The organism is Streptomyces sp. NPDC002851 (assembly GCF_053591935.1).
In genome coordinates, this window is the sequence record NZ_JBSFUT010000010.1 from 1 (window position 1) to 57,671 (window position 57,671).

At 70.8% G+C, this 57,671-nt stretch carries 49 protein-coding genes and 5 tRNA genes; 37 read left to right on the top strand and 17 right to left on the bottom strand.

Features of this window, described 5'->3' with window-relative positions:
• Positions 1–276 precede the first annotated feature (276 nt).
• From ACWD10_RS13005 to ACWD10_RS13040, 8 genes are all read right to left on the bottom strand, one after another.
• On the bottom strand, positions 277–855 hold the full coding sequence (locus ACWD10_RS13005; RefSeq protein WP_451090077.1) for a GTP-binding protein: 579 nt from the start codon (positions 853–855) through the stop codon (positions 277–279).
• On the bottom strand, positions 836–1,459 hold the full coding sequence (locus ACWD10_RS13010; RefSeq protein ID WP_451090079.1) for a DUF742 domain-containing protein: 624 nt from the start codon (positions 1,457–1,459) through the stop codon (positions 836–838). The genes ACWD10_RS13005 and ACWD10_RS13010 overlap by 20 nt, the downstream gene beginning before the upstream one ends.
• 96 nt (positions 1,460–1,555) lie before the next feature.
• Positions 1,556–1,969, bottom strand: coding sequence for a roadblock/LC7 domain-containing protein (locus tag ACWD10_RS13015; protein ID WP_451090396.1), 414 nt, complete (start codon positions 1,967–1,969; stop codon positions 1,556–1,558).
• A gap of 10 nt (positions 1,970–1,979) precedes the next feature.
• Positions 1,980–5,399: a nitrate- and nitrite sensing domain-containing protein gene (locus ACWD10_RS13020; protein WP_451090081.1), complete on the bottom strand. Its 3,420-nt coding sequence runs from the start codon at positions 5,397–5,399 to the stop codon at positions 1,980–1,982.
• Between the two features lie 389 nt (positions 5,400–5,788).
• Complete coding sequence (locus ACWD10_RS13025; RefSeq protein WP_451090083.1) at positions 5,789–6,376, bottom strand: GTP-binding protein; 588 nt, start codon at positions 6,374–6,376, stop codon at positions 5,789–5,791.
• Positions 6,357–6,761: a DUF742 domain-containing protein gene (locus ACWD10_RS13030; RefSeq protein WP_451090085.1), complete on the bottom strand. Its 405-nt coding sequence runs from the start codon at positions 6,759–6,761 to the stop codon at positions 6,357–6,359. The genes ACWD10_RS13025 and ACWD10_RS13030 overlap by 20 nt, the downstream gene beginning before the upstream one ends.
• 145 nt (positions 6,762–6,906) lie before the next feature.
• Positions 6,907–7,320, bottom strand: a complete 414-nt coding sequence (locus tag ACWD10_RS13035; RefSeq protein ID WP_311727850.1) for a roadblock/LC7 domain-containing protein — start codon at positions 7,318–7,320, stop codon at positions 6,907–6,909.
• Between the two features lie 9 nt (positions 7,321–7,329).
• Positions 7,330–10,887 (bottom strand): nitrate- and nitrite sensing domain-containing protein, encoded by a 3,558-nt coding sequence (locus tag ACWD10_RS13040; RefSeq protein ID WP_451090087.1) that lies wholly within the window; start codon positions 10,885–10,887, stop codon positions 7,330–7,332.
• Positions 10,888–11,484: 597 nt separating this feature from the next.
• Between ACWD10_RS13040 and ACWD10_RS13045 the strand changes: the two genes are divergently transcribed.
• The 9 genes from ACWD10_RS13045 to ACWD10_RS13085 all read left to right on the top strand — a co-directional run bounded on the left by ACWD10_RS13045 (position 11,485) and on the right by ACWD10_RS13085 (position 15,643).
• Entirely contained in the window at positions 11,485–11,670 is a 186-nt protein-coding gene (locus ACWD10_RS13045) for a hypothetical protein (protein ID WP_451090089.1), read from the top strand.
• A gap of 221 nt (positions 11,671–11,891) precedes the next feature.
• A complete protein-coding gene (locus tag ACWD10_RS13050; RefSeq protein ID WP_451090091.1) occupies positions 11,892–12,701 on the top strand; it encodes a fumarylacetoacetate hydrolase family protein in 810 nt (269 codons plus the stop codon).
• Complete coding sequence (gene gltX, locus ACWD10_RS13055; protein ID WP_451090093.1) at positions 12,694–14,169, top strand: glutamate--tRNA ligase; 1,476 nt, start codon at positions 12,694–12,696, stop codon at positions 14,167–14,169. Before ACWD10_RS13050 ends, gltX begins: the two co-directional genes overlap by 8 nt.
• Positions 14,170–14,340: 171 nt before the next feature.
• Complete coding sequence (locus tag ACWD10_RS13060; RefSeq protein ID WP_451090095.1) at positions 14,341–15,066, top strand: HAD family hydrolase; 726 nt, start codon at positions 14,341–14,343, stop codon at positions 15,064–15,066.
• An 84-nt stretch (positions 15,067–15,150) separates the two neighbouring features.
• Positions 15,151–15,222 (top strand) — tRNA-Gln (locus tag ACWD10_RS13065).
• 21 nt (positions 15,223–15,243) lie between these two features.
• Positions 15,244–15,316: transfer RNA gene (locus ACWD10_RS13070), tRNA-Glu, on the top strand.
• A 62-nt stretch (positions 15,317–15,378) separates the two neighbouring features.
• Positions 15,379–15,454: transfer RNA gene (locus tag ACWD10_RS13075), tRNA-Glu, on the top strand.
• An 18-nt stretch (positions 15,455–15,472) separates the two neighbouring features.
• A tRNA-Gln gene (locus tag ACWD10_RS13080) sits at positions 15,473–15,544 on the top strand.
• A gap of 26 nt (positions 15,545–15,570) precedes the next feature.
• A tRNA-Glu gene (locus ACWD10_RS13085) sits at positions 15,571–15,643 on the top strand.
• Between the two features lie 244 nt (positions 15,644–15,887).
• Here ACWD10_RS13085 and ndgR read toward each other — a convergent pair.
• A complete protein-coding gene (ndgR, locus tag ACWD10_RS13090) occupies positions 15,888–16,604 on the bottom strand; it encodes an IclR family transcriptional regulator NdgR (protein WP_010984119.1) in 717 nt (238 codons plus the stop codon).
• A 187-nt stretch (positions 16,605–16,791) separates the two neighbouring features.
• Here ndgR and leuC point away from each other — a divergent pair, with 187 nt between their 5' ends.
• The 5 genes from leuC to ACWD10_RS13115 all read left to right on the top strand — a co-directional run bounded on the left by leuC (position 16,792) and on the right by ACWD10_RS13115 (position 20,496).
• A complete protein-coding gene (leuC, locus tag ACWD10_RS13095; protein ID WP_451090097.1) occupies positions 16,792–18,231 on the top strand; it encodes a 3-isopropylmalate dehydratase large subunit in 1,440 nt (479 codons plus the stop codon).
• 5 nt (positions 18,232–18,236) lie between these two features.
• Positions 18,237–18,830, top strand: a complete 594-nt coding sequence (gene leuD / locus ACWD10_RS13100) for a 3-isopropylmalate dehydratase small subunit (RefSeq protein WP_451090099.1) — start codon at positions 18,237–18,239, stop codon at positions 18,828–18,830.
• A gap of 285 nt (positions 18,831–19,115) precedes the next feature.
• Entirely contained in the window at positions 19,116–19,364 is a 249-nt protein-coding gene (locus ACWD10_RS13105; protein WP_451090101.1) for an SCO5555 family protein, read from the top strand.
• Between the two features lie 160 nt (positions 19,365–19,524).
• Positions 19,525–20,193 (top strand): HU family DNA-binding protein, encoded by a 669-nt coding sequence (locus ACWD10_RS13110; RefSeq protein WP_451090103.1) that lies wholly within the window; start codon positions 19,525–19,527, stop codon positions 20,191–20,193.
• A 99-nt stretch (positions 20,194–20,292) separates the two neighbouring features.
• Positions 20,293–20,496, top strand: coding sequence for a hypothetical protein (locus ACWD10_RS13115; RefSeq protein ID WP_451090105.1), 204 nt, complete (start codon positions 20,293–20,295; stop codon positions 20,494–20,496).
• Between the two features lie 69 nt (positions 20,497–20,565).
• On the opposite strand, the gene cofC is transcribed toward ACWD10_RS13115, so the two are convergent.
• Positions 20,566–21,264, bottom strand: coding sequence for a 2-phospho-L-lactate guanylyltransferase (gene cofC, locus ACWD10_RS13120; protein WP_451090107.1), 699 nt, complete (start codon positions 21,262–21,264; stop codon positions 20,566–20,568).
• A 139-nt stretch (positions 21,265–21,403) separates the two neighbouring features.
• On the opposite strand from cofC, the gene ACWD10_RS13125 reads away from it, so the two are divergent.
• The 3 genes from ACWD10_RS13125 to ACWD10_RS13135 all read left to right on the top strand — a co-directional run bounded on the left by ACWD10_RS13125 (position 21,404) and on the right by ACWD10_RS13135 (position 24,498).
• Complete coding sequence (locus ACWD10_RS13125; RefSeq protein ID WP_451090109.1) at positions 21,404–22,243, top strand: lysophospholipid acyltransferase family protein; 840 nt, start codon at positions 21,404–21,406, stop codon at positions 22,241–22,243.
• Positions 22,240–23,250, top strand: coding sequence for an NAD(P)H-dependent glycerol-3-phosphate dehydrogenase (locus ACWD10_RS13130; protein ID WP_451090111.1), 1,011 nt, complete (start codon positions 22,240–22,242; stop codon positions 23,248–23,250). The genes ACWD10_RS13125 and ACWD10_RS13130 overlap by 4 nt, the downstream gene beginning before the upstream one ends.
• A 78-nt stretch (positions 23,251–23,328) precedes the next feature.
• A complete protein-coding gene (locus ACWD10_RS13135; protein WP_451090113.1) occupies positions 23,329–24,498 on the top strand; it encodes a D-alanine--D-alanine ligase family protein in 1,170 nt (389 codons plus the stop codon).
• Positions 24,499–24,501: 3 nt separating this feature from the next.
• On the opposite strand, the gene ACWD10_RS13140 is transcribed toward ACWD10_RS13135, so the two are convergent.
• Together ACWD10_RS13140 and ACWD10_RS13145 are read right to left on the bottom strand one after the other, a co-directional pair.
• Entirely contained in the window at positions 24,502–24,993 is a 492-nt protein-coding gene (locus ACWD10_RS13140; protein ID WP_451090115.1) for a DUF3515 domain-containing protein, read from the bottom strand.
• 20 nt (positions 24,994–25,013) lie between these two features.
• The gene (locus tag ACWD10_RS13145) at positions 25,014–25,247 is read right to left on the bottom strand and encodes an Lrp/AsnC family transcriptional regulator (RefSeq protein ID WP_381230465.1); all 234 of its coding nucleotides are present in this window, start codon (positions 25,245–25,247) and stop codon (positions 25,014–25,016) included.
• 299 nt (positions 25,248–25,546) lie between these two features.
• Here ACWD10_RS13145 and ACWD10_RS13150 point away from each other — a divergent pair, with 299 nt between their 5' ends.
• Together ACWD10_RS13150 and thiD are read left to right on the top strand one after the other, a co-directional pair.
• The gene (locus ACWD10_RS13150) at positions 25,547–26,512 is read left to right on the top strand and encodes a thiamine-phosphate kinase (protein WP_451090117.1); all 966 of its coding nucleotides are present in this window, start codon (positions 25,547–25,549) and stop codon (positions 26,510–26,512) included.
• A gap of 46 nt (positions 26,513–26,558) precedes the next feature.
• Complete coding sequence (thiD, locus tag ACWD10_RS13155; RefSeq protein ID WP_451090119.1) at positions 26,559–27,362, top strand: bifunctional hydroxymethylpyrimidine kinase/phosphomethylpyrimidine kinase; 804 nt, start codon at positions 26,559–26,561, stop codon at positions 27,360–27,362.
• A gap of 100 nt (positions 27,363–27,462) precedes the next feature.
• Here the strand turns inward: thiD and rpmB are convergent, their stop codons facing one another.
• Positions 27,463–27,648 (bottom strand): 50S ribosomal protein L28, encoded by a 186-nt coding sequence (gene rpmB, locus ACWD10_RS13160; RefSeq protein WP_003993230.1) that lies wholly within the window; start codon positions 27,646–27,648, stop codon positions 27,463–27,465.
• Positions 27,649–27,876: 228 nt separating this feature from the next.
• On the opposite strand from rpmB, the gene ACWD10_RS13165 reads away from it, so the two are divergent.
• From ACWD10_RS13165 to mutM, 9 genes are all read left to right on the top strand, one after another.
• Positions 27,877–29,787, top strand: a complete 1,911-nt coding sequence (locus ACWD10_RS13165) for a DAK2 domain-containing protein (RefSeq protein ID WP_451090122.1) — start codon at positions 27,877–27,879, stop codon at positions 29,785–29,787.
• A gap of 175 nt (positions 29,788–29,962) precedes the next feature.
• A complete protein-coding gene (locus tag ACWD10_RS13170; RefSeq protein ID WP_451090124.1) occupies positions 29,963–33,130 on the top strand; it encodes a helicase-related protein in 3,168 nt (1,055 codons plus the stop codon).
• Positions 33,131–33,441: 311 nt separating this feature from the next.
• Positions 33,442–34,080: a 16S rRNA (guanine(966)-N(2))-methyltransferase RsmD gene (gene rsmD, locus ACWD10_RS13175; RefSeq protein WP_451090126.1), complete on the top strand. Its 639-nt coding sequence runs from the start codon at positions 33,442–33,444 to the stop codon at positions 34,078–34,080.
• Between the two features lie 26 nt (positions 34,081–34,106).
• Entirely contained in the window at positions 34,107–34,589 is a 483-nt protein-coding gene (gene coaD, locus ACWD10_RS13180) for a pantetheine-phosphate adenylyltransferase (RefSeq protein WP_451090398.1), read from the top strand.
• 118 nt (positions 34,590–34,707) lie between these two features.
• The gene (locus ACWD10_RS13185) at positions 34,708–35,883 is read left to right on the top strand and encodes a cell division initiation protein (protein WP_451090127.1); all 1,176 of its coding nucleotides are present in this window, start codon (positions 34,708–34,710) and stop codon (positions 35,881–35,883) included.
• A gap of 167 nt (positions 35,884–36,050) precedes the next feature.
• On the top strand, positions 36,051–36,704 hold the full coding sequence (locus ACWD10_RS13190) for a YceD family protein (protein ID WP_451090400.1): 654 nt from the start codon (positions 36,051–36,053) through the stop codon (positions 36,702–36,704).
• 2 nt (positions 36,705–36,706) lie between these two features.
• A complete protein-coding gene (rpmF, locus tag ACWD10_RS13195; RefSeq protein ID WP_128553976.1) occupies positions 36,707–36,880 on the top strand; it encodes a 50S ribosomal protein L32 in 174 nt (57 codons plus the stop codon).
• Positions 36,881–36,887: 7 nt separating this feature from the next.
• Positions 36,888–37,700, top strand: a complete 813-nt coding sequence (gene rnc / locus ACWD10_RS13200) for a ribonuclease III (protein WP_451090130.1) — start codon at positions 36,888–36,890, stop codon at positions 37,698–37,700.
• A gap of 97 nt (positions 37,701–37,797) precedes the next feature.
• Positions 37,798–38,688: a bifunctional DNA-formamidopyrimidine glycosylase/DNA-(apurinic or apyrimidinic site) lyase gene (mutM, locus tag ACWD10_RS13205; protein WP_451090132.1), complete on the top strand. Its 891-nt coding sequence runs from the start codon at positions 37,798–37,800 to the stop codon at positions 38,686–38,688.
• A 7-nt stretch (positions 38,689–38,695) separates the two neighbouring features.
• Here the strand turns inward: mutM and ACWD10_RS13210 are convergent, their stop codons facing one another.
• Positions 38,696–39,637 (bottom strand): CAP domain-containing protein, encoded by a 942-nt coding sequence (locus tag ACWD10_RS13210; RefSeq protein ID WP_451090134.1) that lies wholly within the window; start codon positions 39,635–39,637, stop codon positions 38,696–38,698.
• 136 nt (positions 39,638–39,773) lie between these two features.
• Between ACWD10_RS13210 and ACWD10_RS13215 the strand changes: the two genes are divergently transcribed.
• The 4 genes from ACWD10_RS13215 to ACWD10_RS13230 all read left to right on the top strand — a co-directional run bounded on the left by ACWD10_RS13215 (position 39,774) and on the right by ACWD10_RS13230 (position 46,134).
• Positions 39,774–40,055, top strand: coding sequence for an acylphosphatase (locus ACWD10_RS13215; protein ID WP_451090136.1), 282 nt, complete (start codon positions 39,774–39,776; stop codon positions 40,053–40,055).
• 419 nt (positions 40,056–40,474) lie between these two features.
• On the top strand, positions 40,475–40,687 hold the full coding sequence (locus tag ACWD10_RS13220) for a hypothetical protein (protein WP_451090138.1): 213 nt from the start codon (positions 40,475–40,477) through the stop codon (positions 40,685–40,687).
• 222 nt (positions 40,688–40,909) lie between these two features.
• The gene (gene smc / locus ACWD10_RS13225; protein WP_451090140.1) at positions 40,910–44,467 is read left to right on the top strand and encodes a chromosome segregation protein SMC; all 3,558 of its coding nucleotides are present in this window, start codon (positions 40,910–40,912) and stop codon (positions 44,465–44,467) included.
• A 242-nt stretch (positions 44,468–44,709) separates the two neighbouring features.
• Complete coding sequence (locus tag ACWD10_RS13230) at positions 44,710–46,134, top strand: sugar porter family MFS transporter (protein WP_451090142.1); 1,425 nt, start codon at positions 44,710–44,712, stop codon at positions 46,132–46,134.
• A 40-nt stretch (positions 46,135–46,174) separates the two neighbouring features.
• Here ACWD10_RS13230 and ACWD10_RS13235 read toward each other — a convergent pair whose 3' ends face one another.
• Positions 46,175–47,155 (bottom strand): LLM class flavin-dependent oxidoreductase, encoded by a 981-nt coding sequence (locus ACWD10_RS13235; RefSeq protein ID WP_451090144.1) that lies wholly within the window; start codon positions 47,153–47,155, stop codon positions 46,175–46,177.
• 69 nt (positions 47,156–47,224) lie between these two features.
• Positions 47,225–48,769 carry a cytosine permease gene (locus ACWD10_RS13240; protein ID WP_451090146.1) on the bottom strand — a complete coding sequence of 515 codons (1,545 nt, stop codon included), beginning with the start codon at positions 48,767–48,769 and terminating at the stop codon, positions 47,225–47,227.
• 161 nt (positions 48,770–48,930) lie between these two features.
• Between ACWD10_RS13240 and ftsY the strand changes: the two genes are divergently transcribed.
• On the top strand, positions 48,931–50,157 hold the full coding sequence (ftsY, locus tag ACWD10_RS13245; RefSeq protein ID WP_451090148.1) for a signal recognition particle-docking protein FtsY: 1,227 nt from the start codon (positions 48,931–48,933) through the stop codon (positions 50,155–50,157).
• Between the two features lie 159 nt (positions 50,158–50,316).
• Here ftsY and ACWD10_RS13250 read toward each other — a convergent pair whose 3' ends face one another.
• A complete protein-coding gene (locus tag ACWD10_RS13250) occupies positions 50,317–51,018 on the bottom strand; it encodes a bifunctional DNA primase/polymerase (RefSeq protein ID WP_451090150.1) in 702 nt (233 codons plus the stop codon).
• Between the two features lie 520 nt (positions 51,019–51,538).
• On the opposite strand from ACWD10_RS13250, the gene nsdA reads away from it, so the two are divergent.
• The 4 genes from nsdA (at position 51,539) to ACWD10_RS13270 (ending at position 57,655) form a co-directional block, all read left to right on the top strand.
• Positions 51,539–53,020, top strand: coding sequence for a transcriptional repressor NsdA (gene nsdA / locus ACWD10_RS13255; protein ID WP_451090402.1), 1,482 nt, complete (start codon positions 51,539–51,541; stop codon positions 53,018–53,020).
• 386 nt (positions 53,021–53,406) lie between these two features.
• Positions 53,407–54,777 (top strand): ammonium transporter, encoded by a 1,371-nt coding sequence (locus tag ACWD10_RS13260; RefSeq protein WP_451090152.1) that lies wholly within the window; start codon positions 53,407–53,409, stop codon positions 54,775–54,777.
• Positions 54,774–55,112 carry a P-II family nitrogen regulator gene (locus ACWD10_RS13265; RefSeq protein ID WP_451090154.1) on the top strand — a complete coding sequence of 113 codons (339 nt, stop codon included), beginning with the start codon at positions 54,774–54,776 and terminating at the stop codon, positions 55,110–55,112. Before ACWD10_RS13260 ends, ACWD10_RS13265 begins: the two co-directional genes overlap by 4 nt.
• Positions 55,113–55,177: 65 nt before the next feature.
• On the top strand, positions 55,178–57,655 hold the full coding sequence (locus tag ACWD10_RS13270) for a [protein-PII] uridylyltransferase (protein WP_451090156.1): 2,478 nt from the start codon (positions 55,178–55,180) through the stop codon (positions 57,653–57,655).
• Positions 57,656–57,671: the final 16 nt, after the last annotated feature.

The window sequence follows — 57,671 nt, forward strand, 5'->3', positions numbered from 1 at the left end:
TCCCCACCCCGCCCCTTCCCGAAAGCTTGCAGCAGCTTCGGGGCTGCCGCCCCGGACCCCGCCGCAGATATCGCGCTGAACGCGCTCGTCCTCAAACGCCGGCCACCCCGCCCATAAAGACCCTCCGGCGTTTGAGAGGAGCGGGGGTCCGGGGGCGGAGCCCCCGTAGCCGTCCGCAGGACTTTCGGGAAGGGGCGGGGTGGGGAAACGAAACAGCCCCGCACCCCCCGGAGGGGAGCGCGGGGCCGTCGTACGCGTACCGCCGGGCCGTAAGAGTTACCGCAGGCGCGCCATCAGGGCGTGTTCCACGAGCGTGATCAGCGTCGACTTCGCGTCCGCACGATGGCGGGCGTCCGTCGTGATGATCGGGGCGTCCGGGCCGATCTGCAGGGCCTCCCGGACCTCGTCCGGGTTGTACGGCTGCTGGCCGTCGAAACCGTTCAGTGCGATCACGAACGGCAGACCCGAATTCTCGAAGTAGTCGACCGCCGGGAAGCAGTCGGCCAGACGGCGGGTGTCCACCAGGACCACCGCGCCGATCGCGCCACGTACCAAGTCGTCCCACATGAACCAGAAGCGGTCCTGGCCGGGCGTACCGAAGAGGTACAGGATCAGGTCCTGGTCGAGCGTGATGCGGCCGAAGTCCATGGCGACCGTCGTGGTCGTCTTGTCCCCGGTGTGCGTCAGGTCGTCGATCCCGGCCGACGCGGACGTCATCACGGCCTCGGTACGCAGCGGGTTGATCTCCGAGACGGCGCCGACGAACGTGGTCTTGCCCACGCCGAAGCCGCCCGCCACCACAATCTTCGCGCTGGTGGTAGAGCGGGACGCACCGCTAGAGCTTGCGAAGTCCACTGAGCACCCTTTCGAGCAATGTCACATCTGGCTGTCCGCCGGCGTTCTCGTCGCCGCCGGGCTGGTGGATGGCCACGAGTCCGGCCTCCGCCAGGTCGGCGACGAGGATCCGGGCCACGCCGAGGGGGATGGAGAGCAGTGCCGAGATCTCCGCGACGGACTTGATCTCCCGGCACAGGTTGCAGATCCGCTGGTGCTCGGGCAACTGCCCCTGCAGCCGGTGCGGTTCGGCGGTGGTGTGCACCAGCGCCTCGATGGCGAGCTGGTACCGCGGCCTGGTGCGGCCGCCCGTCATCGCGTACGGGCGCACCAGGGGGTTGTGTGAACCGCCCGTCGGCTGCTGCGGCTCCCGGCGCCGCTGCGGCTCCACGGGCTGGATCCGCCGCGGCGCCTGCTGCCCGCCGTACGACCCGCTGTCGTACGGCTGCTGCTGCGGGTGCTGCGGCTGCTGGTGAGGCGGTGCGTAGGGCTGCTGCCGGTGGCTCGGGGAGGACGGGAAGTTGTAGCGGTTGGGCGAACCGTCACCCCGGTCCCGGCCCTGACCGGCGCCGTAGGACCAGTTGGCCGAGGACGAACCCTCTGGCGGTGTTCCGCTACTTGTCACGACTTCCTCCTCCTCCAAACACTGCCGCGCCACCTCACTGTGGGAGCCGCGCCCCGACTTTACGGCTACGGGGCGCGAAAACGCACTGTCTGATTGCTAGTTGAGAAGGCTTCCCTGCAGCTCCGCGCGGAGGTCCGGAGTCAGAACGGTGCCCGCGCGGTCGACCAGAAGTGCCATCTCGTACCCGATGAGACCGATGTCCGCCTCCGGGTGTGCGAGTACGGCGAGGCAGGAGCCGTCGGAGATGGACATGATGAAGAGAAACCCTCGCTCCATCTCCACAACTGTCTGGTTCACGCTGCCCCCCTCGAAGATCCGGGAGGCCCCGGCTGTGAGGGAGGTCAGACCGGACGCGACGGCCGCCAGCTGGTCGGCACGGTCACGCGGAAACCCTTCGGACATCGCCAGAAGGAGTCCGTCGGCGGAGACCACCACCGTGTGCGACACCCCAGGGGTGTTGTCCACGAAGTTGGTGATCAACCAGTTCAGGTTCTGCGCCGCCTGGCTCATCGGGCTCACACTAACGCTCCTGGTTGTAGTTGCCACCAGGACCGAAGCCCTGGTCGTTCGAGTCACTTCCTGCGTCGCGTCCCCGCTGGACGCCCCGGCGCAGGTTGCTCAGCCTGCCCCGGATCTCCTCGGGGGTGCGGGAGACCTGGGGGCCGCCCTGCGGGGTCTGCTCCGCCTGGCCCTCGACCAGATTGGCCCGGGGCACCCGGCGCGGCAGGCCCGACGAGGTGACCCCGCCCGCCCGGGGCTTCCGGAGCTGCTCGGCGCGTTGCCAGAGACTGTCGTTGGCGGAACGCCAATCGTCGTCACCGGCATTGCCGTCGCTCCCGGACGCCCCTGCGGGCTGCTCCTGGTCGGTACGCGGCTGTGGGGGAGTGTCCTGGCCCGTTCCGGACGGCCAGCCCTGACCTGTGGTGCTCCGTCCGCCATTGCTGCCCGCCGCGGCGGATCCGCGGCGCGGCAGACCGGCGTCGGTCATGTCATGGGCGGTGCTCGGGGCGGGAGCCTGAGGACCCTGCGGGTCGAAGCCTACGCGCTCCTGACCGCCTGCGGGAGCGTCCGGTACAGATTCCGCTTCTTGATCGAACGCGCCCTGAGCATAGTCCTGTTGACCCTGCCGCTCCTGCCAGTCTCCCTGGTGGGGGCGGCTCTCAAAGGCGCTGAACGGCTGCTGCTGCGCGTTCTGGGGCATGCCCCGGTCATCGAACGCGGGCTCCGCATAGGTGGGCTCGGGGTAGCCGCCCGCGCCCGTCTGAGCCGTATTGCCGCCCGGGTAGTCGCGCTGGTCGGGGTAGCCGCCCTGGTCGGCATAGCTGCCCTGGTCGGGGTAGCCGCCCTGGTCGGCATAGCTGCCCTGGTCGGGGTAGCCGCCGTCCTGCGGGTAACCGTCATAGCCGGCGTAGCCGTCATGACCGTCGTATCCAGGGTTCTGCCCGGCAGGTGCGCCCTGCTCGTGCCCGTAGCCCTGGTCGTACGTGGTCTGCTCGTGCTCGTACGCGCCCTGCTGTGCGGCGTAGGACGGGCGGCCCTGCTCGTCGAAGGAGCCGTGGATGTCCTGCCGCTGCTCGTCGTGGAAGAGCGGACGCCCTGGCTGGTCGGAGGTCTGGGCCTCCAGGGCGGCCCGGCGCTCCTCGCGGTGCAGCGAGCGGCCGACGGGGTCGAGCTCGGGCGAGCCCGGACCGGGGGTTCCGGCAGGACCGTTTTCGTAGCGGCTGTCGTCGAAGCCCAGCTCGGCCGCGGTGCGCAGCGGCGGCGCCTCGTACGCGCGCTGCTGCTGCCGCTGCTCCGGGATCATCTGGGAGACGGTGAACTCGCTCTCCGGCAGGTCGTCGCCGCCACCGCCGTGCGTGATCACCTCCGGCAGCATGACGAGCGAGGTCGTGCCGGCCTGCTCGCCCGAGGGGCGCAGCTGGACCCGGATGTTGTGCCGGTCCGCCAGGCGGCCGACCACGAACAGGCCCATGCGCTGGGAGATCGCGGCGTCCACGGTCGGCGGGTTGGCCAGCTTGTGGTTGATGTCCGCGAAGTCCTCGGCGGTCAGGCCGATGCCCTTGTCGTGGATCTCGATCATCACGCGGCCGTCGGGGAGCCGGGTCGCGGTGACGCGGACCTTGGTCTGCGGCGAGGAGAACGTGGTGGCGTTCTCCAGGAGCTCGGCGAGCAGGTGCACGAGGTCGGTCACGGCGCGGCCGTGAATGTCGGCCTCGGGCACGCCGGTCAGCTCGATGCGCTCGTACTGCTCCACCTCGGAGGAGGCGGCGCGCAGGACGTCGACGAGCGGCACCGGCTGGTCCCAGCGGCGGCCGGGCTCCTCGCCCGCGAGGATGAGGAGGTTCTCGCCGTTACGGCGCATACGGGTCGCCAGGTGGTCCAGCTTGAAGAGGTTCTCCAGCTGGTCCGGGTCGGCCTCGTTGTTCTCCAGCTCCGTGATGAGCGTCAACTGGCCCTCGATGAGGGACTGGTTGCGGCTCGACAGGTTGGTGAAGATCGCGTTGACGTTGCCACGGAGCAGGGCCTGCTCGGCGGCGAGCCGGACGGCCTCGCGGTGCACCTGGTCGAAGGCGCGGGCGACCTCGCCGATCTCGTCCTGCGTGGTGATCGGGATGGGCTGGACGCGGGTGTCGACCCGGCCCGGGTCGGTCCGCGAGAGCTGGTCGACCAGCATCGGCAGGCGCTGCTCGGCGATGCCGAAGGCGGCGGTGCGCAGCTGTCCCATGCTGCGGCTCATCTGGCGGGCCATGAGCCCGGCGATGAGGAAGGCGAGCAGGACGGCGGCGAGCACGATCGCGCCGTTGACGTACGCGTCCTGCTGGGCGTCGTCCGCGATCTGCGAGGACTCGTCCACGGCCTTGTCGATCAGCTGGGTCTCGATCTCCCGGTAGCCGTCGAACTTCGCGGTGATCGCGGCGTTCCACGCCTCGGGCGTGATGCCGTCCTGGCGCAGCGTGGCCGGCTTGGCGCCGCTGCCGATCTTCTTGACCATGGTGTCGATCGAGGGCGGCGCCTTGAACGGCTTGCCCTGCAGCTTGGCCTGCTTGGCGGCCGCCGCGAGCTTCTTCTTGCCCGCTTCCTGCTTGCCCTTGAGGACCTTCTTGAGGTTCTCGAAGTCCTGCTCGGTGCCCGCGGAGGTGTACTCGCCGATGGCGATGCGCTCCAGATAGGCGTACGAGGTGAACGCCGTGGTCTGGCCCTCGAGGACCGAGGGCTGCGAGGCGGGGCGGATCAGCAGGTGCGTACCGATGGAGCGTTCAAGCGATACGGCGGCCTTGGCGAGCGAGACGGCGTACACGGTACGGCCGTAGCTGGTGATGTTGCCGGTGCCGAGGCCGAGTTCGTTGGCGAACTCCATCAGGGAGTGCTGGACCTGGACGTAGCCCTCTTCGGTCTTCACCGGGTCCATGGCTCGGGTGAAGGCCGCCTTGCGCAGGGTCGCGAGCTTGGACTCGTTCTCCTTGAAGAGGTCGAGGCGGCGCTCCAGGCCCTCATCGGCGGGCATGTCCTGGATGACCTCGTCGAACTCCGCCTTGGCCACGTCGGTGGCCTCACGGACCTTCTTGACCTCGGCGGTCTCGCCCTGGCCGAGCAGCAGCGGGGCGGCGGAGAGGTCGCGCTCGTTGAGCAGCGCCTGGCCGTAGTTCTCGGCGGCGCGCACGATGAGCGCGGTCTTCTCGGCGTCCTGCGCCTCGCTCCAGGTGTCGATGGAGCCCTTCACCTGGAAGGTGCCCATGACGATGGCGACCACCACGGGTATGAGGAGGATCGCGTTCAGCCGGACCGGCACCCGCCAGTTGCGCGGAGAGAACCTGCTGCCGCCGCCGCTGGTCGGGGTGGAATCGGCCGCGGGTACCTCCGCGGGAGGTGCCGCTCCTCGCGGCGGCGGGGTGAAGTTGCCCCGCTCCAGCGGATCGGGGCTGTTCTTGCTTCGCCTCACTCGACCAACAACCTCTCGGCGTCGGCACCTACGTACTACGTTGTGCCGCTGACGTCATCTGGCCCGGGGTAACGGGTCTTCTCGCCCGTGCTACTGGGCAGTTCAGCGCATTCCAGCACGTCAGGCGGGCCTCTTCCAAACAGTGGAAAGGGCCCTTCCGGGGTGACTCAAGCCGCAGATAAAACGGGCATAAAGAGCGAGCCCCGTCAAAAGGCGGGGCAGATGTGAGCACAGGGGTACCGGTTGTATGCGAGCTGTGTCGGTGGCCACGGAATTCTCTGTCGAAACGTTATGAACACCGAAGCGGGCCGTGTCAAAGGACACAGCCCACTTCCGGCGTCCCTACGACAACTTCCGTATGTCCACGGGGACTTGAGACGCGGGCGCGGCTAGCGCAGACGCGCCATCAGGGCATGCTCGACCAGCGTGATCAGGGCACTCTTCGCGTCTCCGCGGTGTCGTGCGTCCGTCGTGATGATCGGGGTGTCAGGGCCGATCTGGAGCGCCTCGCGGACATCGTCCGGGCTGTACGGCTGGTGCCCGTCGAAGCCGTTCAACGCGATCACGAAGGGCAGGCCGGAGTTCTCGAAGTAGTCGACCGCCGGGAAGCAGTCGGCGAGCCGCCGGGTGTCGACCAGGACGACCGCGCCGATCGCGCCGCGCACCAGGTCGTCCCACATGAACCAGAAGCGGTCCTGGCCGGGCGTACCGAAGAGGTACAGGATCAGGTCCTGGTCGAGGGTGATGCGGCCGAAGTCCATGGCGACCGTGGTGGTCGTCTTGTCCCCGGTGTGCGTCAGGTCGTCGATGCCCGCGGACGCGGAGGTCATGACGGCCTCGGTGCGCAGCGGGTTGATCTCCGAGACGGCGCCGACGAACGTGGTCTTGCCCACGCCGAAGCCACCCGCCACCACGATCTTGGCGGATGTGGTCGAACGACCCGCTGCCACAGGGTCGTTAGAGCTTGCGAAGTCCACTGAGCACCCTCTCGAGCAGTGTTACGTCGGGCTGGCCGCCGGCGTTCTCGTCGCCGCCGGGCTGGTGGATGGCCACGAGTCCGGCCTCCGCCAGGTCGGCCACCAGGATCCGGGCCACACCGAGCGGCATCGACAGCAGGGCCGAGACCTCGGCCACCGACTTGACCTCACGGCACAGGTGGCAGATCCGCTGGTGTTCCGGGAGCAGACCCATCAGCTGGGCCGGGTCCGCCGTCGTGCTGACCAGAGCCTCGATGGCGAGCTGGTACCGCGGCCTGGTGCGGCCGCCCGTCATCGCATACGGACGCACCAGCGGCTGGTCGCCCTCGGGCCCGTACGGCGCGGCATGCGAGCCATACGGGTCGTGAACGGGGGGCGGGGTCATGAATCCTCCGGGCGGGACAGCAGGTTGTGGTCGTGCCGTCTGACAGGGCCGGTGGGGGGCCGATGGGGCGCTGGGCGGCCGGACGGTGGGCTGGGCGGCGGTGCGGTCGCGGATGGTGCGGCCGGGCCGGTGGTGCGGGCCGGGGCTAGTTCAACAGACTCCCCTGAAGCTCGGCGCGCAGGTCCGGAGTGAGGACGGTGCCCGCGCGGTCCACAAGGAGCGCCATCTCGTACCCGACGAGACCGATGTCGCAGTCGGGGTGCGCGAGCACCGCGAGCGACGAGCCGTCGGAGATGGACATGATGAAGAGAAAGCCCCGCTCCATCTCGACCACCGTCTGGTTGACGGCGCCGCCCTCGAAGATCCGGGAGGCCCCGGCGGTCAGCGAGGTGAGCCCGGAGGCGACCGCAGCCAACTGGTCGGCGCGATCCCGGGGGAAGCCTTCGGACATCGCGAGCAGCAGACCGTCGGCCGATACCACCACCGTGTGGGACACCCCGGGGGTGTTGTCCACGAAATTGGTGATCAACCAGTTCAGGTTCTGCGCCGCCTGGCTCATCGGACTCAACTAACGCTCCTGCTGGTGAGAGGGTCTGGGGAAGCTGCCGGTCTGGCCGGATCCGGCCTCGCGACCCTGCTGGATGCCCCGGCGCAGGTTGGTCAGACGGCCGCGTACCTCGTCGGGTGAACGCGAGACCTGAGGGCCGCTCTGAGGCTGCTGCTGCTGTTCCGCCGTACCGGCCACGAGGTTCGCCCGCGGTACCCGGCGCGGCAGACCGGAGGTGGTGACTCCGCCGGCCGAGGGCTGACGGACCCGCTCGGCCTGCCGGCCGAGCTCGTCATTGGGGGAGTTCCGCCAGGAGACCTGCCCCGGGGGAGCAGGGGGCCCGGCCGGCATCGGCGGGGCCTGCGGCGGCATCGGGGGCTGCTGCGGGGTGCGCCTGGGCGGTCCGGACGGCGCCTGGCCACCCGCCGAACGGCCGCCCTGGGACTGGCCGTTGCCGTCGCGGCGGGGCAGGCCGCCCTGCTGCGGGTGACCGTGGTCCTGCGCCTGACCGGAGGGCTGCTCCGGCGCCTGGCCGTTCTGCTGACCGTCGCCCTGCTGCCGACCGTGGAACCAGGTGGTCTCCAGGGTGTCGAACAGCGGCGTGCGGCCGTCGCCGGGACCGGCCGGGGGCAGCTCGTCGGGACGCTCGGCCTGGCCGGGGTGCGACTGCTGCGACATGTGCTGCGCGGGGCGCTGCGCGTCGGGCCCGGGCGAGTTGAAGTCGGGGCGCGCGAACTGGGCCGTGGAGCCGGGGCCCTGCTGGTCCCCGTCGTCGATCCGGGAGAGCGGCGCCGTGGTGTCCGTGTTGTCTGTGCTGGCCGTGAAGGCTGTGCTGGCCGTGATGTCAGCGTCTCGGTGCTCGCGCGGGGCGTCCACCGGGCCCGGGCGCTGCGGGCCGCCGGACTCGCCGCCGCTCGCGGGCACCCGCGACTGCGGGTTGCCGCCGGGCAGCTCGGCCCGGGGGCCGCCGCGCGGGGAGAGCTGCGGACGGTCGTCGTGGTCGCCCGCGTTCTGCGGGGTGCGCTGCTGCGGCGATACGGGCGTCCCACCGGCCGGGCCGCCGGGGGCCGCCGCGCGGTGGCCCTGCGGCCCGCCGAAGACGTCGGAACGCTGGCCACCGCTCATCGGGTCGCCCGCGACGCCGGGGGTCCGGTCCTGCGGGGGACGGGACGCCTGGCCGTGATCCTGCGGGGCCTGCTGCCCGCGTGGTGCGGGACCGCCCTGCGGCGATCCGGCCCGCGGACCCTGGCCACCGCCCTGCGCGTCCCGGGACGGCAGCGCGGCACGCGGGCCCGGGCCGCCCGTGACCTGCCCGCGCGCCGGGGCGGCACCGAGCCGACCGCCGGAACCCGCGCCGGGACCGCCCTGGCCACCGCCACCGGTCGCCTGCCGACGCGCGGCGGCGACACCGGCCGCGGCCTGCGCCGCCGCGGGGCCACCGGACGGCGCGGGCGCACCCGGCTTGCCCGGGACGGGCTTGCCGCCCTGGGCCACCTCCACGGGGAGCATGACGAGCGCCGTCGTACCGCCGGAGTCGGACGGGCGCAGCTGGATGCGGATGCCGTGCCGCTGCGAGAGCCGGCCGACCACGAACAGACCCATGCGCCGGGACACCGACACGTCCACGGTGGGCGGCGAGGCGAGCCGCTCGTTGATCGCCGCGAGGTCTTCGGGCGAGAGCCCGATACCGGTGTCGTGGATCTCGATCAGGACGCGCCCGTCGGGCAGCGCGTGACCGGTGACCTTGACCTTGGTCTGCGGTGAGGAGAACGAAGTGGCGTTCTCGAGGAGCTCGGCGAGCAGGTGCACGAGGTCGTTGACGACCCGGCCCGCGACCTCGGTGGTCGGCACCGCGGCCAGCTCGATCCGCTCGTACTGCTCCACCTCGGAGGCCGCGGCACGCAGCACGTCGACCAGCGGCACCGGCCGGGTCCACCGGCGTCCGGGCTCCTCACCGGCGAGGACGAGGAGGTTCTCACCGTTACGGCGCATACGCGTGGCGAGGTGGTCGAGCTTGAACAGCGAGGACAGCTGGTCGGGGTCGGCCTCGCGGGACTCCAGCTCGGAGATGAGCGAGAGCTGCCGCTGGATGAGGCCCTGCGAACGCCGCGACAGGTTGGTGAACATCGCGTTGACGTTGCCCCGGAGGAGCGCCTGCTCGGCGGCGAGCCGGACCGCCTCGCGGTGCACGTCGTCGAAGGCCGCGGCCACGCGGCCGATCTCGTCCCGGGAGTGCACACCGACCGACTCCACGGAGGTGTCGACGTCCTGCGGGTCGGTCTCGGAGAGCTGCTTGACCAGCTCGGGCAGCCGGTCCTGGGCGACCTTGGTCGCGGTGTCCTGCAGCCGCCGCAGCGAGCTGATCATGGACCGGGCCACCACGAAGGCGCCGACCAGGGAGACGCCGAGGACGAGCAGGATCAGCGCACCGTTGATGATCGCCTCGCGCTGCGACTCGTCGCGCAGCTCACGGGCCTGCTGCTCCATGTCGCCGAGGAGCGTCTTCTCGATCAGCGTCATCTGCTTGAGCTTGGTGGCGGCGGCATCGGACCAGTCGGGGTACGAGCGCCGCTCCAGGCTCCGCATCCCGTTGGAGTTCTTCAGGACGCGCTCGGCGTAGTTGTCCGCGTCCTTGATGACGGGGTTGCTGTCGAGCGGCTTGATCAGCTCGGCCGCGTTACCGCCGCTGGTCGAGTACGACCGCTGGAAGCTGGAGAGGTGGGACTCCTCGTTGCGCCACGCGGACAGGGCGTAGAGCCGGTCGGAGTCGGAGAGCTTGCCGTACTCGCTCTTGTTCGGCGGCAGGGCGGCGGCGATCACGGCGCGCTGGATGGACGCGTACTCCTTGGCGGCGGAGAACGCCGAAAGCGTACGGGTGCGCTGGATCATCTGCGGGTTGCTGGTGGCGAGCGCCATGTCCCGGGAGAGGCTGAGCAGCTGGTCGACCAGCTGGTTGTAGGCCGCCACCGTCTGCGAGGTGGGGGTGCCCTTCTTGTACGCGTCGCGCCGGATGTCCTTGATGGTCAGGAGCTGCGTGGAGATCTGCACGACGTTGTCGCGGATCGACTCGATGGCCTGGTCGCCGCGGGCCTCGTCGATGTCCGCGGTGCCCTGGACGAAGGCGTCCTTGGCGCGGTCGGTCTTGGTCCGCGGGCCCTTGACCGCGAAGTCGCTCGCCTTCGCGCCGTTCGCGAGGGGGCCCGCCGACTGGTCGCGCTCCTCCTGGAGCGCCGCCGCAAGCTCGGTGGCCTGCTTGGTCATGTCGGTGAGCAGCTTCATCCGGTCGAGCTGCTCCATCTCGTCCATGGAGTCGCTGATCCGGATCGCGCCCAGCGAGGTCGCCGCGACCACGGGCAGCGCGAGCAGGGAGACCAGTCGGGTCGAGATACGCCAGTTGCGCAGCGCGAGGCGTGAGCCCTCGCTCCGTGCCCCCTTGGGGGCGCTGGCCGCGCCGGCGGCGGCACGGTCGCCATCGCCGGACTGCGCCGGGGCGTCCTTGCCGCCCAGGCCGCGCTCGCTCTTGCCGCGCAGCTCCGGCTCCGCCGCAGCGCTGCCTTCCCTCTTGAAACGTCCCTGCACTAGCGTCGCAACCTCTGGACCAGGCGTCCCGCCGTACGACGGTGGGACGGTGTGTCGGCGTCTCGGGACCCGGAGGGGTCCCTGGTGGTCGTGAGTGACCGGCGCGTCTCCCCCTCTCCCACCGCCACTCGGCGCTGCGTTGCGCCCCTGCGCGCCGGTTCATACCTGCGGCGGTTTCCGGGAATTCCAGCACAGTGCTGGATCTCCAACAAGGCCCGGGTATCGGCCTGTGACCTACGTGACGAATTGTGACCGCCGTGTCACGAGACGTGTAACGCGATCCCCTTTATATCGGGCGATTTCTGGCGAGCCGGTGGTGGGTGGAGGGTGTCCCAGTCGCCATGATCAGGAGCGGAATCTGCGGTTCAGTGGCGGAATGTCTGTTCCTGCCGGGTGAGTTGAGGGCCGGAAGTGTCCGGAATGTCGGCTACCCGGTGAGCAAACTCACATGCTGATCAAGGGGAGTTCACGGCTTTCCCGGGAATTCCGATGTTTAGCCTGACGCTTTACAAGGGCGGCCCCACCGTCAACTCGCGGTAATCGCCCCCGTACACCAGCAGCACAAGCCCGAGCGAGAATCAGAGGTCCGATCCGCCGATGAAGACGACGATGATGTTCCGCAACATAGCGAACCCGCGGCGCACCACCCTGGCGCACCTCGACGCGACCGAGGAGCTGCAGCCCGCGGAACAGCAGGAGCACACGGCGGACCTCCCCACGAACACGGCCAACCCGAGGCGCACGACGCTGATCGAGGTCCCGGTGGCCGCTGCCGCCGAGTAGCCCTGGCCTGAGGCGAGAAAGAAGCCCGTCCGGCGTTTGAGGACGAGCCCGAAGGGCGACGGGGGGCGCTGGGGGCACAGCCCCCTCACGCGGCGTAAGCCGCATATCGACACAGTCGGCAACCGAGCCGACGGCACAGGTCATGCTCCGCAAGACGGCGTCCCCGCGCGCGTTAGCCTGGAGCGTCAGTTCCAGCACAAACAGCAGAGGGGCGCCGCACCGTGCGCATCGCCAGGTTCTCCCTCGACGGCAATGTCGCCTTCGGCGCGGTCGAGGGCGACATCTCTCCCGGTCAGTCTCCCGAGTCGGCCGAGGGTCTCGTCCTCGACATCATCAAGGGCATCCCGTTCGCGGACTTCGAACTGAGCGGCACCAAGGTCCCGCTCGACAAGGTCCGCCTCCTGCCGCCCGTCCTGCCGAACAAGGTCGTCGCCATCGGCCGCAACTACGCGGAGCACGCGCGCGAACTCGGCAACGAGGTCCCGGACGCCCCCGTCACCTTCTTCAAGCCGTCCACCTCGGTGATCGGCCCCGGCGACGCGATCGTGTACCCCTCCTTCTCCCAGGAGTTGCACCACGAGGCCGAACTGGCCGTCGTCATCGGCCGGATGTGCCGCGAGGTCCCGCGCGAGCGCGCCAAGGACGTCATCCTCGGCTACACCTGCGCCAACGACGTCACGGCCCGCGACGTGCAGAAGCGCGAGAACCAATGGGCCCGGGCCAAGGGCTTCGACACCGCCTGCCCGCTGGGCCCCTGGGTGGAGACGGACATCGACGTCGACGCCGCGTCCAACCTCGCCATCCAGTGCACGGTCAACGGCGAACAGCGCCAGCTCGGCCGTACGACGGACATGGTCCGGTCCATCGAGGACCTGATCGTCCACATCACGGAGGCGATGACGCTGCTCCCCGGCGACGTCATCCTGACCGGCACCCCCGCGGGTGTCGGCCCCCTCACCGTCGGCGACGAGGTCGCCGTCACCATCGAAGGCATCGGCACTCTCACCAACAAGGTGATCAAGCGTGGCTAACGCGAACGTCCGCGTACGTTTCTGTCCCTCGCCGACCGGCAACCCCCACGTGGGCCTGGTCCGCACCGCCCTGTTCAACTGGGCCTACGCCCGGCACACCGGCGGCTCCCTGGTCTTCCGCATCGAGGACACCGACGCGGCCCGCGACTCCGAGGAGTCGTACGAGCAGCTCCTGGACGCCTTCCACTGGCTGGGCTTCGACTGGGACGAGGGCCCCGAGGTCGGCGGCCCGCACGCCCCGTACCGCCAGTCGCAGCGCATGGACCTCTACAAGGACGTCGCACAGAAGCTGCTCGACGGCGGCTACGCCTACCCGTGCTACTGCACCACCGAGGAACTGGACGCCCGCCGTGAGGCCGCCCGCGCGGCCGGTAAGCCCTCGGGCTACGACGGCACGTGCCGCACCCTCACCGCCGAGCAGATCCAGGCGTACGAGGCCGAAGGCCGCTCGCACATCGTGCGCTTCCGCATGCCCGACGAGCCGATCACCTTCACCGACCTGGTCCGCGGCGAGATCACGTACCTGCCGGAGAACGTCACGGACTACGGCATCGTCCGCGCGAACGGCGCCCCGCTCTACACGCTCGTCAACCCACTCGACGACGCCCTGATGGAGATCACCCACGTCCTGCGCGGCGAGGATCTGCTCTCCTCCACGCCGCGCCAGATCGCCCTCTACAAGGCCCTGATCGAACTGGGCATCGCGAAGGCGGTCCCGGAGTTCGGCCATCTTCCCTACGTCATGGGCGAGGGCAACAAGAAGCTCTCCAAGCGCGACCCGCAGAGCTCCCTCAACCTCTACCGCGAGCGCGGCTTCCTGCCCGAGGGCCTGATCAACTACCTCTCGCTCCTGGGCTGGTCGTACTCGCCCGACCAGGACGTCTTCTCGATCAAGGACCTGATCGAGAAGTTCGACATCGCGGACGTGAACGCCAACCCGGCCCGCTTCGACCTGAAGAAGGCCGAGTCGATCAACGGCGACCACATCCGGATGCTGGACGTCAAGGCGTTCACGGAGGCTTGCGAGCCCTGGCTGCAGGCCCCGCACGCCCCCTGGGCCCCGGAGGACTTCGACCGGGCCGCCTGGGAGGCCATCGCCCCGCACGCCCAGACCCGCCTCACGGTCCTCTCGGACATCACGGCCAACGTCGACTTCCTCTTCCTGCCCGAGCCGGTCGAGGACGAGGCGTCCTGGACCAAGGCCATGGGCAAGGGCGACCCGGTGGCACTGCTCACCACGGCCCGCGCCAACCTGGAGGCGGCGGACTGGACGAGCCCGGAGTCCCTCAAGTCGGCCGTCCTCGCGGCCGGAGAGGAGCACGGCCTCAAGCTCGGCAAGGCCCAGGCCCCGGTCCGCGTCGCCGTCACGGGCCGCACGGTCGGCCTGCCCCTCTTCGAGTCTCTCGAAGTACTGGGCAAGGAAAAGACCCTGAAGCGCATCGACGCGGCTCTGGCCAAGCTCGCATAAAGCCTGTCCGGCGTTTGAGGACGAGCGCGTTCAGCGCGATACGGGGGTCCGGGGGCGGAGCCCCCGAAGCGGCTGCAACCACGCGGCGTTAGCCGCATGTCGACACAGCCGGGAAGGGGCGGGGTGGGGAATCAACCCCCCCACCGCGCCCCTTCGGCGTACCGTCGGCCCATGCCGATCAAAGCCGTGCTCTGGGACATCGACGACACGATCTTCGACTACGCCACCGCGGACACCGAAGGTATGCGCGCCCACCTGGAGGCGGAGGGCACCCTCGACCGGTACGGCACCGCCACCGCCGCCCTGACCCGCTGGAAGCGGATCACCGACCGCCACTGGACCCGCTTCGGCACCGGCGAGGTCGACTTCCTCACTCAGCGCCGCGACCGCGTCCGCGACTTCCTGGAGCGCTCGCTCACCGACGCCGAGGCCGACGACTGGTTCCACCGCTACCTCGCCCACTACGAGGCCGCCTGGGCCCTCTTCCCGGACACCGTGCCCGCCCTGGATGCCCTCGCTGCCACCCACCGACACGCGATCCTGTCCAACTCCGCCGCCTTCCAGCAGGAGCGCAAGCTGCGCACCCTGGGCGTCCGCGACCGCTTCGAGGCCGTCCTGTGCGCCGCGGAGCTCGGCGTAGCCAAGCCGGCCGTCGAGGCGTTCCTCGCTGCGTGTACGGCTCTCGGCCTCGCCCCCGAGGAGATCGCGTACGTGGGCGACCAGCCGGAGATCGACGCCCGCGGCGCCCGGGACGCGGGCCTGCTCGGGATCTGGCTCGACCGCAGTGGCACCGGTGCCCAACTCCCGGGCGGCGTACACCGGATCACCGGCCTCGACGAGCTCCCCGAGCTGTTGCTCGCCGATACCCGTTTTGGAGCGCCGTCCACCTTCGGGTAATGTTCTTTCTGCGCCGCTCGCGGGGCCCACGGGTCCGAGAGAGGCGCAAGCCGAACAAGGCTCCCGAAGGGGGTTGCGTTTTGGTGGCCTATGGTGTAATTGGCAGCACGACTGATTCTGGTTCAGTTAGTCTAGGTTCGAGTCCTGGTAGGCCAGCTCGCAGAGCTCATCTGCAAAGCCCCCGTTGTGTAGCGGCCTAGCACGCTGCCCTCTCAAGGCAGTAGCGCCGGTTCGAATCCGGTCGGGGGTACAGATCCTTCCCGCGGGAACAGACCGGGTCGCACCCACTGTTCTCGATGCAGGATCGCTAGGGCCCCCGTTGTGTAGCGGCCTAGCACGCCGCCCTCTCAAGGCGGTAGCGCCGGTTCGAATCCGGTCGGGGGTACCAACTGGTCTAGACAACCAGTGGCCTATGGTGTAATTGGCAGCACGACTGATTCTGGTTCAGTTAGTTTAGGTTCGAGTCCTGGTAGGCCAGCTGATCACGTGGAGACACGCGGTCATGCCCCCGTTGTGTAGCGGCCTAGCACGCCGCCCTCTCAAGGCGGTAGCGCCGGTTCGAATCCGGTCGGGGGTACGCATGGACGAAAGGCCCTTCGCGCGGCACAGCGCGAAGGGCCTTCGTCATGTGGGAAGTTGATGGGGAAGTTGAGTCGTGCGCGGCACAAAAGGCCGCGAACGGGCGGCCGTTGAACCACCCGCGAGGGACGTGGGCGCGAACTGGGGGCGCCCTATGGACGGTTGGGGCAACCCCCGACCGGTCGGGCCCGCCGCGGCGTTGAGGCGGGACCCACCGTCGTACGCACAGCGCGCTGCCCCGCTCAGCCGGTGCGGCGCAGCGCCTCGGAGAGGCGGCCGGCCGCGTCGATGACCGCCTGGGCGTGCATCCGCCCGGGGTGGCGGGTCAGACGCTCGATCGGTCCGGAGACCGAGACGGCGGCGACCACGCGGTTGGAGGGGCCGCGCACCGGCGCCGAGACCGAGGCCACGCCCGGCTCCCGCTCGCCGATCGACTGGGCCCAGCCCCGGCGGCGTACGCCGGAAAGGGCCGTGGCTGTGAAACGCGCGCCCTGGAGGCCGCGGTGGAGCCGCTCGGGTTCCTCCCAGGCCATCAGGATCTGCGCCGAAGAGCCCGCCTTCATGGTGAGCGTCGAGCCGACCGGGACGGTGTCCCTGAGGCCCGACAGGCGCTCCGCCGCGGCGACGCAGATGCGCATGTCGCCTTGGCGGCGGTAGAGCTGGGCGCTCTCGCCGGTCACGTCACGGAGGTGGGTCAGTACCGGCCCGGCCGTGGCGAGCAGGCGGTCCTCGCCCGCGGCGGCGGCCAGTTCGGCCAGCCGCGGTCCGAGGATGAACCGGCCCTGCATGTCCCTGGCCACCATGCGGTGGTGCTCCAGGGCCACGGCGAGGCGATGTGCAGTAGGTCTGGCGAGTCCGGTGGCCGCGACCAGCCCTGCGAGGGTGGCCGGACCGGACTCCAGGGCGCTCAGGACAAGGGCTGCCTTGTCCAGAACGCCGACGCCGCTAGAGTTGTCCATGAGACGATACTCGCGTCTCACTCTGTGAAACGCAAGTTCAATTTTTCCGGGAACTTGCCACCCTGGACGCATCAGCGGCCCGCCGACCATCGGGCCCGGCGGATCACGTCCGGTACGTGGGGTACGGACGTCGCCGCTCACATCTCTAGTCGTGGCCGGGCGCAACATGCCGGCCGGAGGGAAAGCGATGGGTAGGACACTCGCGGAGAAGGTCTGGGACGACCACGTCGTCCGGCGCGCGGAGGGCGAGCCCGACCTTCTCTTCATCGATCTGCACCTGCTGCACGAGGTGACCAGCCCCCAGGCCTTCGACGGCCTCCGCAAGAGCAACCGGCAGGTGCGGCGGCTCGACCTCACCATCGCGACCGAGGACCACAACACCCCGACCCTCGACATCGACAAGCCGATCGCGGACCCGGTGTCCCGCGCCCAGCTGGAGACGCTGCGCAAGAACTGCGCGGACTTCGGCGTACGGCTGCACCCGCTCGGCGACGTCGAGCAGGGCGTCGTCCACGTCGTGGGCCCGCAGCTGGGCCTGACCCAGCCCGGCACCACCGTCGTCTGCGGTGACTCGCACACCTCCACCCACGGCGCGTTCGGCGCGCTGGCGTTCGGCATCGGCACCTCGCAGGTCGAGCACGTGCTCGCCACCCAGACGCTGCCGCTCGCCCGTCCGAAGACCATGGCGATCACGATCGACGGCGAACTGCCCGACGGCGTCACCGCCAAGGACCTGATCCTGGCCATCATCGCCAAGATCGGCACCGGCGGCGGCCAGGGCTACATCCTCGAATACCGCGGCTCCGCCATCGAGAAGCTCTCGATGGAGGCCCGGATGACCATCTGCAACATGTCGATCGAGGCCGGCGCCCGCGCGGGCATGATCGCCCCGGACGAGACGACCTTCGATTACCTCAAGGGCCGCCCGCACGCCCCGCAGGGCGCGGACTGGGACGAGGCCGTCGCGTACTGGAAGACCCTCAAGAGCGACGACGACGCGGTGTTCGACGCCGAGGTGGTCATCGACGCCAATTCCCTGGCGCCGTTCGTTACCTGGGGCACCAACCCCGGCCAGGGCGCGCCGCTGTCGGCCAACGTCCCCGACCCGGCTTCGTACGAAGACGCTTCGGAGCGCCTGGCCGCCGAAAAGGCCCTGGAGTACATGGGTCTTACCGCCGGACAGCCGCTGCGCGACATCAAGGTCGACACCGTCTTCGTCGGCTCCTGCACCAACGGCCGGATCGAGGACCTGCGCGCCGCCGCCGCGATCGTGCAGGGCCGCAAAGTCGCCGACGGCGTACGGATGCTGGTGGTTCCCGGCTCGGCGCGCGTGGGCCTCCAGGCCGTCGACGAGGGCCTGGACACGGTCTTCAAGGAGGCCGGCGCCGAATGGCGGCACGCGGGCTGCTCGATGTGTCTGGGCATGAACCCCGACCAACTCGCGCCCGGTGAGCGCTCCGCGTCCACCTCCAACCGCAACTTCGAGGGCCGGCAGGGCAAGGGCGGCCGCACCCACCTGGTCTCGCCCCAGGTCGCCGCCGCCACCGCGGTCCTGGGACACCTGGCCTCCCCGGCCGATCTGACCGACCCTTCCGCCGCCGACGCCCGTACGCCCGCTGGAGTCTGATCGCCATGGAAGCATTCACCACGCACACCGGCCGCGCCGTACCGCTGCGCCGCAGCAACGTCGACACCGACCAGATCATCCCGGCCCACTGGCTGAAGAAGGTCACCCGCGACGGCTTCGAGGACGGACTCTTCGAAGCCTGGCGCAAGGACGAGTCGTTCGTGCTCAACCAGCCGGAGCGCAAGGGCGCCACCGTTCTGGTCGCGGGCCCCGACTTCGGTACGGGTTCCTCGCGCGAGCACGCCGTCTGGGCGCTCCAGAACTACGGCTTCAAGGCCGTCATCTCGTCCCGCTTCGCCGACATCTTCCGCGGCAACTCGCTGAAGAACGGCCTGCTCACGGTCGTACTCGAGCAGGAGGTCGTGGACGCCCTGTGGGAGCTGACCGACAAGGACCCGCAGGCCGAGATCACCGTCGACCTGGAGTCCCGCGAGGTGCGCGCCGAGGGCGTCACCGCCTCGTTCGAGCTGGACGAGAACGCCCGCTGGCGGCTCCTGAACGGCCTTGACGACATCAGCATCACGCTCCAGAACGAGGCCGACATCGCGGCCTACGAGGCGAAGCGCCCGGCCCACAAGCCGCGCACCGTCCAAGCCTGATCCGTTCTCCTCCGTACTGCTCGACGGAGACTGCTGCGCCATTCGTGCAGCACGTCCCGAGCCCCTCACCGAACCGCGGTCTGCGTGCAGGCCGCGGTTCGGTGTTTTTGTTCATACGGTCTCCAAGTCGCTGTTCATGCAAGGCGGTTGTCGGTCATACTGAGCCTCAAGGGGTGAGTTTCAGCCAACTCGACTTAGGGTTCGCCCAGGCCTCGAAAACCCCAATTGGGCGGCACGCTGAGACCTCGTGAGGCGACAACTCGCCCCAGATGGCACAATCGGTGCATGGAACGCGACGACCAACTCGAGCTCTACGGGCTCGTCGCGGACCGGCTCAAGGAAGCGCACGCGACGGTGCGCGCACTGCAAGTCCCGGAGGGCGTACGGATGGCGCTGACCCGGAAGCTGCTGGTCATTACGGCCGCGGCCAAACACGATCTCGCCGACGCGGCAAGGCGCCTGGACCAGTTCATGGCCGATCTGGACGCGGGTCGATTCCCTCGTCCGAGTCGCGGCCCGGACGACCCCCGTTGAGGGCGGCGAAGGGTGGCGGATGGCGAACTCCCCAACAGTTCACCGCGTTGCGGCACAAGGGTGATTAGCCCGTTTCGTGTTTGATTTGCGGTATATATCTGCCTAACGTGCGAAAAAGCTTGAACAGATACGTTCTGGCAATGTCTCCGAAGGGGAAGACGTGAACAAGGCGCAGCTCGTAGAAGCGATTGCTGACAAGGTCGGTGGCCGTCAGCAGGCCGCCGACGCGGTCGACGCGGTCCTGGACGCCATCGTCCGCGCAGTTGTGGGTGGCGACCGGGTTTCGGTCACCGGCTTCGGCTCGTTCGAGAAGGTCGACCGCCCGGCTCGTTACGCCCGCAACCCGCAGACGGGCGAGCGGGTCCGGGTCAAGAAGACCTCGGTGCCGCGGTTCCGTGCGGGCCAGGGCTTCAAGGACCTGGTGAGCGGCTCGAAGAAGCTCCCGCGCGGCGGCGAGGTCGCCGTCAAGAAGGCTCCTAAGGGCAGCCTCACGGGCGGCAAGGCCACCGTCAAGAAGGCCGCCGCGAAGAAGGCGGCGGCCAAGAAGACGGCGGCGAAGAAGGCGGCGCCCGCGAAGAAGGCGGCCGCGAAGAAGGTCACCGCCAAGAAGGCGCCCGCGAAGAAGGCGGCGGCCAAGAAGACGGCGGCGAAGAAGGCCACGGCCAAGAAGGCGGCGCCCGCCAAGAAGGCCGCGGCGAAGAAGACCACCGCCAAGAAGGCCGCCGCCAAGAAGGCGCCCGCGAAGAAGGCCACGGCCAAGAAGGCGCCCGCGAAGAAGGCCGCCGGTCGCAAGACCACGGCCAAGAAGACCACCGCCAGGAAGAGGTAAGGCGGCACCACCGCCTCGGGCTTACTCACGCGCCGGGCCGGGCTCCCTCCGGGGAGCCCGGCCCGCGGTGCGTCCGGGGACGGCCGATACGCTGCGGGCATGCAGGCGACCGCGTACACGTACGACCCCGATACCCGCAGCGGCAGTGTGCTGTTGGACGACGGCACCCCGGTGCCCTTCGACGCCGCGGCCTTCGACGCGGGCGGACTGCTGCTGCTCCGGCCGGGCCAGCGAGTGCGGATCGAGGTCGAGGGTGAGGGCGAGGACCGCCGCATCACGTTGGTGACGTTGCAGACGCTCTAGGGCCGTTTCGGGGACACCCCCTAGCGCTGCAGGAGGGGCCTGGAGCGCCGCCTGGACTTCTTCAAGGAGTCAGTCCGGAGTTGCGGCCGAGCCCCTGAGGGAGCCGGTCAGCGGGGCCGCCGCCGCCCGCGTGCGCGGTCCGACGCCGAGCGCGAAGGCGGTCCGCAAGTCGTCCCAGGTGTCCACGTCCTGCCGTACGCCCGGCACGTCGGACAAGGGGATCTCCTCGGCTCCGGAGGCCCGGTGGCGGGCCCGTGACGGGCCGCCGAAGGCCGGGGCCAGCGGGGTGCCGGGAGCGGCGGAAAGCAGTGTGGTGCCGATTCCCGCGGCATCGGCGAGAAATGCGCGGGGAAATGCCCGGGCATATTCCAGAACTCGGGACAATTCCTCGGGGCGCAATGCCGGAAGATCGGCGTTCAGGGCCGCGACCGCGGCGGCCGGGTGGAGCGCGCGAGCGGCGCGCGCCCCGTGCGCGAGCGCCGCGTTCAGGCCCCCGGCCGGTTCGTCCCGTACCACCAGGGCCCCGAGGGCGCCCAGCTCGCGGGCGGCGAGCGGGTCGTCCGTGACGACCACCACATCCCGTACCGCCGGACAGGAAGCCGCCGCGGCCACCGTGTCCTGCGCGAACGCGAGCGCGAGCGAGGGACGCAGGGCGGCGGCCGCGGAGGCGGAGAGCCTGCTTTTCGCCCGCATCAGGGGCTTCACGGGTATGACCAGACTCCACCAGGGCGCCGCGGGCCGGCCGTCATCTGTGCGCATCGGGGTCATTCTGGCTTGTGCCGGGCCGCGGCCGCCCGGAAGTGCGTGCAGGGGCCCCGGCGTACCGTGTCCTCGACAGACAGAGGGCCTGGGGCGACACTTGTGCGGCGCACCAGCGCACATCAGGTCAGCAGAGGAAGGTGTCCGAGTGTCCCGCCGCAGAATCGGCTTCTGGTACCGCCTGGCGGCGGTCATCGCTAAACCGCCGCTGGTACTTCTTCTCAAGCGGGACTGGCGCGGCACGGAACACATTCCGGCCGAGGGTGGATTTATCACGGCGGTGAACCACAATTCTCACGTGGACCCATTGGCGTATGCCCACTTTCAGTACAACACCGGACGGGTCCCGCGATTCCTGGCGAAGCACGGCCTATTCAAGGACGGTTTTGTCGGCACCATGATGCGCGGTACCGGACAGATCCCGGTTTACCGCGAGTCCACCGACGCACTCAGCGCCTTCCGCGCCGCGATCGACGCCGTGGAACGCGGTGAGTGCGTCGCGTTCTACCCGGAGGGAACCCTCACCCGCGACCCCGATCTGTGGCCGATGAGCGCCAAGACCGGTGTCGCGCGGGTGGCTCTGAAGACCAAGTGCCCGGTGATTCCCGTCGCGCAGTGGGGTGCCAACGAACTCCTGCCGCCGTACGCGACGAAGCCGCACATCCTGCCGCGCAAGACGCACCGCGTGCTCGCCGGACCGCCGGTCGACCTCTCGCGGTTCTACGACCAGGAGATGACCCCCGAACTCCTCAAGGAGGCAACGGAGGTCATCATGGCCGCGATCACCTCGCTCCTGGAGGAGATCCGCGGCGAGAAGGCGCCCGAGACGCCGTACGACCCCCGCAGGGCACGGATCGAGCAGCGGCGCAAGGCGGCCCGGATCCAGCCGAATACGCTGCGGGAACAGCGCAACGCGCCACAGGAACAGCCGAACACGACCGGTGCGTCCGGCGAGATGACCGGCACGGCCGGGGAGGACAGCAAGTGACTTCGCCTGTGAAGGCAGCCGTCTTCGGGACGGGTTCGTGGGGTACGGCCTTCGGCATGGTGCTCGCGGACGCGGGCTGCGACGTGACCCTGTGGGGCCGCCGCGCCGAACTCGTCGACGCCGTCAACTCCACCCGGATCAACCCCGACTACCTTCCGGGGGTCGAACTCCCCGAGCGGGTAAGGGCAACCACCGACCCGGCCGAGGCCGCGGAGGGTGCCGAGTTCACGGTGCTCGCGGTGCCTTCGCAGACGCTGCGCGGCAACCTCGGTGCGTGGGCGCCGCTGCTCGCTCCCGACACCGTCCTCGTATCGCTCATGAAGGGCGTGGAACTCGGCTCCGCGATGCGGATGAGCGAGGTCGTCGAGGACGTCACCAAGGCGCCCGCCGACCGGATCGCTGTCGTCACCGGGCCCAACCTCGCCCGCGAGATCGCCGCCCGGCAGCCGGCCGCCGCGGTCGTCGCCTGCCGCGACGAGTCCGTGGCCCAGCGGCTTCAGGCCGCCTGCCACACCCCGTACTTCCGGCCGTACACCAACACCGACGTGGTCGGCTGCGAACTCGGCGGCGCCGTCAAGAACGTGATCGGTCTCGCCGTCGGCATCGCGGACGGCATGGGCCTCGGCGACAACGCCAAGGGCTCCCTGATCACCCGCGGCCTCGCCGAGACCACCCGGCTCGGCATCGCCATGGGCGCCGATCCGCTGACCTTCTCCGGACTCGCGGGCCTGGGCGACCTGGTGGCCACGTGCTCCTCGCCGCTGTCGCGGAACCACACCTTCGGCACCAACCTCGGCAAGGGCATGACCCTGGAGGAGACCATCGCGGTCACCAAGCAGACCGCCGAAGGCGTCAAGTCCTGTGAATCCGTTCTGGATCTGGCCCGTCGGCACGGCGTCGACATGCCCATCACCGAGACCGTCGTCGGCATCGTGCACGAGGGCAAGCCGCCGGTCGTCGCCCTCAAGGAGCTGATGGCGCGCAGCGCCAAGCCCGAGCGGCGCTGACCCGGCGGCCTGCCCGCATCGATCCGTCGGCGTACGCACGCTGACTCGGGTCCTACCAACAGGTACGCTCGACGCGATATGAGCAGCGAGAACCTCCCCCAGAGCCCGGTCCCCTCCATGCCAGGGGATTCCCGCAAGCCGCGCGTGGCCGTAGTGTTCGGCGGCCGCAGCTCCGAGCACGGCATCTCCGTCGTCACGGCCGGCGCCATACTGAGCGCCATCGACCGCGACAAGTACGAGGTGCTGCCGATCGGCATCACCACCGACGGCCGCTGGGCGCTGACCGCCGACGAGCCGGAGCGGATGGCGATCACCGACCGCCAGGTGCCGGACGTGGCCCAGCTCGCCGAGTCCTCGGAGGGCGGCGTGCTCATGCCGCTCGACCCCGGCAACCGCGAGGTGGTGTTCGCGGAGCCCGGCGCCGTCCCCAAGGCGCTAGGTGAGGTCGACGTCGTCTTCCCCATGCTGCACGGCCCGTACGGCGAGGACGGCACCCTTCAGGGGCTTCTTGAGCTCTCCGGGACGCCGTACGTCGGCTCGGGCGTCCTCGCCTCCGCGGTGGGGCAGGACAAGGAGTACATGAAGCGGGTGTTCACATCGTTCGGGCTGCCCGTCGGCCCGTACGTGGTGATCAGGCCGCGCGAGTGGGCGAAGGACCCGGCCGCCGCCCGCAAGAAGATCGTGGACTTCGCGGGCGAGCACGGCTGGCCGCTGTTCGTGAAGCCCGCGCGGGCCGGTTCCTCGTTCGGCATCACCAAGGTCGACTCCCTGGAGGGCCTGGAGGACGCCATCGAGGAGGCGCAGCGCCACGACCCGAAGATCATCGTGGAGGCGCTGCTCCGCGGCCGCGAGATCGAGTGCGGCGTCCTCGAGTTCGAGGACGGGCCGCGCGCCAGCGTGCCCGCGGAGATCCCGCCGGTCTCCGACCACGCCTTCTACGACTTCGAGGCCAAGTACATCGACTCGGCCTCCGGCCTCGTGCCCGCGCCGCTCACCGAGGAGCAGACCGCCGAGGTGCAGCGGCTCGCGGTGGAGGCGTTCGAGGCGGCGGGCTGCGAGGGCCTGGTGCGCGCGGACTTCTTCCTCACCGAGGACGGCGAGTTCGTGATCAACGAGATCAATACGATGCCGGGCTTCACGCCGATCTCCATGTACCCGCGAATGTGGCAGGAGAGCGGAGTCAGCTACCCGGAGCTGGTGGACCGGCTTGTGCAGGCGGCGCTGAACCGGTCGACGGGGCTGCGCTGAGCGTCAGGTGGGGTTGGCGACGCCTTCCGGGATCGCCTTCTTGACCGGCTTCGCCAGGTCGGTGAGCGGGCCGAGGCCGTTGTCCTCGGCCCGCTTCTTGTCGAGCGTGACCTCCACGTACGCCTGGCGCAGGCCGGAGGTGAAGCGGAACGAGCCGTCGTCCTGCGGTTCCAGGAGCCAGCGGACGTCGTTGACGATGACACCGTCGGACTTCTCGTCGAGCATGGCCGCGGGGCGGGGTACACCGCAGCGCAGTATGATCGCCGAGCCTCCCCAGGCCGCCGTCAGCTCGGAGCGCGGCTCCGGGTCCTCGCGGTCCAGGCCGCCGAGGCGCTGCGGAAGCTGCTTGTGCAGGTCCTTGCAGAGCCGGGCGGTCTCGGCGTCCGGGGAGGGAACCGCGATCGTCGCCGTGTCGTCCGTTGAGGAGCAGCCCATGGTCACGAACAGCAGACCGAGGGCGGTAAGCAGCAGGGGCCGGCGACGGGAAATCTTCACCGGCCAAGCGTAGACGGGGGCTACAAGTGCACCACCGGGCAGGTCAGAGTGCGGGTGATGCCGTCCACTTGCTGGACTTTGGCGACCACCATGCGACCGAGCTCGTCGACGGTGTCGGCCTGAGCGCGCACGATGACATCGTACGGACCGGTGACATCCTCGGCCTGGACCACTCCGGGGATCTTGCCGATCAGCTCGGCGACGGTCGACGCCTTGCCCACCTCGGTCTGAATCAGGATGTACGCCTGTACCACGGAACCTCCAGGGCGGCCACGAGGATCATGTGGGGAGAAGGGACGCCACGGTATCGCGTCGCCGCATGCCGCGGGGAGACCTTGCGGGGCCGGTGGCGCCGGGACCGGGGCGCGACGGCAGGACGACCGGACCGAGACGACGTAGCTGTTGACGGCACCCGCAGCTCTGTTGACGGTACTCGCGGCCGACATGGGCCGCGACCGCGAACAGGGTGCGGTGCAACAGGCAGAAAAGCTGGAAGAGGCAATCCGATGCCGGGTGACCGAGGCAGCGGCACGACAGGAAGAGGCGAGACTCGATGAAGGGCACCGTGGGCGAGCTCGGCGAGTTCGGGCTCATCAGGGAGCTCACCTCCCGGCTCACCACCACACCGGCGGTCCGGCTCGGCCCCGGTGACGACGCCGCGGTGGTGGCCGCGCCCGACCGCAGAGTGGTGGCGAGCACCGACGTCCTGCTCGAGGGGCGGCACTTCCGCCGCGACTGGTCCACGGCGTACGACGTGGGGCGCAAGGCGGCCGCACAGAACCTCGCGGACATCGCCGCCATGGGCGCCGTACCGACCGCGCTCCTGCTCGGCCTCGTGGTGCCCGCCGAACTGCCGGTCACCTGGGCCAGCGAGCTCATGGACGGCCTGCGGGACGAGTGCCAGGTCGCGGGCGCGGCCGTGGTCGGCGGCGATGTCGTACGGGGTGACACCATCACCGTCGCCATCACGGCGCTCGGCGATCTGCGCAATCACGAGCCGGTGACCCGCGCCGGGGCACAGCCCGGTGATGTCGTCGCGTACACCGGCTGGTTGGGCTGGTCCGCCGCCGGGCACGCGGTGCTCTCGCGCGGCTTCCGCTCGCCCCGGGCCTTCGTCGAGGCGCACCGCAGGCCCGAACCGCCGTACCACGCGGGCCCCGCGGCCGCCGGGCTCGGCGCCACCGCGATGGCCGACGTCAGCGACGGCCTGATCGCCGACCTCGGGCACATCGCCGAGTCGAGCAAGGTACGCATCGACATCAAGTCCGCGTCCGTGGACGTCCCTTCGCAGATGAACGACATCGGGCAGGCCGTCGGCGTGGACCCGCTCCAGTGGGTGCTCACCGGGGGAGAGGACCACGCGATCGTCGCCACCTTCCCGCCGGACGTGAAGCTTCCGGCCCGCTGGAAGGTGATCGGCGAGGTACTCAACCCCTCGGCGCTGCCGCAGGTCACCGTGGACGGCGCGGCCTGGACGCGGAAGAGCGGCTGGGACCACTTCGGCGAGATCGAGGACTGAAGAGGACTGGAGAGACTGGAGAGGATTGGGAAGGACTGAGGCAACCATGACGGCACTTCCACGGGTACTCACCGTCGCCGGGTCCGACTCCGGCGGCGGCGCGGGCATCCAGGCCGATCTCAAGACGATGCTGGCGCTCGGCACCCACGGCATGAGCGTGATCACCGCGGTCACCGCGCAGAACTCACTTGGCGTGCAAGGGGCTTGGGAGCTGCCGGTCGAGGCGGTGCGGGCGCAGTACCGCAGCGTCGTCGACGACATCGGCGTCCAGGCCGTGAAGACCGGGATGCTCGCCTCGGCCGAACTCGTCGAGGCCGTCGCGGAGTTGCTGGCCGACACCGACGCGCCCGCCGTCGTCGACCCCGTGGGGGTCTCCAAGCACGGCGACGCGCTGCTCGCCGCCTCGGCCCTCGACTCGGTACGCACCAAGCTCCTGCCGGTCGCGACGGTGGCCACGCCGAACCTGGACGAGGTGCGCCAACTCACGGGCGTGACCGTCGAGTCCGAGGCGGACCTGCGCCGCGCCGCCGCCGCGGTCCTGGAGTTCGGGCCCCGCTGGGCGCTGATCAAGGGCGGCCATCTGACCGGCGGCGCGGGCGCGGCCGAGGCGGTCGACCTGCTCACCGACGGCAACGAGGAGCACTGGCTGCGCGCCCCGCGCCACGACAACCGGCACACCCACGGCACCGGCTGCACCCTCGCCAGTGCCACCGCCGCCGGACTCGCCAAGGGCCTTTCGGTGCCGGACGCGGTACGGGCGGCCAAGGAGTACGTCACCGGGGCGATCGCCGCCGGGTTCGCGCTGGGGGGCGGGATCGGGCCGGTGGATCATGGGTGGCGGATGCGGTAGGCCGCGGCATGGTGCTTCGTAGGTACGACGAAGGGCCGGCCCACCCGGAGGTGGACCGGCCCTTCAAGCAACCAGCTAGGTGGCCGCGCTAAGCGTTGCGTCAGCGCGAGACCTTGCCGGCCTTGATGCACGAGGTGCAAGCGTTCACGCGCTTCGGCGTCCCGCCCACCACGGTACGTACACGCTGGATGTTCGGGTTCCAGCGACGGGACGTACGGCGGTGCGAGTGCGAGATGTTGTTGCCGAAGCCCGGCCCCTTGCCGCAGACGTCGCAGTTGGCAGCCACGGGTCACTCCAAAGACTTCAGATGCACTTACGGTTAAACCCGGCAGGCCGGGATCAGTGATCTGAGTGGCGTTGCCAGGGAAGTGGCCCGATCTGGATCGGGCAACCGAGGCAGCATACAACGGCCGCTTCGGTAGAACGAAACTACCACGGGCAGTGCGGCCCCCGCCCCGGGCGGCCTTCCGACCGGGGACTACGCTGCGACACGACCCTGCAGCTAGGAGACACGGTGCAAGATCGAGGGGCCCCCGGCGCAGCGGCGGTACGGACCTGGTGCGGCCTCGCTCTGGACGCCCTCGGCCGGGCCCGCGCGGACATCGACGCGATCAACGTCTATCCGGTCGCGGACGGCGACACCGGCACCAACCTCTATCTGACCGTGGAATCGGCCGCTCAGGCTGTCGACGCGGTGTTCTCCGCACACGAGGCGGCCGGTTCCGGAGGTGGCCCCTCGCTCGCGGAGGCGGTGCGCGCGATGGCGCACGGCGCCCTGATCGGGGCGTGCGGCAACTCCGGCACGATCCTGGCGCAACTGCTGCGCGGGGCGGCCCAGATCGTGACCGCGGCAGGCGCCTCGGCGGAGGGTGCCGCGCCCTCGACCGACGAGCCTCAAGGTGACGGGTCTCACGCCCGCGGTGAGCGGGAACCCGGCGGGGAACTGCTGCGGCGGGCGCTGCGGCACTCCGCCGAGTCCGGCTTCCGGGCCGTTGCCCATCCGGTCGAGGGGACGGTGCTCTCCGTCGCCACCGCGGCCGCGGACGCCGCCGAGGGCGCCGCTGACGGTGACTGTGCGGCCGTGGCGCGGGCCGCGTACGACGGGGCGCTCGCGGCCCTCGACGCGACGCCGGGTCAGCTCGCGGTGCTCGGCCGGGCCGGTGTCGTGGACGCGGGCGGGCTCGGGCTCGTGGCCGTGCTCGGCGCCCTGGTGGAGGCCCTGACGGGGGAGGCGCCGCCCGGAGCGGACCGCGTCGCCGCGGCACGGCACCCGCGCGACGTGACCGTCCCCGGTCCCGGCCCCCTCACCGACGTCGGCGATACGGCGCCGGGCGCGGGCGAGGAGTGGACGTACCCGCGCACGGCTGCGGCCGACGGGCCGCCGCACGCGCGCGTGCCGGGCGATACGGGGCACGCGCGCGTGCCGGACGCGGACGGACCGGACGAGCCGGACGAGCCCGGGGCCGAGTGCGCGGCCGAATCCGCAGGTGTCGGGCCCGCCTTCGAGGTGATCTACCTCCTGGAGGCCGAGGACGCGGCCGTCGACCGGCTCCGCGACCGGCTCGACATGCTCGGCGACTCCTTGGTCGTGGTCGGCGGCGACGGTCTGTGGAACGTCCATGTGCATGTCGACGACGCGGGCGCCGCGGTCGAGGCCGGTATCGAGGCGGGCCGCCCGTACCGCATCCGCATCACGCACTTCGGCGCCGAGGACGTGCACAGCACCGGCCGCCCCGCGCCGCCGCCCGAGCGTGCCCAGCGCGCCGTCGTCGCCGTACTGCCCGGCGAGGGCCTCGCCGACCTGTGCACCGGGGCCGGTGCCACCGTGGTGCTCGCGCGCCCCGGGGAGCCGCCCGCGAGCGGGGAGCTCGTCGACGCGATCCGCCGCGCCCACGCGCGCGAGGTCGTGCTGCTGCCCAACGACCCGGCACTGCGCCACACCGCGGCCGCCGCGGCGGACCAGGCCCGCACCGAGGGCCTCCGCGTGGCGCTCATCCCGACCCGTGCCGCGGTCCAGGGCGTCGCCGCGCTCGCCGTGCACGAGCCGGACCGCGGCTTCGACGAGGACGTCGTCGCCATGACCTCGGCGGCCGGAGCCACCCGGTACGCCGAACTGGCCATCGCCGAGCGGCAGTCGTGGACCACGGCGGGCATCTGCCAGACCGGTGACGTCCTCGGCCTGATCGACGGCGACGTCGCGGTGATCGGCGACAGCAAGCTCGGCCTGGCGGCCACCGCGATCACCGTGCTCGACCGGATGCTCGCGGCCGGCGGCGAGTTGGTCACGCTGGTCCTCGGCGACGAGGTGCCCGACGCCGTCGCGGACGGCCTCGAGGCCCATGTACGCGAGGCGTACCTCGCCGTGGACACGGTCGTCTACCACGGCGGACGGCAGTCGGCGCTGCTGCTCATCGGCGTGGAATGAACAGCCCGTCCGGCGTTTGAGGACGAGCGCTCCCCCCCCCGCGCAAGCTCTCGGCTTCGCTCGAGCAGGGAGGTACCCCCCTGCGCGATGAAGCGGGGTCTGGGGGCGCAGCCCCCAGATGCGGCAACCGAGCCGACGGCACGGATACGTCGTACGGAAGCCCGCTGTCAGAGCCATGGTGTGCAATGGATCCGTGCCCGTGCTCGAAGAACCCCTGAAGAAAGTGCTCGGCCCCGCCACCGCGAAGGTCATGGCCGAGCACCTCGACCTGCACACGGTCGGCGACCTGCTGCACCACTACCCGCGGCGGTACGCCGAGCGTGGCGAGCTCACCCGCCTCTCCGACCTGCCCCTGGACGAGCACGTCACGGTCGTCGCGCAGGTGGAGACCGCTCGCGTGCTGAAGTTCAACCACGGCCGCGGCCAGCGCCTCGAGGTCGTGATCACGGACGGCAGCGGTCGGCTTCAGCTGGTCTTCTTCGGCCGCGGCATCCACAAGCCGCACAAGGATCTGCTGCCGGGCACGCGCGCGATGTTCGCGGGCAAGGTCTCCTCCTTCAACCGCAAGCTCCAGCTCGCCCACCCCGCGTACCAACTCCTGCGCGGCGGCGATGCGGAGACCGTCGACTCCTGGGCGGGCGCCCTGATCCCGATCTATCCGGCCACCGCCAAACTGGAGTCCTGGAAGATCGCCAAGGCGGTGGACGCGGTGCTCCCCAGCGCCGCCGACGCCGTCGACCCGCTCCCGCATGCCCTCCGCGAAGGCCGCGGCCTCCTCCCACTCCCCGAGGCCCTGCACAAGATCCACCGCCCGCGGCACAAGGCGGACATCGGTGCCGCCAGGGACCGCCTGAAGTGGGACGAGGCCTTCGTCCTCCAGGTCGCCCTGGCCCGCAGACGGTACGCCGAGACCCAACTCCCCGCCGTGCCCCGCAAACCCGCCCCGAACGGCATCCTCGACGCCTTCGACGCCCGCCTGCCGTTCACCCTCACCGAAGGCCAGCAAAGCGTCTCCCGCGAGATCTTCGACGACCTGGCCACGGACCACCCGATGCACCGCTTGCTGCAAGGCGAGGTCGGTTCCGGGAAGGCTCAGCCGCTGGACTCGCTCGTTCTGACTCCTGAGGGGTACCGGCTGATGGGGGACCTGGGGGAAGGTGACGCCGTCGTGGTGCCCACAGGGGAAATCGCCTTGATCGACGGCGTGTTCCCGCAGGGGGAGCGTGACGTGTGGCGCCTGACTCTCTGCGACGGGAGCTCCGTCGAGTGCGATGACGAGCACCTCTGGATCGTCGGTACGCGTGGCGTCCGCCTGGGTGACCAGCGCTCGCAGGTGCTGACGACCAGGCAGATCCGGGCCGATCTCGCCACGGCGGACGGCTCGCCGAAGTGGCACCTGCCCGCCGCCACGCCGGTGGACCTGGGGGGAGACGAGCAGCTGCCGTCGGACCCGTACCACCTGGGCCTGCGGCTCTGCACGGCCGACCAAGAGGCGCCCGGCTCCGGTACGCGCATCCCCGAAGCATTCCGGAACACCTCGGTCAAGAACCGCCTCGCCCTGCTCCAGGGCATCCTGGACACCGGCGGCACGGTGGGGCCGGACGGACTGAGCATCTCCCTGGGACCGGCGTCCGCGTGGCTCGCCGAGGACGTGGCGTGGCTCGTGCGTTCGCTGGGAGGCCGGGCCCGGGTGCTGCCCGAGCAGGCCGGGGGGAAGGTCACGGGACAGGCGGGGGAGCAGCCCGGGGAGCAGATCACGGAACGGGCCGGGGAGCAGTCCGCCCGCACCGTGTCGCTCGCGCTGCCCGACGCGTACGCCCCCTTCAGGCTGCCCTACAAGGCGGAGCGGGTGCGCCCGCGCCCCGAGCACCACTCGTTCACGCGCGAGATCCGCAGCATCGGCTTCGTCGGCCGGAAGCCGGTCCAGTGCATCAGCGTCGCGCACCCGAGCCGCGCCTACGTCACCGACAACTTCACCGTGACACACAACACGATGGTCGCCCTGCGCGCCATGCTCGCCGTCGTGGACGCGGGTGGGCAGGCCGCGATGCTCGCGCCCACCGAGGTCCTCGCCCAGCAGCACCACCGCTCGGTCGTCGAGATGATGGGCGACCTCGCCGAGGGCGGCATGCTGGGCGGCGCCGAGCACGCCACGAAGGTCGTGCTGCTCACCGGCTCGATGGGCACTGCCGCTCGCCGTCAGGCGCTGCTCGACCTGGCCACGGGTGAGGCCGGCATCGTCATCGGCACGCATGCCCTGATCGAGGACAAGGTGCAGTTCCACGATCTGGGCCTGGTCGTCGTCGACGAGCAGCACCGCTTCGGCGTGGAGCAGCGGGACGCCCTGCGGGGCAAGGGCAAGCAGCCTCCCCACCTGCTTGTGATGACGGCGACCCCGATTCCGCGCACGGTCGCGATGACGGTCTTCGGCGACCTGGAGACGTCCGTCCTCGACCAGCTGCCCGCCGGGCGCTCCCCGATCGCCAGCCACGTCGTCCCGGCCGCCGACAAGCCGCACTTCCTGGCCCGTGCCTGGGAGCGGGTGCGCGAGGAGGTCGCGGCGGGCCACCAGGCGTACGTCGTGTGCCCCCGCATCGGCGACGACGGGGATGACGGGGACAACGGGGATGACGAGGACACAGAGCCCAAGAACGGCAAGGAGCCCAAGAGCGGCAAGGCCAAGAAGAAGCCCGCCGAAGCCGAGTCCCCCGAGGACGCAGCCGAGAAGCGGCCGCCCCTCGCCGTCCTCGACGTCGCCGAGCAGCTGTCGCACGGGCCGCTCAAGGGGCTGCGGGTCGAGGTCCTGCACGGCCGGATGGCACCGGACGACAAGGACGACGTGATGCGTCGCTTCGCCGCCGGTGAGGTGGACGTGCTCGTCGCGACGACGGTCATCGAGGTCGGTGTGAACGTCCCGAACGCCACCGTCATGGCGATCATGGACGCCGACCGGTTCGGTGTCTCGCAGCTGCACCAGCTGCGCGGCCGGGTCGGCCGTGGCTCGGCCCCGGGCCTGTGTCTCCTGGTCAGCGAGATGCCCGAGGCGAGCCCCGCGCGCGCCCGCCTGGCCGCCGTCGCCGCGACCCTGGACGGCTTCGAGCTCTCCCGTATCGACCTGGAGCAGCGCCGTGAGGGCGATGTGCTCGGCCAGGCCCAGTCGGGCGTCCGCTCCTCGCTGCGGGTGCTCGCGGTCATCGACGACGAGGAGGTCATCGCGGCCGCCCGCGAGGAGGCGATCGCCGTGGTCAGCGCGGACCCGGAGCTCGACCACTACCCGGAGCTGCGCACGGCCCTGAACGCCCTGCTCGACAAGGACCGGGAGGAGTTCCTGGAGAAGGGCTGAGGCCAGAGCGCTGGGAGAAAGGCTGAAGCTGGAGAGCTAGAAGACGGGCTGAGGCCAGAGCCCTAGGAGAAAGGCTGAGGCTGGAGCGCTTGGAGAAGGGCTGAGGCAAGCGCGACCCGGCCGCAGGCCGGTACGAACCCCGCCCGCGACCGGGCCGCCGGCGGGGTTCGTACCGGGCCCGCCAGCCCCTCACGCCGAGCGGCGCCATATCGTGGAGTCACCGCATCGTGGAATCACCGCACCACGACCTGCCCGAGCCGATCCCGGGCCCCGCCCCCACTCGTACGCTCGATGGAACCCGAAGGAAACCAATGCCCCGCGTGATCGCCGGACGCGCCGGCGGACGCCGCCTGGCGGTCCCGCCCGGACACGGGACCCGCCCCACCTCCGACCGCGCGCGCGAGGGCCTCTTCTCCACCTGGCAGTCGCTGCTCGGCGGCCCGCTCGACGGCGAGCGGGTGCTCGACCTGTACGCGGGCTCCGGCGCCGTCGGCCTGGAGGCGCTGTCCCGCGGCGCCGGGCACGCCCTGCTCGTGGAGGCCGACGCCCGCGCGGTCCGCACGATCCGGGAGAACGTCCGCGGCCTCGGCCTGCCCGGCGCCGAGGTCAGGGCCGCCAAGGCGGCACAGATCCTCGCAGGACCGGCCCCCGAGGACCCGTACGACCTGGTCTTCCTCGACCCGCCCTACGCCGTGAGCGACGACGATCTTCGGGAGATTCTGCTCACACTCCGCACCCGGGGCTGGCTCGCGGCCGATGCCCTGGTCACCGTGGAACGCAGCACCAGAGGCGGCGAATTCGGCTGGCCGGACGGCTTTGAGGGGCTGCGGTCCCGGCGCTACGGCGAGGGCACGTTTTGGTACGGTCGCGCCGCCTCGGCCCATGATGACGCATCAGTAGGCGATGCGGTCACCGAAGGCCCGATACCACCCGCAGAGTCCGCACCATGACCGCACCCGAGAGCGAGGGACCTCAGTTGCGCCGCGCCGTCTGTCCGGGGTCGTACGACCCCGTCACCAATGGACACCTCGACATCATCGCCCGCGCATCCAAGCTCTACGACGTGGTGCACGTGGTGGTGATGATCAACCAGTCGAAGAAGGGCCTGTTCGACATCGAGGAGCGGCTCGACCTGCTCCGTCAGGTCACCGCCGAGTTCGGCAATGTCGAGGTGGAGTCCTTCCACGGCCTCCTGGTCGACTTCTGCAAGCAGCGGGACATCCCGGCGATCGTCAAGGGCCTGCGCGCCGTCAGCGACTTCGACTACGAGCTGCAGATGGCCCAGATGAACAACGGCCTGTCGGGCGTCGAGACCCTCTTCGTGCCCACCAACCCCACCTACAGCTTCCTCTCCTCCTCGCTGGTCAAGGAGGTGGCGGCCTGGGGCGGCGACATCGCGCACCTGGTGCCGCCGCAGGTGCTCGAGGCGCTGACCGCGCGCCTGCGCAAGGACGGCTGAAGCGCCCGCTTCCGGCCCCGCCGACCTGACGCCCCGTCAGTTGGTGTCGGCGGGGCGCTCGCTGGCCGTACAGTCGAACCGTCCGTGTCCCTTCCAGGCAGAGAGCGGCGAGCACACGGTGGACGTGCAGAAGAAGCTGGACGAGATCGTCGAGGCGGTCATGGGCGCCCGGTCCATGCCCATGTCGGCATCCTGCGTGGTCAACCGCGCCGACCTGCTCGCGCAGCTGGATGAGGTGCGCCAGGCCCTGCCCGGCTCCCTCGCCCACGCCCAGGAGGTCATCGGTGCCGGTGAACACCTGGTGGAGCAGGCCCGCCAGGAGGCGGAGCGGATCATCGACTCGGCCCGCGCCGAACGCGGCTCCCTGATCTCCGACACGGAGGTGGCCCGGCAGTCCCAGGACGAGGCCGACCGCATCCTGGCGCAGGCCCGCCGGGAGGCCGAGGAGATCCGCGCCGAGGCCGACGAGTACGTGGACTCCAAGCTGGCCAACTTCGAGGTCGTCCTCACCAAGACCCTCGGCTCCGTCGGCCGCGGCCGCGAGAAACTCCTCGGCACCGGCCTGGGGCTGGACGCGAACGGCCACGAGCACCCGGACTACACCGAGGCCCCCGAGCGCAGCCGCGACCCGGAGACGCTGCGGCAGCGCGTCGACCAGTACATCCACGTCAAGCTCGGCGCCTTCGAGGCCGTGCTCTCCAAGACCCTGGACGCGGTCGGCCGCGGCCGCCAGAAGCTGCACGGCCGGGTCGCCACCGACGACCTGGCACACATGGCGGCCGACGCCGACCCGTCCCAGCTCACCAGCGACGCGGACTACCTCGCGGACCTGGCGAACCGCCCCACCGCGCCCGCGACGCCCGAGCCCCCGGCGGCCCCCTCCGCTCCGCCGCCCCTCGCCCCCGTACCGGCGCAGCCCGGCTACGCCCAGCAGGAGGCGTACGCGTACCAGCAGCAGGGCCAGTACGGCGGCGGCTACCCGCAGGACGCCTACGCGCAGCAGGATCCGTACGGGCAGCAGGACGTGTACGGCCAGCAGGACCCGTACGCGTACCAGCAACAGAGCGGCTACGGCTATCCGCAGCAGGGCTACCAGGCGCAGGGCTACGAGCAGCAGGCGTACGACCAGCAGACCGGCGGCTACGGCGACGTGGGCCAGGAGCAGCAGGCCCCGGGGCAGGCGCCCGGGCAGCAGCAGTCGGCCGCCCTCGACGAGACCAGCCTCTTCGACACCAGCATGATCAGCGCCGAGCAGCTGCGGGAGTACGAGCAGCGCCACTGGCCCTCGTCCTGACCGAGCCATGAGCCCGGTCCCGGCCGGGCCGCGGGCACCGGTTTGGGACCTGGGTGAAGGGTCCAGTATCCTGGCTCTTCGGTCGTCTATACGGCCGCGATCCAGGCTGCCCGCTCATCGCGAGGTCAGTCTCACCCTCCCCTCGAATTCCGAAAGCAGGAAGAGCCCTGAACGCCCGCCTCGACCACCGAAACCCCCTCGTGTTCGACACGCACGAGCTGGGTCGGCGGCCCGGTGCGCTTCAGCGCCTGACCCGCTCGATCTCGGCCCCTTCCGGGGACGCGGTCTTCGGCATCCAGGACGTCATCGGAGTGCCGGCCGGCGCTCCGGTGGAGCTCGAGCTCCGGCTCGAGTCGGTCATGGAGGGGGTGCTTGTCACAGGCACCGCCCGTGCACGGGCCGAGGGGGAGTGCGTAAGGTGTCTGGAGCCGCTCGAGCAGGAGCTCGAAGTGGACTTCCAGGAGATGTTCTCGTACCCCGACGCCGACGACCGGGGCCGCACCAAGCAGGCGGAACCGGGCGACGACGCCGAGGACGAGGACGTGATCTTTCTCGAGGACGGCCTGTTCGACCTCGAGCCCGTGCTGCGCGATGCGGTGGTGCTCGCACTGCCGATGCAGCCGGTGTGCCGGGAAGACTGCCCGGGTCTGTGCTCCCAGTGCGGGGCACGGCTCGCGGACGACCCGGACCACCACCATGACGCCGTCGACATCCGTTGGGCGGCTTTGCAGGGACTCGCTGATTCGCTCCAGGACGGCGAGAAGGACGAGATGAGCGGCGCCGAAGCGCAAGCGGGCGTCGACGAGAAGCAGGAGAAGTAGCCGTGGCTGTTCCGAAGCGGAAGATGTCGCGCAGCAACACGCGCCACCGCCGGTCGCAGTGGAAGGCTGCGGTCCCCACCCTGGTTGCGTGCGAGCGCTGCCAGGAGCCCAAGCAGCAGCACATCGCGTGCCCGGCTTGCGGCACCTACAACAAGCGCCAGGTCCTCGAGGTCTGAGCGGCTGGTGAGAGGCACCGTGTCTGGTAACGCCAAGAAGCAGGCGGAGAACACGGCCTCGTCCCACACGCTTCTGGAAGGGCGGCTCGGGTACAACCTCGAGTCCGCCCTTCTGGTGCGCGCGCTGACCCACCGTTCGTACGCGTACGAGAACGGCGGTCTGCCGACGAACGAGCGGCTCGAGTTCCTCGGGGACTCGGTGCTCGGCCTCGTCGTCACGGACACGCTGTACCGCACCCACCCCGACCTGCCCGAAGGCCAGCTGGCCAAGCTGCGGGCCGCGGTGGTCAATTCTCGTGCCCTTGCGGACGTGGGCCGCGGCCTCGACCTCGGCTCCTTCATCCGGCTCGGCCGGGGCGAAGAGGGCACGGGCGGCCGGGACAAGGCCTCCATCCTCGCCGACACCCTGGAAGCGGTGATCGGCGCTGTCTATCTCGACCAGGGCCTGGAGGCGGCATCCGAGCTGGTGCACCGTCTCTTCGACCCGCTGATCGAGAAGTCCTCGAACCTCGGTGCTGGCCTGGACTGGAAGACCAGCCTCCAGGAACTCACCGCGACCGAAGGGCTCGGCGTCCCCGAGTACCTGGTCACGGAGACCGGCCCGGATCACGAGAAGACCTTCACTGCTGCCGCCCGCGTCGGAGGCGTCTCGTACGGCACCGGCACCGGCCGCAGCAAGAAGGAGGCGGAGCAGCAGGCCGCGGAGTCGGCATGGCGGGCCATCCGTGCCGCCGCCGATGAGCGGGCCGAGGTGGCTGCTGCCGCCGCAGAGTCCGCCGAGTCCGCCGAGGACAGCACGTCCGACGCGGCCACTGCCTGAGGCTCCGGGCCCTGGGCCTAGCTGATTCAGTACGACGGCCCGTCCCGCTCCCCGCGGGGCGGGCCGCGTGCGTGCCCACACTGTAGGGGGAGCCGGGATGCCTGAACTGCCCGAAGTTGAAGTCGTACGCCGAGGCCTGCAGCGCTGGGTCGCCGGGCGCGTCGTCGCGGACGTGGAGGTGCTGCACCCGCGTGCCGTGCGGCGGCACCTCGCCGGTGGCGCCGACTTCGCCGCCCGGCTCAAGGGGCACCGCATCGGGACCGCCATGCGGCGCGGCAAGTATCTGTGGCTGCCGCTCGCCGACGCCCCGGAGTCGATCCTCGCCCACCTGGGCATGAGCGGGCAGCTGCTCGTGCAGCCGCACGACGCACCGGACGAGAAGCATCTGCGTATCCGGATCCGATTCACAGCATCCAATAGCGGCGATGCCGCGGGCGGTGACGGCACCGAGCTCCGCTTCGTCGACCAGCGCACCTTCGGTGGCCTGTCGCTGCACCCCGTCGAGGTGGGCGGTGCGGACGGCCTGCCCGACGTGATCGCGCACATCGCCCGCGATCCCCTTGATCCGGTCTTCGACGACGAGGCGTTTCATCAGGCGCTGCGCCGCAGCCGTACGACGATCAAGCGGGCGCTGCTCAACCAGTCACTGATCAGCGGCGTCGGCAATATCTACGCGGACGAGGCGCTGTGGCGCGCCAGGCTGCACTACGAGCGCCCCACGGCCACCTTCACGCGCCCCCGGAGCACGGAACTCCTCGGCCATGTGCGGGATGTGATGAATGCCGCGCTCGCCGTCGGCGGCACCAGCTTCGACAGTCTCTACGTCAATGTGAACGGGGAGTCCGGCTACTTCGAGCGGTCGCTCGACGCGTACGGCCGCGAGGACGAGCCGTGCCGCCGCTGCGGCACCCCGATCCGGCGGCGCCCCTGGATGAACCGCTCCAGCTACTACTGCCCGCGCTGCCAGCGCCCGCCGAGGCGGGCCTGAAACCGGCCTAGAAACCGAAGTCCTGGGTCCACCACGGGCCGCCCGGCGCGAAGTGGGCGCCCACGCCGAGGGTCTTGTACTCGCAGTTGAGGATGTTGGCGCGGTGGCCGGGGCTGTTCATCCAGGAGTCCATCACCGACTGGGCGTTGGCCTGGCCACGGGCTATGTTCTCGCCGCCCAGGTCCGTTATCCCGGCCGCGGCGGCGCGGTCCCACGGGGTCCGGCCGCTCGGGTCGGTGTGGTCGAAGAAGCCGTCCTCGGCCATGGCCTCGCTGAAGTCACCGGCGAGCTCGGCCAGCTCGGCGTCGGGCCGGACCGGGCTACAGCCCTTCTGTGCCCGCTCCTTGTTGACCAGGGAGAGCACCTCGGCCTCGGCGGCCACTTCGGTGTTCGTGGCGGGCGCCGACGGGGCGGTCTTCTCGGGCGTGGCCGACGGGGTCTTCGGTGGTGCCTTCGGTTTGCTGGTCCGGTCCTCGGCCCGGTCCGCGTCGCCGGAGTCCGCCTTGTCGGAGGGCTTCTTGCTGGGCTTCGCGGAGGGGGACGACGAGTTCGCCGAGGATTTCTCGGGGGACGGCGAGTTCGCCGAGGACTTCGAGGGGGTCGGCTCGGGCCGCTCGGAGTCGCGGCTCGCGGCCGGCTCCTTGCGGTCGGGGATGCTCGAGCCCTGGGTCTCCAGGTCGGTGGGGCTGCTGCCCGCGGCCCGGACCTTGCCCGACTCCTTGCCGCCGTCGCCGAGGCCGAAGCCGTCGACGGGGCCGGGTATCAGGCCGGATGCCACAGCGACGGCGCCCATCGCGACGGCGGCCGAAGCGCCGAGCAGCCCGGTGCGCACCGGCGCCGCGGCCCGCTTCTTGCGGCGGTGCGTGCCCGCGCCGCGTCGGCTTGCCGTGCCGGCCGCGCGCCGGTCGGCGGCGGCGCTTCCGGGGTCGAGGCGTCGGTGGCGTCCCATCTCCTGGCCTTCCTGGTCCTCATCCTCACGGTCTTTTCACTTCACCCATACGAGTGAGGCGCATCCTGCGCGACTGTACGCGATGACGGATGGGGGCGATGTGCCTCGGGCGCAATTGGCCGGTTAGCTTGCCCACATGAATGAGGAGGTACGGCTCGTCGCCTGGGTACGCGGCCGGGTACAGGGAGTGGGATTCCGCTGGTTCACCAGGGCGAAGGCCCTGGAGATCGGCGGGCTCGTGGGATTCGCGCTCAATACGGCCGACGGTCGGGTGCAGGTTGTCGCCGAGGGCACCCGGGAGGGCTGCGAGCGCCTGCTCGACTGGCTGGAGAACGGCGACACACCCGGCAGGGTCGACGGGGTCACCGAGATCTGGGACACACCACGGGGCATCTACGACGCCTTCGCGATCCGCTGACGGACCCCGGCTCCGGACCCTTCCCGAGCGGTGCCGCGTACCTGTCCGACGTGCCGAAGTAGCCTCCGCGGCCACCGCGTGGGGTGCAAAGGGCCTGGTGGTTGCCAAGAGGGGCTTGCCATGCCAGGCTGCGCGAGCAAGGATGATCTCCATAGCCCCCGGGGCCCCGAAGGAGAGGCAGCGCCGCTGGTTTCCCGGCCGCGTGCCATCGGGTTCGTCCCCCTGATACGGGGCGTGATCGTGTTGACCGTCAAACTTTTTGGTGAGACGCTGGAAGCCCCGCGCACCCTAGCTGTTTGGCATGTGGTACCGAGGAAAAACGGCGGTGCCTATCACCACAAGCAGTGCCAAATAAGCGGGTGCTTCCCTCACGACCCACACCGCTTCGGTCGGTCACTCATTGTGGAGGACCATCCATCATGGCAAAGGCGCTTCTCGGTTACGTCGGCGGTTCCGACCCGCGACTCCTCGCCGAGATGCGACGGCTCCAGCAGCGTGTCCAGGACCTGGAATCCGAGCTTGTACGGATCCAGGCCGAAAACGACGCGCTGACTACGGCTGCCGCTTCTCACCAGGGCGAATCGCTCCTGGAGAGCATCGACGTACCCCAGGCGGAGCCTGCGCTCACCTGACCGGCTTCTTGCATGTGCCGGTCGGGCTGCCCGTTGTCAGCCGCTTGAGAGATGTTCAAGGGACGCTTCGGCGTCCCTTTTTCCTTGCCCCCCTGGCCAGTTGAGCCTTCCTTACCGTCTGATGTGCCCTGCACCTTCCTCGGTGAAACCGCGCGCTCTCGGCGGGAGCACCGTGTGCGGGTCCCCGTGGGCGGGCGACCCCGGCAGGTAGAGTCCGACGGCGTGCATCTCAAGGCCCTGACCCTGCGCGGGTTCAAATCCTTCGCCTCGGCGACGACGCTGCGGTTCGAGCCGGGCATCACCTGTGTCGTGGGACCCAATGGCTCCGGCAAGTCCAACGTCGTCGACGCGCTGTCCTGGGTCATGGGCGAGCAGGGCGCCAAGTCGCTGCGCGGCGGCAAGATGGAGGACGTCATCTTCGCCGGCACCACCGGGCGGCCGCCGCTCGGCCGGGCCGAGGTGTCGCTGACCATCGACAACTCCGACGGCGTCCTGCCCATCGAGTACGCCGAGGTCACCATCACGCGGATCATGTTCCGCAACGGCGGCAGCGAGTATCAGATCAATGGCGACACCTGCCGGCTGCTCGACATCCAGGAGCTGCTCTCCGACTCCGGCATCGGCCGCGAGATGCATGTCATCGTCGGCCAGGGCCAGCTGGACTCCGTACTGCACGCCGATCCGATGGGGCGACGGGCCTTCATCGAGGAGGCCGCGGGCGTCCTCAAGCACCGCAAGCGCAAGGAGAAGGCGCTGCGGAAGCTCGACGCGATGCAGGCCAACCTCGCGCGCGTGCAGGACCTGACGGACGAGCTGCGGCGGCAGCTCAAGCCGCTCGGGCGGCAGGCCGCGGTGGCGCGCCGGGCCGCCGTCATCCAGGCCGATCTGCGCGACGCCCGGCTGCGGTTGCTCGCCGACGATCTCGTACGGCTTCGCGAGGCGCTGCGGACCGAGATCGCCGACGAGGCCGAGCTGAAGCGGCGCAAGGAGGCGGCCGAGGCCGAGCTCAAGGCGGCGCTCGCTCGCGAGGCCGATCTGGAGGACGAGGTGCGGCGGCTCACGCCGCGCCTGCAGCGGGCGCAGCAGACCTGGTACGAGTTGTCGCGGCTTGCCGAGCGGGTGCGCGGCACCGTCTCGCTCGCCGACGCCCGGGTGAAGAGCGCGACCTCGGCGCCGGAGGAGGAGCGGCGCGGCCGCGATCCCGAGGACATGGAGCGCGAGGCCGCCCGGATCCGGGAGCAGGAGGCCGAGCTGGAGGCCGCGCTCGACGCGGCGCAGCGGGCCCTGGAGGACACCGTCGCGCACCGGGCCGAGCTCGAGCGGGAACTCGCCGCGGAGGAGCGGCGCCTGCGGGACGCCGCCCGGGCCATCGCCGACCGGCGCGAGGGGCTCGCGCGACTCAACGGACAGGTCAACGCCGCCCGCTCGCGGGCCGCTTCGGCACAGGCCGAGATCGAGCGGCTCGCGGCGGCGCGGGACGAGGCGCAGGAGCGCGCGGTCGCGGCGCAGGAGGAGTACGAGCAGCTCAAGGCCGAGGTCGATGGCCTGGACGCGGACGATTCGGCACTCGCCGAACAGCATGAGGCGGCCAAGCGGGAGCTCGCCGAGGCCGAGGCCGCGCTGAGCGCCGCCCGCGAGGCGGCCACCGCGGCCGAGCGGAAGCGCGCGGCGACGGCCGCCCGGCACGAGGCCCTCGCGCTCGGCCTGCGCCGCAAGGACGGCACAGGGGCGCTGCTCGCCGCCAAGGACCGGCTCGCGGGGCTGCTCGGGCCCGCCTCCGAACTGATCACGGTGGCGCCGGGGTACGAGGTGCCGGTCGCGGCGGCGCTCGGGGCGGCGGCGGACGCGATCATGGTGGCCAATCCGTCGACGGCGGCCGAGGCGATCCGGCTGCTGCGGAAGCAGGACGCGGGACGCGCGGCGCTGCTCCTGGCGGGCGCGCCCGAGGACGCCGGGGCGCCCGGTGGCACCTCCGACGGGCCGCCGTTCGCCGCCGATCTGGTGCGCGGACCCGAGGAGCTGATGCCCGCGGTGCGGCGTCTCCTGCGCGGGGTCGTGGTCGTCGGCACGCTGGAGGACGCCGAGGATCTCGTATACGCGCGGCCGGAGCTGACCGCCGTGACCGCCGAGGGCGATGTGCTCGGGGCGCACTTCGCGCAGGGTGGCTCGGCCGGGGCGCCGAGCCTGATCGAGGTGCAGGCATCGGTCGACGAGGCCGCGGCCGAGCTCGAGCGGCTGGCCGGGGAGTGCGAGCGCCTCGCCGGGGCGCAGCACGAGGCCGGGGAGCGGCGCCGCACGTGTGCCGCACTCGTGGAGGACCTTGCGGAGCGGCGCCGGGCCGCCGACCGGGAGAAGTCGAGCGTCTCCCAGCAGCTCGGGCGGCTCGCCGGGCAGGCCCGAGGCGCGGCCGGTGAGGCGGAGCGGTCCACGGCGGCCGCGGCCCGGGCGCAGGAGGCCCTGGACCGGGCGATGGAAGAGGTCGAGGAGCTGGCCGAACGGCTGGCCGTCGCCGAGGAGATGCCGGTCGAGGAAGAGCCCGACACCGCCGTACGCGACCGGCTCGCCGCCGACGGGGCCAACGCACGGCAGACCGAGATGGAGGCCCGCCTCCAGGTCCGTACGCACGAGGAGCGGGTCAAGGGACTCGCGGGCCGGGCCGACGGTCTCGACCGGGCCGCGCGCGCCGAACGCGAGGCCCGGGCGCGCGCCGAGCGGCGCCGGGCCCGGCTTCGCCATGAGGCGGCCGTGGCCGAGGCCGTGGCCTCCGGTGCGCGGCAGCTGCTCGCCCACGTCGAGGTGTCCCTCGTACGGGCCGAGGAGGAGCGCGCCGCCGCCGAGACCGCGAAGGCCGAGCGGGAGCAGCGCCTGGCCGCCGAGCGGAACGCGGGCCGCGACCTCAAGGCGGAGCTCGACAAGCTGACCGACTCGGTGCACCGCGGCGAGGTGCTCGGCGCCGAGAAGCGGATGCGGATCGAGCAGCTGGAGGCCAAGGCCCTGGAGGAGCTGGGCGTGGAACCGGCAGGTTTGGTCGCCGAGTACGGGCCGGAGCAGCTGGTTCCGCCGTCGCCGCCCGCCGAGGGCGAGGAGCTGCCGGAGGACCCTGAGCATCCGAGGAACAAGCCACGGCCGTTCGTCCGGGCGGAGCAGGAGAAGCGGCTCAAGTCGGCCGAGCGGGCGTACCAGCAGCTGGGAAAGGTGAATCCGCTCGCGCTCGAGGAGTTCGCGGCCCTGGAGGAGCGCCACCAGTTCCTCAGCGAGCAGCTCGAAGACCTCAAGAAGACCCGGGCCGACCTGCTTCAGGTGGTCAAGGAGGTCGACGAGCGGGTCGAGCAGGTCTTCACGGCGGCGTACCGGGACACGGCCCGGGAGTTCGAGGGGGTCTTCTCGCGGCTCTTCCCGGGCGGCGAGGGACGCCTGATCCTGACCGATCCGGACAACATGCTCACCACGGGCGTGGACGTCGAGGCGCGGCCGCCGGGCAAGAAGGTCAAGCGGCTCTCGCTGCTGTCCGGCGGCGAGCGGTCGCTGACCGCGGTGGCGCTGCTCGTATCGATCTTCAAGGCGCGGCCCAGCCCGTTCTATGTGATGGACGAGGTCGAGGCGGCGCTCGACGACACCAATCTCCAGCGCCTGATCCGGATCATGGAGGAGCTGCAGGAAGCCTCGCAGCTGATCGTGATCACGCACCAGAAGCGCACGATGGAGGTCGCGGACGCGCTGTACGGCGTCTCCATGCAGGGCGACGGCGTGTCCAAGGTGATCAGTCAGCGCCTGAGCTGAGCGCTCGGGCGCCTTCACCCTGTGTAGCCAACATCCTTGATGTTCAAGTGTTGAACTCTGCCGACTTCATGATCGAGGGAACTTCGTAGCTTTCTCTCTATTGACTTCGAAACTTGAAGACATAGTCTCTGCAACGTTCTCTTTACCTTCAAGTGGTGGGCAGCCCGGAGTTGTGCGCCACTTGAATGGTTCGCCCCCCGTACGTCCGGACATCGCCGTCCCGGACACCGCAGGAGACAACTGTGACCAGTACCGACCAGCTGGGGCCGATCGCCGAGCGCGGACGCCCACCCCATCTCAGCCATGTCATCTTCATCGCCGCCTCGGCGGCGATGGGCGGCTTCCTGTTCGGTTACGACAGCGCGGTGATCAACGGCGCCGTCGAGGGCATCAAGGGGAAGTTCGGCGTCCAGCCGGGCACCCTCGGCACCGTCATCGCCATCGCCCTGCTCGGCGCCGCGATCGGCGCCGTGGTCGCGGGGCGCCTCGCCGACCGCATCGGCCGGATCCGCGTGATGCAGATCGCGGCCCTGTTCTTCGCGGTCAGCGCGATCGGCTCGATGCTGCCGTTCTCGGTGTGGGACCTGGCCGTGTGGCGCACGCTCGGTGGCGTCGCCATCGGTATGGCCTCGGTGATCGCGCCCGCCTATATCGCGGAGGTCGCGCCCGCCGAGTACCGCGGCCGTCTCGCCTCCTTCCAGCAGGCGGCGATCGTGCTCGGCATCGCCATCTCACAGCTGGTCAACTGGGGCGTCCTGCAGCTCGCCAACGGCGACCAGCGCGGCTCCGTCCTTGGCCTTGAGGCCTGGCAGGTCATGCTCGGCATCGAGATCATCCCCGCCGTGCTCTACGGCCTGCTGTCCCTCGGCATCCCCGAGTCCCCGCGCTACCTCGTCGCCCGTGGCCGTATCGCGGACGCCAAGGCGGTGCTCGCCGATGTCGAGCCGAAGGGCCTCGACCTGGACGCCAAGGTCGCCGAGATCGACGCCCACATCCGCACGGAGCACAAGCCGCGGCTGAGCGACCTGATGGGCGGCAAGGCCGGTCTGCTGCCGATCGTCTGGGTGGGCATCGGGCTCTCGGTCTTCCAGCAGCTCGTCGGCATCAACGTGATCTTCTACTACAGCGCCTCGCTGTGGCAGTCCGTCGGCATCGACCCGGGCAGCTCGTTCTTCTACTCGTTCACCACGTCGATCATCAACATCATCGGCACCGTGATCGCGATGCTCTTCGTCGACCGGATCGGCCGCAAGCCGCTGGCCCTCATCGGCTCGGCCGGTATGGCTGTCTCGCTCGGCGTGGCCGCATGGGCCTTCTCCTTCAAGCAGGGCACCGGCACCGACATCACGCTGCCGGACACGCAAGGCACGGTGGCGCTGCTCGCCGCGCACTCCTTCGTCCTGTTCTTCGCGCTCTCCTGGGGCGTGGTGGTCTGGGTGATGCTCGGCGAGATGTTCCCCAACCGGATCCGCGCGGCGGCGCTCGGTGTGGCCGCGTCCGCCCAGTGGATCGCCAACTTCGCGATCACCAAGACCTTCCCGAGCATGTCGGAGTGGAACCTGTCCGGCTCCTACATGATCTACACAGCGTTCGCGCTGCTCTCGATTCCCTTCATCCTGAAGTTCGTTCCGGAGACGAAGGGCAAGACCCTGGAGGAGATGGGCTAATCCCCCGCTGCCCCTCTCCCCAGGTCGGTCGTGCCCCGGTTCAGTCGCTGAGCCGGGGCATGACCCTTTCCGCGAACAGGTGCAGGCTGCGCCAGCCCTCGTCGAGCGGCATCCCGCCGCAGAGCGGATGCAGGACGAGGCTGTCGAGCCCCTCGCCCGCCAGGGCCACGCACTCGTCCGGCGTGAGCACCCGGTAGACGCCTTCGGCGCGCAGCTCCTCGACCGTCGTCGCGGCCGAACGGACCGCCGAGCGGATTTCCTTGGACTGCCAGGAGGCGTACGTCAGCGCCTCGTGCAGGAAGTGCTCGCCGTGCTCCGCCCAGGTGCGGTCCGGGTCCTCCGAAAGGTGCAGGAGCGGGGTCTGTTCGGCGGGCATCATCGTCCACCCCTCGGTGCCGTACTCGGCCAGCTTCTGCTGGTAGTACGCCTCGAGGTCCGGCAGATGCGCGCTCGGGAAGAACGGCAGCCCCAGGCGGGCCGCCCGCCGCGCCGCCGCCCGCGACGAGCCGCCCACCAGAAGCAGCGGATGCGGCCGCGTGAACGGCCGCGGGGTGACCCGCACCGTACGACCGCGGAAGGTGAAGGGCTCCCCGGTCCACGCCGTGAGCAGCGTCTCCAGGAGCTCGTCCTGGAGCTTGCCGCGCCGCCCCCACTCGACGCCGAACGCCTCGTACTCCTCGGGTCGGTAGCCGATCCCGGCGACCGTCACCAGGCGCCCGGCGCTCACCAGGTCGAGCACGGCGATCTCCTCGGCGAGCCGCAGCGGGTCGTGCAGCGGCCCGATCACCGCCGAGACCGTCACCCCGATCCGCCGCGTCGCCCCGAACACCGCCCCCGCGAACACGAACGGCGACGGCAGCCAGCCGTTGGCCGCCCCGTGGTGCTCCTCGGTCTGCACCGTGGTCAGGCCCCGGTCGTCGCAGTACGCCGCCATCTCGACGGCGGCCCGGTAGCGGGCCGAGAGCGCCTCCGGGTTCGCGTCGGGGTCGACCAGGTTGAAACGTACGACCGTGACGGGCATGGAAAACGTCCCCCTCCACCGAGCGCCGATACGGCTTGACCGGGAAGGGGGACGTTAGTTGACGAGCCGTCAGATGGACAGGGTCGCGGAGGGCTTCTCCGCCTCGGCCGCCGGGTCGACGGCCGGTACCTGTTCCGGTTCCGGAACCGGTGCCGGAACCGGTGCCGACGCCTGCGGCGTGCGCGGCAACACCGCGTACAGGACACCGGCGACGAGGATCGTGGCCAGCCAGCCCAGACCGTTCTCGCCCACCCACGAGGTGGCGAGCGGACCGGCGAACCAGTCGACCTTGGTGAAGAGCAGCCCGGTCACCAGGGCGACGCCCCAGGCCGTCATGGCCTGCCAGGCGAACCCGGCCTTGTACCAATAGGCGCTGGTGCGCGAGGTGTCCATCAGCGCCTCCCCGTCGTACGACTTACGGCGCAGCATGTCGACGCCGAAGACGCCGATCCACGCGGAGAACGCCACCGCGAGCAGCGTCAGGAAGGAGATGAACGAGCCGATGAAGCTGGTCGCCACCACCATCAGGAGGAAGCCGAAGACCAGCGAGATCACGGCGTTCACAAGCACCGCCCAGTGCCGCGGCACCCGGATGCCCAGGGTCTGCGCGGTGAAGCCCGCCGAGTACATCGACATCGAGTTGATCAGGAGCATGCCGATCAGGGCGATCAGCAGATACGGCACCGAGATCCAGGTCGGAAGCAGCGCGCCGATGAACGAGACCGGGTCCTGCGCCTTGGCCAGGTCCGGCGTCGAGACCGCCATCACGGCGCCCATCAGGACCATCGGCAGAACGACGAGGCCCGCGCCGCCGATGGTCGTGCCGACCATCTTGCCGCCGCTCGCCGACTTGGGCAGATAGCGGGTGAAGTCCGGGCCCGAGGGCACCCAGCTGATGCCGCCCGCGCCGATCACGCCGATGCCCGCGACCACCATCGCGGCCGAGCCCGCAGGCTTGTCGAAGACGGCCGACCAGTCGGTGTTGGCGATCAGATAGATCAGGACCAGGACGCTGAAGGCGCCGAAGAGGTACGTCGACCAGGTGCTGCACACCCGCAGCGCGTTGATGCCCAGGCCCGAGACCAGGAACGTGCCGGTCACGAAGAGCAGGAGCGTGACCACGATGAGCACGGTGTGGGACTTCACACCGAAGAGCAGGTCGAGCACGGTCAGGATCGCGTACGCGCCGGTGACCGCGTTGATCGTCTCCCAGCCCCAGCGGGCCACCCAGATCAGCGAGCCGGGGAACAGGTTGCCGCGCTGCCCGAACACCGCCCGGGAGAGGGCCATACCGGGCGAACCGCCGCGCTTGCCCGCGATCGAGATCAGGCCGACGAGGCCGTACGAGACAATGGGGGCCACGGCGGCGACGAGCAGGACCTGCCAGATGTTCAGGCCGTTGAAGACCACCAGGCCCGCGCCCATGGTGAGCAGGAGCACGCTGATGTTGGCGGCGACCCAGGTCGGGAAGAGCTCACGGATCCGGCCGGTGCGCTCGTTCTCCGGGACGGGCTCGAGGCCGCGCGTCTCGATCGCGCTCTCCAGACCTTCGTGGTCGGCCGGTATGGGGGTGGTCTCCGAGGTCGCGGAAGCGCTGCGGGACGCGGGGGGCATGGGGTATCTCCGGGGCAGGGGTGGGGGAAGCGCGACTATCGTACATTCGCCCTAAAAATCGCAAATAGAGCCCTTGTTCCTTTGTGGAATCGCACGGCTGCCCCTACGGGTTCGCACGGCTGACCTGAGCCGGCGGGCCTCTGACTGATACTGGACGGGTTATGGAAATCGTCATCCTTGCTGTAGTCATCGCCCTGGTCGCGATCGGCGCCGTCAGCGGGCTCGTCATCGGCAGCCGCAAGAAGAAGCGGCTGCTGCCGAAGGCGCCCGAGGCCACGCCGACCGTCACCGCGCCACCGGCCGAGCCGCACATCGGCGAAGAGGCCGAGGAACCGCGCGACGAACCGCGCCGCACCATCGAGGAGGTCGAGCTTCCGCAGGCGGAAGCCACCGCTCCGGAGGCGCCCGCCGAGGCCGAGGAGGCCATCCCGGCCCCCGAGGCCCCCGAGATCGAGATCCCGGAGCCGACCGCGGGCCGCCTGGTCCGCCTGCGCGCCCGGCTCGCCCGCTCACAGAACACGCTCGGCAAGGGGCTGCTCACGCTGCTCTCGCGCGAGCACCTCGACGAGGACACCTGGGAGGAGATCGAGGACACCCTCCTCACCGCCGACGTCGGCGTCGCCCCCACCCAGGAGCTCGTGGAGCGGCTGCGCGAGCGCGTGAAGGTGCTCGGCACCCGCACCCCCGAGGAGCTGCGCGGCCTGCTGCGCGAGGAGCTCCTGAAGCTCGTCGGCACCGACTTCGACCGCACCGTGCACACCGAGTCGCCGTCCGACGGCACCCCGGGCGTCCTGCTCGTCGTCGGCGTCAACGGCACCGGCAAGACCACCACCACCGGCAAGCTCGCCCGCGTCCTGGTGGCCGACGGCAAGACCGTGGTGCTCGGCGCCGCGGACACCTTCCGCGCCGCCGCCGTCGACCAGCTGCAGACCTGGGGCGAGCGCGTGGGCGCCTACACGGTGCGCGGGCCCGAGAACGGCGACCCGGCGTCGGTCGCGTTCGACGCGGTCAAGGAAGGCACCGAGATGGGCGTCGACGCGGTGCTCATCGACACCGCCGGACGGCTGCACACCAAGTCCGGGCTCATGGACGAGCTCGGCAAGGTCAAGCGGGTCGTCGAGAAGCACGGCCCGGTCGACGAGGTACTGCTCGTCCTGGACGCCACCACCGGCCAGAACGGCCTGGTGCAGGCCCGGGTCTTCGCCGAGGTCGTGGACATCACCGGCATCGCCCTGACCAAGCTCGACGGCACGGCCAAGGGCGGCATCGTCGTTGCCGTACAGCGCGAGCTGGGCGTACCGGTCAAGCTGGTGGGCCTGGGCGAGGGTGCGGACGACCTGGCGCCGTTCGAGCCTGAGGCGTTCGTGGATGCGTTGATCGGGGACTAGGTCTTACGTCGTCCGCGGGGTGCTGTCTTCCGGGGTGCCGCCTCTGGGGGTGCGCCCCCCAGACCCCCGTTATCGCGCTTCGCGCTCGTCCTCAGACGCCGGACGGGCTGGATTGTTGGGCCCGCCCCGGGGTGTTGCCGGGGCGGGCCCTGGTGCGTTCTAGCCGGTCGTCCGCGACCGATGGCAGACGTACGCGAGCGTGCCCAGAAGGAGCCGCGCCTGCGGCGGCCGGGTGGCCGAGTCGAGGGACGGGGGCCGCAGCCAGTGGGCCGGGCCGCGGCCGCCGCGGTCCGAGGGCGGGGCCGTGATGTGCTCGCCGGGGCCGAGGCCGCGCAGGTCGAGGCCGGTGTCGTCCCAGCCCATGCGGTAGAGCAGCGCCGGGAGTTCGGCGGCGGCGCCGGGGGCGACGAAGAACTGGGCGCGGCCGTCGGGCGTCGCGGAGACCGGGCCGAGCGGGATGCCCATGCGCTCCATCCGGACCAGGGCGCGACGCCCGGCAGGCTCGGCGACCTCAAGGACGTCGAAGGCGCGGCCGGTCGGGAGCAGGACCGCGGCGCCGGGGAACTCGCCCCAGACGCGGGTGACTTCGTCGAGCGTGGCACCGGCAGGGGTTCCGGGGGCGAAGTCCAGCGGGTGCGCGCCCGGCGCCGGGCAGTCGGCCGTGCCGCAGGAGCAGCGGCCGTCGACGGCGCGGGCCCCCGGGACCGCGTCCCAGCCCCAGAGGCCGGTGAACTCGGCCACCACCGTGGCCACCCCGGTGCTGCCGGATGCGCGGCCGCGGCGGCGTGAGCCGACCCGCACGGGCCGCCCCACAGGCCGGAGTTCGCGGATTCCGCGGCTGCCGCCGATCGTGAAGCCCATGCCCCCTCCAACGGGTCGAACGCACCACTGGTTACGAGCCGGAGTGACCCGGTGGCCGTGCGTGACCCCGGGCGTGGCGCCCGGCCGCGGCGGTGGATCCGTGCCCGCCGCGGTGGATCCATGCCTCGCCACGCGTCACGAGCGCCCGCCGGGGGGTGCGCACGGTGCCGTGCGCCCCTGTCGTGCACCGTTCCGCCCACTGCCGACTGTCCGGTGTCAAGTCAATCGCGTGTGGCCGCCAAGGGGTTCATTCGAAGGGGTGGCGAATGGTGGCGTTTATGGAATCGCCCTCGCCGGGAGCGTGATCGTAGGATTACTTTCGGTACACGAACCCCGGGGCTGCTCGCACCCGGGGGTATGCCGGAGGCAACTCGGCTTCATGTTCGACGGGTGACAACCGTCGGACGCGCAGGCGGAACTCCCGGCATTCTGTTAGGGCTTGGCGCACATCGCGTACGACCGGACGCGCACCGCGTACAGCACACGCATACAAGAATCTTGAGGGATGGGGGCGTTCCCAGTGGGCGGTAACGGCAGCAGCGGAAGCCACGCTGACAAGCGCCCCAACGAACAGCTGAGTTCATGGTTCGTGCGCAGCGGCTGGTCCAAGGGCGAGCTCGCCCGCCAGGTCAACCGCCGGGCCCGCCAGATGGGCGCCAACCACATTTCCACCGACACCTCACGGGTGCGCCGCTGGCTCGACGGCGAGCAACCCCGCGAGCCGATCCCGCGGATCCTCTCCGAGCTGTTCTCCGAGCGCTTCGGTTCCGTCGTCGCCATCGAGGACCTCGGCCTGCGCACCGCCCACCAGTCGCCGTCGCTCACCGGCGTCGACCTGCCCTGGACCGGCCACCAGACCGTCGAGCTGATCGGCGAGTTCTCGCGCAGCGACCTGATGCTCGCCCGCCGCGGCTTCCTCGGCACCTCGCTCGCGCTCTCCGCCGGGCCCGCGCTCATCGAGCCCATGCAGCGGTGGCTGGTGCCCACGCCCGCCGTGGCCGCCGAGCGCCAACAGGCCGGGGACGTCACGCCGTTGCGCCGCGCCTCCAAACTCTCCAAGCCGGAACTCGACCTGCTCGAGTCCACCACCGTGATGTTCCGCCAGTGGGACGCCCAGTGCGGCGGCGGGCTGCGTCGCAAGGCCGTCGTCGGCCAGCTGCACGAGGTCACCGACCTGCTGCAGGAGCCGCAGCCCCCGGCCACACAGCAGCGCCTCTTCAAGATCGCTGGTGAACTGGCCGAACTGGCCGGGTGGATGAGCTACGACGTGGGGCTCCAGCCCACCGCGCAGAAATACTTCGTCCTCGCCCTGCACGCCGCCAAGGAATCCGGCGACAAGCCCCTCGGTGCGTACATCCTGTCCAGCATGGGCCGCCAGATGATCCACCTCGGCCGCCCCGACGACGCCCTGGAGCTCATCCACCTCGCCCAGTACGGCAGCCGCGACACCGCGTCCCCGCGCACCCAGGCCATGCTGTATGCGATGGAGGCCCGCGCCTACGCCAATATGGGCAACCCCAGCAGGACCAAGCGCGCCGTGCGGATGGCCGAGGACACCTTCGCCGACGCCGAGGAATTCCGCGAGCGCGAGCCCGACTGGATCCGCTTCTTCTCCGAGGCCGAGCTCAACGCCGAGAACGCCCACTCGTACCGCGATCTCGCCTACGTCGCCGGACGCTCCCCGACGTACGCCTCGCTCGCCCAGCCCGCCATGGAACGGGCCGTCGAACTCTTCAGCACCGATACCGAGCACCAGCGGTCGTACGCACTCAACCTGATCGGCATGGCCACCGTGCACCTGCTCCAGAAGGAGCCCGAGCACGGCGTGGTGCTCGCCGAGAAGGCCCTCGGCATCGCCAAGAAGGTCCGCTCGGAGCGGGTCAACACCCGGCTCCGCAAGACCGTCGACAGCGCCATGCGGAACTTCGGCGAGGTCAGTGAGGTCGTCCACCTCACCGACCAGCTCGCCGTCCACCTGCCCGAATCCGCGGAGGCCGGCTGACCGACCCCGCCCCCAGGACCCCGGCCGCGGCCGGACCATCCCTAACAGCCCGACTCGGCTCCCCCCGCGCCAAGTCAGCAGGATGGCCCGCCCGCGGCCGGACCCCTTTTGCGGCTAAACCGCCGCCGCTCTCGCGGACCTGGTTGCTCCTCGTCGTGGTTTCTCCATTGATGGTTGCGGTGCCGGGAGGGTATGAGAGGGCGGCCGCGCTGCGCGGGCAATTCATCCACCCGTAACACGCCCGACCTCTTCGTCACTGCGGCGAAACATCGAGGGGCATCGGCCGAAACGGCGCTGCGCCAATCTCTGGACACGATCACCGGCCCACCCCTCATGACCGCTCAGGCACCGCCCGCACGGGCCGTAACGACGACGAGGAGACGCAGATGCCCCCAGGCATCACGCTTGCCGCAGAGGCCCCCCAGCTCTCTGCCGCCAACACCGGATTCATGCTCATCTGCTCCGCCATGGTGATGCTGATGACGCCCGGCCTCGCCTTCTTCTACGGAGGCATGGTCCGGGTGAAGTCCACCCTGAACATGCTGATGATGAGCTTCATCAGCCTTGGGATCGTCACCATCCTGTGGGTGCTCTACGGCTTCTCCATGGCCTTCGGCACCGACATCGGGTCCCTCGTCGGCTGGAACAGCGACTTCCTCGGGCTCAGCGGCATCGGCCTGAACGAACTCTGGGGCGAGACCACCATCCCCATCTATGTGTTCGCCGTCTTCCAGCTGATGTTCGCGATCATCACGCCCGCGCTGATCAGCGGCGCCCTCGCGGACCGCGTCAAGTTCACCGCTTGGGCCCTGTTCATCGCCCTGTGGGTCACCATCGTCTACTTCCCGGTCGCGCACTGGGTCTGGGGCGACGGCGGCTGGCTGTTCGACCTCGAGGTCATCGACTTCGCCGGTGGTACCGCCGTGCACATCAACGCCGGTGCCGCGGCGCTCGGCGTCATCCTCGTGATCGGCAAGCGGATCGGCTTCAAGAAGGACCCGATGCGGCCGCACAGCCTGCCGCTCGTCATGCTCGGCGCCGCCCTCCTGTGGTTCGGCTGGTTCGGCTTCAACGCCGGCTCCTGGCTCGGCAACGACGACGGCGTCGGCTCCGTGATGTTCGTCAACACCCAGGTCGCCACCGCCGCCGCCATGCTCGCCTGGCTCCTCTACGAGAAGCTCCGGCACGGTGCCTTCACCACCCTCGGCGCCGCCTCCGGCGCGGTCGCGGGCCTCGTCGCCATCACCCCGGCAGGCGGCTCGGTCTCCCCGCTCGGCGCGATCGCCGTCGGCGCCATCTCCGGCCTCCTGTGCGCCATGGCCGTCGGCCTCAAGTACAAGTTCGGCTACGACGACTCGCTCGACGTCGTCGGCGTCCACCTCGTCGGCGGTGTGATCGGCTCCCTGCTCGTCGGCTTCTTCGCCACCGGCGGCGTCCAGTCCGAGGCCAAGGGCCTGTTCTACGGCGGCGGCCTGGACCAGCTCGGCAAGCAGGCCATCGGAGTCGTCGCGGTCCTCGCCTACTCGCTCATCGTCTCTGCCATCCTCGCCTTCGTCATCGACAAGACGATCGGCATGCGGGTCTCCGAGGACGACGAGGTCTCCGGCCTCGACCAGGTCGAGCACGCCGAGACCGCGTACGACTTCAGCGGCGCGGGCGGCGGCACGGCCCCCCGTACCGCCGCGGTCCCCGCACCCCCCGGAACCGGGGCCGACTCGCAGCAGACGCAGGCGCAGAACAAGAAGGTGGACGCATGAAGCTCATCACCGCGGTCGTCAAGCCGCACCGGCTCGACGAGATCAAGGAGGCCCTCCAGGCGTTCGGCGTCCAGGGACTCACCGTCACCGAGGCCAGCGGCTACGGACGGCAGCGCGGCCACACCGAGGTCTACCGGGGCGCCGAGTACACCGTCGACCTCGTACCGAAGATCCGTATCGAGGTCCTGGTCTCCGACGACGACGCCGAAGAACTCGTCGAGGTCATGGTCAAGGCCGCCCGCACCGGCAAGATCGGCGACGGCAAGGTCTGGAGCATCCCGGTCGATACGGCCGTACGGGTGCGCACCGGCGAGCGCGGCCCGGACGCGCTCTGAGCGACGGCTATACGCGTGTACGTGTTCAGGTAACTGAGCACGTGTGAACGACAAGGAGCTGCTGGGTGACGAGCCTCGACGTCAAGTCCAAAACGGAAGACTCCGGCCCCAGCGGCTACGCGGCGGCCCGGCTGCGCCTCCTCCAAGGAGAGGCGCAGTCCGGGCCGCCGCGCCGTGCCGCCCTCGCGAAGCTCACCGACGACTGGCTCGCCGAGCTCTTCACCGGCGCCGCGGCCGAGCTCGGCGACCGCGGCGAGCTCAGGGGCGCCGCCCTCGTCGCAGTCGGCGGCTACGGGCGCGGCGAACTCTCCCCACGCAGCGACCTCGACCTGCTGCTCCTGCACGACGGCAGCGCCGACCGCGGCACCCTCGCCGCACTCGCCGACCGCATCTGGTACCCCGTCTGGGACCTCGGCCTCGCCCTCGACCACTCCGTCCGCACCCCCGGCGAGGCCCGGAAGACCGCGGGCGACGACCTCAAGGTGCAGCTCGGGCTGCTCGACGCCCGGCACGTCGCCGGCGACCTCGGCCTCACCACCGGGCTGCGCACCACCGTCCTCGCCGACTGGCGCAACCAGGCCCCCAAGAAACTCCCCGCCGTGCGCGAACTCTGCGCCGAACGCGCCGACCGCCAGGGCGAGTTGCAGTTCCTGCTCGAACCCGACCTCAAGGAGGCCCGCGGCGGCCTGCGCGACGCCACCGCCCTGCGCGCCGTCGCCGCCTCCTGGCTCGCCGACGCCCCGCGCGCCGGGCTCGACGAGGCCCGACGGCGCCTCCTCGACGCACGCGACGCACTCCACCTCACCACCGGCCGCGCCACCGACCGGCTCGCCCTTCAGGAACAGGACCAGGTCGCCACCGAGCTCGGCCTCCTCGACGCCGACAGCCTCCTGCGCCAGGTCTACGAGGCGGCCCGCACCGTGTCCTACGCCAGCGACGTCACCTGGCGCGAGGTCGGCCGCGTGCTGCGCGCCCGCCGCTCCCGGCCCCGGCTGCGCTCGCTGCTCGGCGGGGGCGGCAGCCGCCCGGCCCCGGAGCGCACCCCGCTCGCCGAGGGCGTCGTCGAACAGGACGGCGAGGTGGTGCTCGCTCGCACCGCCCGGCCCGAACGCGACCCCGTCCTGCCGCTCCGTGCCGCCGCCGCGGCCGCCCAGGCCGGGCTCCCGCTCTCCCTGCACGCGGTACGCCGCCTCGCCGCCGCCGGACGCCCACTGACCGCGCCCTGGCCCGCCGAGGCCCGCGAACTGCTCGTCACCCTGCTCGGCGCGGGCCGCGCCACCGTGCCGGTATGGGAGGCCCTGGAGGCGGAGGGCCTGATCAGCCGGGTGCTCCCGGACTGGGAGCGGGTGCGCTGCCGCCCGCAGCGCAACCCCGTACACACCTGGACCGTCGATCGGCACCTCGTCGAGACCGCCGTCCAAGCCGCCGACCTCACCCGGCGCGTGGGCCGCCCCGACCTGCTCCTCGTCGCCGCGCTCCTGCACGACATCGGCAAGGGCTGGCCCGGTGACCACTCGGAAGCGGGCGAGGTCATCGCGCGGGACGTGGCCGCCCGGATCGGCTTCGACCGCGACGACGTCGCCGTACTCGGCTGCCTCGTACGCCACCACCTGCTCCTGATCGAGACGGCGACCCGGCGCGACCTGGACGACCCGGCCACCGTCCGGGCCGTCGCCGAGAAGATCGGCTCCACCTCGACCCTGGAGCTCCTGCACGCCCTGACCGAGGCGGACGCCCGCGCCACCGGGCCCGCCGCCTGGTCGACGTGGCGCGGCTCGCTCGTCGCCGACCTGGTCAAGCGGGTCGGCGCGGTGCTCGCCGGGGACCCGCCGCCGGAACCCGCCGCCGCGCCGCCGACCGCCGAGCAGGAACGGCTCGCCGTCGAGGCGTACCGCAGCGGCGGCCCCGTGCTCGCCCTGCGGGCCCAGACCGAGGCGGCCGAGCCCGGCGCCGACGAACCGCTCGGCGTCGAGCTGGAGATCGCGGTGCCGGACCAGGCGGGCGTCCTGCCCGCCGTGGCCGGGGTGCTCGCGATGCACCGGCTCACCGTGCGAACCGCGGAACTCAGCGTGATGGGCCTGCCGGACGGCGTGCCCGGCGACGGACCCTCCGGCTCCGTGCTCTTCCTGGACTGGCGGGTCGCCGCCGAGTACGGCTCGCTGCCGCAGGCCGCCCGGCTCCGGGCCGACCTGGTGCGGGCGCTCGACGGCTCCCTGGACATCCCCGGCCGCCTCGCCGAGCGGGAGGCCGCCGGTCCGCGGCGCCGTGGCGCGCCCGCGCCCCCGCCCCGGGTGACGGTGGCACCGGCCGCATCCCGGCTCGCCACGGTCATCGAGGTACGGGCCCAGGACGCCCCCGGTCTGCTGCACCGCATCGGGCGGGCCCTGGAGGCCGCCGACGTACGGGTGCGCAGTGCGCATGTCAGCACGCTGGGAGCGAACGCGGTGGACGCGTTCTATGTCACAGGACCGGACGGGACACCGCTGCCGGGGGCGGAGGCGGCGGCTGTGGCGCGGGGCCTCGAGGAGGCATTGCGGGGCTGACGGGACACCTGTTTCC

Bases quoted from the DNA above. Each gene is read 5' to 3' on its own strand.
- ACWD10_RS13260 (WP_451090152.1), top strand. From the start codon at position 53,407: ATGCCCCCAGGCATCACGCTTGCCGCAGAGGCCCCCCAGCTCTCTGCC.
- ACWD10_RS13170 (WP_451090124.1), top strand. From the start codon at position 29,963: ATGGTGTGCAATGGATCCGTGCCCGTGCTCGAAGAACCCCTGAAGAAA.
- ACWD10_RS13060 (WP_451090095.1), top strand. From the start codon at position 14,341: ATGCCGATCAAAGCCGTGCTCTGGGACATCGACGACACGATCTTCGAC.
- ACWD10_RS13265 (WP_451090154.1), top strand. From the start codon at position 54,774: ATGAAGCTCATCACCGCGGTCGTCAAGCCGCACCGGCTCGACGAGATC.
- mutM (WP_451090132.1), top strand. From the start codon at position 37,798: ATGCCTGAACTGCCCGAAGTTGAAGTCGTACGCCGAGGCCTGCAGCGC.
- ACWD10_RS13150 (WP_451090117.1), top strand. From the start codon at position 25,547: ATGAAGGGCACCGTGGGCGAGCTCGGCGAGTTCGGGCTCATCAGGGAG.
- ACWD10_RS13210 (WP_451090134.1), bottom strand. From the start codon at position 39,637: ATGGGACGCCACCGACGCCTCGACCCCGGAAGCGCCGCCGCCGACCGG.
- ftsY (WP_451090148.1), top strand. From the start codon at position 48,931: ATGGAAATCGTCATCCTTGCTGTAGTCATCGCCCTGGTCGCGATCGGC.
- rsmD (WP_451090126.1), top strand. From the start codon at position 33,442: ATGCCCCGCGTGATCGCCGGACGCGCCGGCGGACGCCGCCTGGCGGTC.
- cofC (WP_451090107.1), bottom strand. From the start codon at position 21,264: ATGACCCCGATGCGCACAGATGACGGCCGGCCCGCGGCGCCCTGGTGG.
- ACWD10_RS13035 (WP_311727850.1), bottom strand. From the start codon at position 7,320: ATGAGCCAGGCGGCGCAGAACCTGAACTGGTTGATCACCAATTTCGTG.
- ACWD10_RS13115 (WP_451090105.1), top strand. From the start codon at position 20,293: ATGCAGGCGACCGCGTACACGTACGACCCCGATACCCGCAGCGGCAGT.
- ACWD10_RS13030 (WP_451090085.1), bottom strand. From the start codon at position 6,761: ATGACCCCGCCCCCCGTTCACGACCCGTATGGCTCGCATGCCGCGCCG.
- ACWD10_RS13105 (WP_451090101.1), top strand. From the start codon at position 19,116: ATGGAACGCGACGACCAACTCGAGCTCTACGGGCTCGTCGCGGACCGG.
- thiD (WP_451090119.1), top strand. From the start codon at position 26,559: ATGACGGCACTTCCACGGGTACTCACCGTCGCCGGGTCCGACTCCGGC.
- ACWD10_RS13235 (WP_451090144.1), bottom strand. From the start codon at position 47,155: ATGCCCGTCACGGTCGTACGTTTCAACCTGGTCGACCCCGACGCGAAC.
- ACWD10_RS13240 (WP_451090146.1), bottom strand. From the start codon at position 48,769: ATGCCCCCCGCGTCCCGCAGCGCTTCCGCGACCTCGGAGACCACCCCC.
- ACWD10_RS13220 (WP_451090138.1), top strand. From the start codon at position 40,475: ATGGCAAAGGCGCTTCTCGGTTACGTCGGCGGTTCCGACCCGCGACTC.
- ACWD10_RS13135 (WP_451090113.1), top strand. From the start codon at position 23,329: ATGAGCAGCGAGAACCTCCCCCAGAGCCCGGTCCCCTCCATGCCAGGG.
- leuC (WP_451090097.1), top strand. From the start codon at position 16,792: ATGGGTAGGACACTCGCGGAGAAGGTCTGGGACGACCACGTCGTCCGG.
- ACWD10_RS13045 (WP_451090089.1), top strand. From the start codon at position 11,485: ATGAAGACGACGATGATGTTCCGCAACATAGCGAACCCGCGGCGCACC.
- ACWD10_RS13215 (WP_451090136.1), top strand. From the start codon at position 39,774: ATGAATGAGGAGGTACGGCTCGTCGCCTGGGTACGCGGCCGGGTACAG.
- ndgR (WP_010984119.1), bottom strand. From the start codon at position 16,604: ATGGACAACTCTAGCGGCGTCGGCGTTCTGGACAAGGCAGCCCTTGTC.
- ACWD10_RS13250 (WP_451090150.1), bottom strand. From the start codon at position 51,018: ATGGGCTTCACGATCGGCGGCAGCCGCGGAATCCGCGAACTCCGGCCT.
- leuD (WP_451090099.1), top strand. From the start codon at position 18,237: ATGGAAGCATTCACCACGCACACCGGCCGCGCCGTACCGCTGCGCCGC.
- ACWD10_RS13015 (WP_451090396.1), bottom strand. From the start codon at position 1,969: ATGAGCCAGGCGGCGCAGAACCTGAACTGGTTGATCACCAACTTCGTG.